The organism is Microbacterium sp. NPDC090014 (assembly GCF_044748285.1).
Taxonomy (GTDB): domain Bacteria; phylum Actinomycetota; class Actinomycetes; order Actinomycetales; family Microbacteriaceae; genus Microbacterium.
The window spans coordinates 784975-840630 of the sequence record NZ_JBIVFS010000002.1; the positions used below are offsets into that span (position 1 = coordinate 784975).

Sequence of the window (55656 nt, forward strand, 5' to 3'; positions counted from 1 at the left end):
GCGAGCGCTCTGACCGGAAGCTCCTCCCGCACCCGCAGATGGTGCGCTCGGGCGGAGGCCGTTCCCTCGGGTCCTTCGAACGAGTCGTCGATATCGCCGTTCTCGACGAAGGTCGTCTGCAGCGCCCGCCCGTCCGAATGCTCGGCCGGGGTGTCGAGTTCCTCGAATCCGTCGGAGACGACGACGGTCTCTGCCTCCGCCACCCCGTCGACGAGGGTGCGGAACGCTGCTTTGCGCCCGCCGTGAGATGCCTTGTCGGTCGACGCCTTCGCGACGCCGATCCATGCGCCGTCCGAGTCCTGCCGCGCCACGAGCTTGTAGACCATGCTCGCGGTGGGGTATCCGGATCCCGTGACCACCGACGTGCCCACGCCGTAAGCGTCGACGGGCGACGCGGCCAGCGCGGCGATCGCATACTCGTCGAGGTCGCTCGTGACCGTGATGCGTGTCCCGGTCGCACCGAGCTCGTCGAGCTGCGCCCGCACCTCGGCGGCGACGATCGGCAGGTCACCCGAGTCGATCCGCACGCCGCCGAGTCCCGTACCTGCGACGCGGATGGCCGTCTCGACCCCGGCGCGGATGTCGTAGGTGTCGACGAGCAGGGTGGTGTCGGTTCCCAGGGAGTCGATCTGCGAGCGGAACGCCTCCTCTTCGGTTTCGTGCAGCAGGGTCCAGGAGTGCGCGGCCGTGCCCATGGTGGGAATACCCCAGCGTCGTCCGGCCTCGAGGTTGCTCGTGGCCCGGAAACCGGCGATGTAGGCCGCGCGCGCGGCTGCGACGGCGGACTGCTCTGCGGCACGCCGAGAGCCCATCTCGGCCAGCGGACGCTCGCCCGCCGCGATGCTCATGCGGGAGGCGGCGGTGGCGACGGCGGAGTCGTGGTTGAGCACGCTGAGAGCCAGGGTCTCGAGCACGACAGCGTCGGCGAAGCTGCCCTCGACCGTGAGGATGGGGGAGCCGGGGAAGTACAGCTCGCCCTCGCGGTAGCCACGGATGGAGCCGGTGAAGCGGTAGTTCTCGAGGTAGGTCAGGGACTCGGCATCCACCACCTGGTTGTCACGCAGGAATCGCAGTTCGTCATCCTCGAAGCGGAACTGTCGCAGCAGCGTGAGGAGCCGACCGGTACCGGCGACGACTCCGAAACGTCGTCCTCCCGACAACCTGCGTGAGAACAGTTCGAACACGCTCGGCCGTGATGCGGTGCCGTCGCGCAGTGCGGCGGCGAGCATGGTCAGTTCGTAACGATCGGTCAGAAGCGCCGTGGACGTCGTCATCCGCTCAGCTTAGTGAGGGGAGCCGTCCGGGTCGCTGAGCGTGACGCGCGCCGCACGCGGGTAGGCTGGGTAGTCATGAACGACGCCCCGATCGGAATCTTCGACTCCGGTGTCGGCGGACTCACGGTGGCCCGGGCCATCCGAGCCCAGCTGCCCCGGGAATCGTTCGTCTACATCGGCGACACGGCTCACTCGCCCTATGGCCCCAAGCCGATCGCGGACGTGCGGCGCTACAGCCTCGAAGTGCTCGATTCCCTGGTCGACCAGGGCGTCAAGATGCTCGTGATCGCCTGCAACACGGCATCGGCGGCCATGCTGCGCGACGCCAGAGAGCGCTACGACATTCCGGTCGTCGAGGTGATCGGCCCGGCAGTGCGACGAGCCGTGTCGACGACTCGCAACGGCCGCGTCGGGGTCATCGGCACCGTGGGGACGATCGGCTCCCGCGCCTACCAGGACATGCTCGAGGTGAACGAACGGCTCGAGGTCTTCACCGCGGCGTGCCCGCGCTTCGTCGAGTTCGTCGAGGGGGGCATCACCGGCACGCCTGAAGTGCTCGCCACCGCCGAGGAGTACCTCGCGCCGCTCCGCGAGGCGGATGTCGACACACTCGTTCTCGGCTGCACCCACTACCCATTCCTGCGTGGCGCGATCAGCTACGTGATGGGGGAGGGGGTGACCCTCGTCTCGAGTGATGACGAGACCGCCGGGGATGTCTATCGCCAGCTCGTGCGAGGCGATCTTCTCGCGTCTCCCGACGCCACGGCCACGTACGTCTACGAGGCGACGGGGGACTCGACGACCGAGTTCACCGCCCTCGCCAACCGCCTGATGGGCCGGGAGGTGCGCGACGTGCAGCTCGTGCAGACCGGTGTCATCACGCTTCCGGAGCCTGTCCCCGGACAGTAGCCCGACCGCAGCATCCGCTTCATCCGCCTCCACCGAAGGAATCCCATGACCAGCATCGTCCGCGCCGACGGCCGTTCCACCGACCAGCTCCGCGAGATCACGATCGAGCGCGGGTGGAGCAGCCACGCCGAGGGCTCGGCTCTGATCAGCTTCGGCGGAACCAAGGTGCTGTGCACGGCATCATTCACGAATGGCGTTCCTCGCTGGCTGACCGGCAAGGGCAAGGGGTGGGTGACGGCGGAGTACTCGATGCTGCCCCGTGCGACCAACAGCCGCAACGACCGGGAGAGCGTCAAGGGGCGCATCGGCGGGCGCACGCACGAGATCTCGCGGCTGATCGGCCGTGCTCTGCGCGCAGTGGTCGACACCAAGGCGCTGGGTGAGAACACGATCGTGATCGACTGCGACGTGCTGCAGGCCGACGGAGGCACCCGCACCGCCGCGATCACCGGAGCGTACGTCGCCCTCGCAGATGCGATCGAGTGGGGACGCGAGAAGAAGTTCATCGGCAAGAACGCGACGCCGTTGCTCGACTCCGTGGCTGCGATCTCGGTGGGGATCATCGACGGCGAGCCCATGCTGGATCTGGCATATGTCGAGGACGTCCGCGCCGAGACCGACATGAACATCGTGGTCACGGGCCGCGGGCTCTTCGTCGAGGTGCAGGGCACGGCTGAAGGAGCGCCGTTCGACAAGCGCGAGCTCGACGCCCTGCTCGACCTGGGCGTCGCGGGCTGCGCCGACCTGAAGGATCACCAGCTGAAGGCGCTCGCGGGCTGATGAAGGTCGTCCTCGCCACGCACAATCCGCACAAGGTCGCGGAGTTCCAACAGATCGTGGCATCCGCTCGCCCTGATCTCGAGATCATCGCGTATGACGGACCGGAGCCCGTCGAGGACGGCGTCACGTTCGCGGAGAACGCGCTGATCAAGGCTCGCGCCGCGTCGGCGCACACGGGACTCGCGGCGCTCGCCGACGACTCCGGCATCTGCGTCGACGTGCTGGGCGGGTCGCCCGGTGTCTTCTCGGCCTATTGGGCGGGGCAGAAGAAGGATGCCGCGGCGAACCTCGAGCTGCTGCTCGACCAGCTGCGCGACATCGCGGATCCTCACCGCGCTGCTCACTTCAACTCGACGATCGCGCTCGTGACTCCGGACGGAGCCGAGCACGTGGTCGTCGGGAACTGGCCGGGACGTCTCGCGCGCGAAGCATCCGGAGGCGGCGGATTCGGTTACGACCCCATCTTCGTCCCGGACGGACAGCCCGAGGGGGCGGAGCGCACGGTCGGCGATTTCACTGCAGGCGAGAAGCAGGCGCAGTCGCACCGTGCGCGCGCGTTCGCGGAACTGCTGCCGTTGCTCGCCGCTCTCTGAGTCGGCGGTATTCACTACGGTTGACGTACTTCATGCGTAGTGGTTACTCTGACGACATGCGAGAACTCACCTACTACGTCGGCGTCACGCTCGACGGATTCATCGCCGGCCCGGACGACGAGGTCGATTTCTTCCCCGTGACCGCTGCGTTCGCCGACGCTCTCGGCACGGAACTCCCCGACATCCAGCCTGCGCATGTGCGCGCGGCGCGGGGCGGCGCAAGCGCAGCGGTCACCCGCTTCGACACCGTCGTGATGGGGCGTCGGACCTACGAACCCGCACTGCAGGTCGGCATCACAGACCCGTACTCGCAGTTGCGGACCGTCGTGTTCAGTCGCTCGCTGGACGATCCGGGCGAAGCCAACGTCGAGATCGTGCGCACCGATCCTGTCGCGCGGGTCCGCGCGCTCAAGGCGGAACCCGGCCTCGGCATCTACCTCGCGGGTGGGGCCGGGCTCGCCGGGGTGCTTCTCGACGAGATCGATCGCCTCATCGTCAAGAAATACCCGACGATCGCGGGGTCCGGCATCCCGATGGCGAGCCACCCCTTCGCCCCGACCCAGTTCCGTCTCGACCAGGTGCGCTCGTTCGACAACGGGTGCGTCGTGCTCGAATACTCTCGCCAGCGCTGACGGCCCCGCGGTTACTGAGAATCATCACCATTCCCGACTGGGCTGGGACCCGCCGGCGGGTGTGCGAGCCGGTCTAGCCTGGAGACATGCACGATCATGCGCCCGCCGCGGGCGGCATCCGCTCCGCGAACCATCGCCGTCTTCTGGCGATCTCGCTGACACTGACCGCGACGATCATGGTCGTGCAGATCGTGGGTGCACTGCTGACCGGTTCTCTCGCGCTGCTGGCGGATGCGGCTCACATGTTCACAGACGCCTCGGCTCTGGTGATCGCGCTCATCGCGGCGGCCGTCGCCGCCCGACCTGCCGACGACCGCCGCACGTTCGGATACCAGCGCGCCGAGGTGTTCGGGGCGCTCATCAACGCGATCATCCTGATCCTCCTCGCCGGGTGGGTGGGGGTGGAGGCCATCGGTCGTCTGATCAACCCGGGGGAGACCGAGGTGGTCGGCGGGCTGATGCTCATCGTCGCCGTCGTGGGTCTTGTCGCGAACGCCATCTCGATGTGGCTGCTGAGCCGCGCGCAGCGCACCAGCATGAACGTCCGCGGCGCCTACCTCGAGGTGATGGGCGACCTGATCGGGTCGGCGATGGTGATCATCGCAGCGATCGTGATCGTCACGACCGGATGGATGCCCGCCGACGCGCTCGCGTCGATCATGATCGCCGTGCTCATCATCCCGCGAGCCATCGCGCTGCTCCGCGAGGTGTTCTCGGTGCTCTCCGAATCAGCGCCCCAGGGCACTGCGGTCAGCGAGATCCGACAGCACCTCCTCGACTACGACGGAGTCGTCGGCGTGCATGACGTGCACGTCTGGCAGCTCACTCGCGGTGCTCCGGTGTTCAGTGCGCACGTCAGCGTCGACCCGGCTCTCCTCGCCGATGGACGTTCGGCGAAGCTGCTGAGCGACCTCCAGTCGTGTCTGTCGCACCACTTCGACGTCGCTCACTCGACCTTCCAGATCGAGCCCGCGGAGCAGTCCGACTGCCAACCGCACCACGCCTGACGGTCAGGACTCGACGATCACCTCGTCGGGAGTCTTATCCGGCCGGAGTCCCCGCCAACGGGAGTGACGCAGAACGCCGTCCGGGGTCCAGTTCGCGAACTCGACCTCGCCGACGAGCTCAGGTCGGACCCAGAGCGCATCCGACGCATCGAGCGCGGGCACGTCCTCGAGGGGCGCGGAGTCGGTGCGCAGGGGAGCGAGCCGGCTCAGCAGGTCGCGCAGCATCCGGTCGGTGAATCCCGTGCCGACGCGACCGACATAGCGCAGCCGTCCGGACTCGGGGACCGCGAGCAGCAGGGAGCCGAACGTGCCCTCCCGGTCGCCCTTGCCGGGGCGGATACCGACGATCACGACCTCCTGCATGCGGGTGTGCTTGATCTTCAGCCAGGCCGGTGAGCGCTGGCCCGGACGGTACCGCGAGGACGGATCCTTGACGACGACGCCCTCGAGGCCGAACTCGTCGCTCGCCGCGAGAGCGGCGTCGAGATCGTCGAACACGGGCGGGACCTGCACCGGCGCATCGAGGTCGGCGACGACCTCCTCGAGGAGGGTCCGTCGCTCCGACAGCGCCATGGTGCTGAGGTCGTGACCGTTCAGTCGGAGCAGATCGAAAGCCATGTAGACGATGGGCGTGCGCACGACCTCGCGTTCGATCTCGCGGGGCCGGGTCAGGTGCATGCGGTTCTGCAGCATCGAGAAGCTCGGCCTGCCCTGCGCATCGAAGGCGACGATCTCGCCATCGATGATCGCATCGGACACGGGCAGGAACGGCGCGCCGTCGGCAGTCAGCTCGGGGTAGCGGGCCGTGATGTCGGTGCCGCTGCGGGCATGCAGCAGCATCCGTCCGTCCGCCCAGGTGCCGATGGCCCTGATGCCGTCCCACTTCACCTCCACCCACGACGGCGAGCTCAGAGTGCGGGCGATCGCCGGCGTGCCGTTCTCGGCCAGCATGGGGGAGACGGAGGGGGGAGACGACGAGGCCAGTGGTGCCGCACCGGTCGTCCGCGGGCGGTGGCGGCTCGCATGCGAGTTCGCGCCGTGTGCGTCGACGCGGGGGCCCGGCGCAGAGGTGGTCTCCGGGGGGCCCTCCTGGGCGGCGAGAAGCGGAGCGATGGGGTCCTGCCCGGAACCCGCACGCTCGAGCACCGTCGCGAAGTCGAGCTGCGCGAGGTCGGGGTCGTCGAGTTCGTCCCAGGTGCGCGGAGCCGCCACCCAGGGGTGCGCGCGACCACGCATCGAGTACGGCGAGATCGTCGTCTTCTTGCCGTTGTTCTGGCTCCAGTCGAGAAAGACCTTGCCGCCGCGCGCAGCCTTGGCCATCGTGCTCGTGGCGAGATCCGGATGCTCGGTCTCGATCAGACGGGCGATCTCCTTCACGACCGCGGATATCTCTGCGCTCGTCTGCTGCCCGGGGAGGGCGGCGTAGAGGTGGATGCCTTTGCTTCCGCTGGTCACGGGCACCGGATCGAGTCCGATGTCGCTGAGCAGGCTGCGTGCGATCCGTGCGACCTCGGCGCACTGGGCGAGCCCGACCCCCGGGCCCGGGTCGAGATCCAGGACGAGCCGATCCGGCTTTCCCGGCATGCCGTCGGAGGCGAAGCGCCACTGCGGCACGTGCAGCTCGATCGCGGCGACCTGCGCGAGCCAGACCAGCGTGGGAACGTCCTGGACGAGGGGATACTCCTTGGGGCCGTCCGAGTGCCGGATCGGCTGTCGGGGGATCCATTCCGGAGCTCCCGGCTCGAGCTGCTTCGTGAAGAACGCGTCGGCGGGAGCATCCGCGGTCCCCACCCCTTCCACCCAGCGCTTGCGGGTCACGGGGCGGCCCGCGAGCAGAGGGAGGAGGTGCGGCGCGATCGCCGTGTAGTAGGCGATGATCTCGCCCTTCGTGGTGCCGGTCTCGGGGTAGACGACCTTGTCGAGGTTGGTGATGCGCAGCCGGCGGCCATCGATCTGCACGTTCTGCGCCTCTGCGACCATGACGCCAGCGTAGTCAAGGTACTGGCCGTGAGCCGCGCGGCTGGTGTTCACTGGGGTCATGAGAACGATCTGGAAAGGCGCGCTCACCTTCGGCCTCGTGAACGTGCCCGTCAAGGTGTATTCCGCCACCGAGGACCATGATGTGCCGCTGCACCAGGTGCACGAGAAGGACGGCGGCCGGATCCGGTACCAGCGCACCTGTGAGGTGTGCGGCGAGACCGTCGCCTACGCCGACATCGATCGCGCCTACGTCGAGGAAGGGCAGACGGTCGTGCTCACGAAGGACGATCTGGCGGCGCTGCCGGCGGAGAAGAGCCGCGAGATCGACGTCGTCGAGTTCGTGCCCTCCGACCAGGTCGATCTGCTGACCCTCGACAAGCCGTACTACCTCGAACCGGACTCCAAGTCACCGAAGGCGTACGTGCTGCTGCGCAAGACGCTCGAACAGACCGACCGCACGGCGATCGTGCGCTTCACGCTGCGACAGAAGACCCGACTGGCCGCACTCCGTGTGCGTGGCAAGGTGCTCGTGCTGCAGACGCTGCTGTGGGCCGACGAGGTGCGTGAGGCGGCGTTCCCGGTGCTCGACGAGGATGTGAGGATTTCGAAGAAGGAGCTCGAGCTCTCGGCGTCCCTCGTAGACAGCTATTCGGCTGACTTCGATCCTGAGTCGTTCGTCGACGAGTACCAGAAGGAGTTGCGCACTCTGATCGATGCGAAGATCGAGGCGGGCGACACGTTCGATGTCTCGGACACCTTCGGCGAGGCCGAGGGCGATGCCAAGAGCGGTGAGGTCATCGACCTGATGGAGGCGCTGCGCGCCAGTGTGGCTCGCACCAAGGCCGCTCGGTCGGAGTCGACCGGCGACAAGGCGAGCACGAAGAAGAGCCCGAGCAAGAAGAAGGCGGGCTGAGACAGCCCGCCTTCTTCTGCACCGAGATCAGTGCTTGCCGTCTCCGTCGAAGTCCGGAGCACGGTCGAAGACCTCGGGGTCGAGGGCGAGTCCTTCGGCCTCGGTGGCGTCTGTCTCACCCTCGCCGGCCGCGGCTTCCTTCTTCGCCTTGTGACGCTCGGACAGGTAGTGCCAGAGCGTGATGAGTGCCGTGCCGCCGACGGCAGCGAGCAGGATCAGGTCGATGTAGCTCTCGACGAAGTGCGCGACCGGCGGGATGAAGCCGATGGCGTACCCGAACATCGTCAGACCGAAGCCCCAGAGGATCGCACCGATGAGGTTGTACAGCGTGTAGCGGCGCCATGGCATGTGGCCCACGCCGGCGGCGACCGGGGCGAAGGTGCGCACGATCGGCACGAAGCGGGCGAGGATGACGGTGATGCCGCCGAAACGCTCGAAGAAGGCGTTCGTCCGCTCGACGTTCTTCTTGCTGAACAGGCCCGATTCCTTGCGTTCGAAGACTGCGGGTCCGCCCTTGTGGCCGATGAGGTAGCCGACCTCACCGCCGACGAACGCCGAGAGCCCGATGAGCAGCGCGACGATCCACACGTTGATGCCGAACACCCCGTGCTCCGAACCCGCGATCGGGTGCGACAGGAGTCCTGAGATCACGAGCAGCGTGTCGCCAGGAAGCAGGAACCCGACCAGAAGGCCCGTCTCCGCGAAGACGATGAAGCACACCACGAGAAGCGCCCAGGGGCCGGCCGAGCCGATGATCGTGGCGGGGTCGAGCCAGGGGATGAGAGCGGCGTGATGCATGGATTTCCCGTCGTCGTGCGCTGTGCGGCGGTCAAGTCGTCGGTCGCAGGGGGTGCGACAGATCGGTGCGGAAGGTGGGACTTGAACCCACACGCCCTAGGGCACAGGAACCTAAATCCTGCGTGTCTGCCAATTTCACCACTCCCGCGCGCTGGGATAAGTCTACTGATCGGGGGATCGTGCGTTGCTGGGGATCCGCCCGCAGGAGCCCGCCGCCGCTGTGGATAACTCCGGCGCGTGTCACCCGATCCTTGCGAGGATGCTCGGGTGATCCAGCCCTCCGTCCTCGTCGCCGAGCGCGTTCGTCAGCGGCTCCGCGCCGAAGGAACGGACCCGACGTTCGACTCCTCGGCAGCGCGCTCGGTCACGCTCGCCGAGGTGCGCAAGTTCAACGATCTGGCGCTGGCGCGAGGCGCGGCGGTGATCGACGACGAAGCAGCATGCGTGCGTGACGTGCTCGCGGCGGTCAGCGGCTTCGGGCCGTTGCAGTCGCTCCTCGACGACCCTGAGCTCGAGGAGATCTGGCTCAACGGCCCCGAGAGCATCCACGTCGCACGCGGAGGGGTCGCCGAGCGGATCGAGATGCGTCTCACGGAATCGTCGTTGCGCGATCTCATCGAGCGGATGCTGCAGTCGACAGGGCGCCGTGTCGACATCAGTCAGCCGTTCGTGGATGCGTCTCTTCCCGACGGGTCGAGACTGCATGTCGCGATCGCGGATGTCGTCCGCGGATCGTGGTCCGTCAACATCCGCAAGTTCCTGCCCCGGTATCGAAGCCTCGAGGCGCTCGTCGACCACGGGGCGCTGACTCCGGACCTGGCCGCGATGCTGCGTGACGCGATGCGCGCGGGCAGGAGCGTCGTCGTGTCCGGTGCCACCCACGCAGGCAAGACCACCTTCCTCGGTGCGCTGCTCGACTCGTGCGCCGCCCGTCAGCGGATCATCACCGTCGAGGAGACCTTCGAGCTCGCGGTGCAGGGACCGGATGTCGTGTCCTTGCAGGGGCGTCAGGCGAGTCTGGAGGGAACGGGGGAGATCACGCTGCGCAGGCTCGTGAAGGAGGCGCTGAGGATGCGACCCGATCGCCTCGTCGTCGGCGAAGTCAGAGATGCGGAGGCGCTCGACCTCGTCCTCGCACTCAACACGGGTGTACCGGGTGCTGCGACCGTGCACGCGAACTCCGCGGCCGAGGCGCTCGACAAGCTCACGCTTCTGCCGCTCCTCGCGGGACGGAACATCGATCGATCGTTCATCGTGCCGGCCCTCGCCGGCGCGGTCGATCTCGTGGTGCACTGCGTGCGTGACGACACCGGAGTGCGACGGGTGCACGAGGTCATCGCACCGACGGGCGCGGTGGTCGACGGCCGGATCATCACGCGAACCGTGTACATCCGCGGCGACGAGGCGTCCACTGAACAGACGGCGTGGCGTCGCGGAGGCACTCTGTGACGGTCCTGCTCGGTGCGATGCTCGCCGCCGGTCTGCTGCTGTGCGCATCGCCGTGGCTCTGGCCCCCGCCTCAAGACGGAGGAAGGGTCCGGCACCGCGGACGTCTGACTCGCCTTCTCGAAGAGGGCGGCATGGCATCTGTCAGCCCGCGCACGCTCCTGCTGGTGATGCTGACGGTCGCGCTCGCCGCCGCTTCCTCTGCCTGGCTCTTCACAGCCATCCCCGTCCTCGCGGGTTTGGCAGGCGCGACCGCGGCCGTCGTGCCGATCGTCTTCGTGCGTTCCCGACGCCTCCGGCTGCGCAGACTTCGTCGCCAGCTCTGGCCCGACGTCTGTGACCTGCTGATCGCATCCATCCGTGTCGGACTGTCACTGCCGGACGCCGTCGCGAGTCTGGCCGAGTCATCGCCGACGATGATGCGGCCGGCCTTCGCCGTGTTCGCCAGAGACCTGCGCGCCACGGGCCGCTTCGAGACGAGCCTCGACCGGCTGAAGGCGGCGTTGGCTGATCCCATCGCCGATCGGATCATCGAGACGCTCCGTATGGCGCGACAGGTCGGCGGCACCGAGCTCACAGGCGTCCTCCGCGCGCTGTCGTCGTCGGTGCGCGCGGACGCCGTGCTGCGCGGCGAGGTCGAAGCCAGACAGTCATGGATCCGAGGCGCTGCCGTGCTCGGTGCCGTCGCGCCCTGGGTGATCCTCGGCCTGCTGGTGCTGCGCCCTGAGGGCGCGGCCGCCTACGGCACCGGTGAAGGGATGCTGGTGATCTGCGGGGGAGCTGCCGTGTCGGTGATCGCCTATCGCTTGATGATCCGTATCGGTCGGCTCGCCGAGCCGGGTCGGTGGTTCGGGTGAACCCGATGTCCGCGATCGCCGTCGCCGTGCTCGGCGGCGGAACACTCGGCATGGGGTTGCTCTGCATACTCGCGTCGCTTCCACGGTGGTCGGCAGCGCCGCTGGCTCTGCGCATCGCGCCCTATGTGCGCGATGCGGTCGCCGATGAAGACCTGCCCGGGAACGCGCTCCCGCGAGTCGGCGTGCTCTCCGCGGGTGACCGCGCATTCTGGCTTCGGTCACGTGTGCTCTTCGAACGCCTTGTGGGCGGCGGCGATGCTCTGCATCGGAGGATCGAGCAGGCGGGGATTCCTCTGGAGCAGGGGGCCTTCCGCGGGCGTCAGCTCGGCTGGGTGCTCGCCGGCATCGTCATCGGCTCGATCGCTGTGATCGTGTTCGCGATCACGGGCCGGATGAGCCCGCCGATCGCCCTGCTGCCCGGGATCCTCGGCGCCGCAGCCGGGTTCGCATACGACATGCGGCTCACGGCTCGCGTCGCTTCGCGTCGCGCCCGGTTGACCGACGAGCTGCCGACCACTCTCGAGTTCCTCGCGCTGTGCCTGTCGGCGGGTGAAGGCTTCCTGGACTCGCTGCGTCGGGTGGCCGCGGTCGGCTCCGGCGAACTGACCGGTGAGTTCCGCCGCGTGGTGCTCGCTGTCGGCACGGGGTCGCCGCTCGCCGACGCGCTCACGGAGATGGCCGCGCGACTGCAGCTCCCGGGGCTCTCCCGTGCGATCGACCAGGTGACCGCCGCGCTCGAGCATGGCGCGCCGCTCTCGGCCGTCCTGCATGCGCAGGCGGGGGACGCTCGCGAGGACGCCAAGCGGGTCCTCATCGAACAGGCCGGTCGGAAGGAGATCCTGATGCTCCTCCCGCTCGTCTTCCTGATCCTCCCGCTGTCCGTGCTCTTCGCCATCTACCCCGGTCTCTTCATCCTGCGACTCGGCATCGGCTGAGCGACCACGAAAGGACGACATGCACACCTCTCGACCACGGAGCACCGCCAGGGATGCCTCGCTCACCCCCGATCTCATGGACGATCTCGTCGGCGACGAATCGGGGGACGTACCCGGATGGGTGCTGGTCACACTGATGACGAGGGCCGCGCCCTGGTCATCAGTGTGACTCGACCGGCGGCCCGCCAGGTCTACGCCATCGTCGCCGTAGACGTTATGGGCCGTGAGACACTGAGGCGTCGAGGGGAGCCGCATGGCCGGCGTGTCTGATGAGCGGCGAGTCGAGCTCGAACAGCAACTTGTTGATGTGCAGGCTGAGCTCGCAGAGATCTCGAAGCAACGGCTGAGCTTCACCGCCAGCATGTTCGACCCGCTACGGGAGAAGTCGGAGGAGCTCGAAGCGACGGCCGACCGCATCCGCAACGAGCTGGGCGCTCCCGCTGCCCAGGGGCGTCCGCCCCGCGCGGACGGGCGCGGATGGGCGCTCGTCGCAGCTAGCGCCGTCGCCATCGTCGCTGCCATCTGGTTCTTCATGCGGTGACGGGCGCTCGCGTTTGTCGATCGGGCGAGCTGGTGAGCTTCGGTGCCACCGCCGCCCGTGGGGCCGCCCGGCCGGGATCTAGCACCATTCACACTGATGACAGCCGGTCTACCAGTCGTACCTTCAAGTGTGTAATTTGTGATCTTGGCCACGTCCCGTAAGGGAAGCACGCAGGCACCCCCCACCTCCCCGAATTCGAGCGAAGGCCGGTTCTGGGGCGCAGGTAGCCCCGCTATCGCATGCCTCGCAGCGGGAGGATCGCGACTACGTGGGCACGCACGCGTGGCTATCCAACCTGCGGGATCGACCAATCGATGATCTGGCCAGACTGGTCAGAGATCACGAGGATGTCCCGGTCAGTGCAGCGGCCGGCAGCCGCAAGCGTCAACGTATGCAAGTCTCGATCGATTTTCACCGCGCGTGTGCCGCCGGTCTCAGTGTGCTCAGCCCAGACGCCGTTTGCTCGCTCCGTAATCCGCCGTATGCCGAGATTCCCAGTCGTCCAGTTGTCGTCCGCGAGGAAATCCGCGTCACCACGTCGAAGCGCGCCTGCGCCAACAGACGCGAACGCGTCGAAAGTGATCGAGAACTTGACGAGCTGGTCGATAGCGCTAGGAATCCACAGATTCGTGATCTGATGAGCCGAGTTATGGGCAGCTCGATGCCGCTGCTGGCCGAACTCATGAAGCTCGCCCTTCGGATCGAGCGTCTTGGGGAAGCCGAACCGATGTGCGAGGTCATCAACGGCTCGCATCGTGTCCTTCACATGGAACGCCTTCAAGATCGTGACGAAGTCGTCGGCGCCCATATTGCTGCCAGACCACAACCAGGTCAGTGACGACAGGTTGATACCCCCGTGCACCGCTGCGAGGCTCCGTCCGAGCCCTTCTACGAAAGTGCGCACGTCTTGCTTCGTCATTCGTCTGGCGCGTGCGCTTGCGACGTTCAGGAGGTTCTGAGTCGCGAGCTGCTGGAGCCGATCCGACAAGTCTGCAAAGTGGAGATGAGTGAGGTTGATGTGAACCGTAAGCTCCTCCAGGCGGCCCTCGATGAAGGTCTCCAGAAGGTTGTAAGCGCTGATCGCGACACCGCGGCGAAGGATGTCTCCGGCGGGATCACTCGCTCGCACTACGGGTGCGAGAGAAGCGGCTCTCAGGCCCTCGACGCCGCGGGTCAGAGCTGCTCGTGCATCAGACGTCATTTTCAGTCGATGGACGCGGTCAGCGCGTCGCGCAGCTTCTCGATGCGTGACCGCAGGCGCCCCGGGGTGTTCGTTCCGAGCCTGACGGCTTCGGCAAACTCATCGTCTTTGAAGAGGGCGTCGACGCGCTGCCGAATGGTCGGTGCGGCAGCGATGAGTTCTCTTTGCTTTCCAGCCCCCAGCTCAGCGATCGCCACCATCTGTGCATCGAAAAGGCCGGCCAAGGCCTGGTCGCGCGCGGGCCACTTGAACGCCGCGTCACCCCAGACTGCCTCGGCTACTGTGACTGCGTTTTCGAACCGATCGCGAAGACGCGCCAATTCCGCCGAGCTCGCATGGCGGTTGTCCGCCATGTACATATCCAGGCTTCTACGGATGTCTCCGCTGAACCGTCGCCACCTCTCGCTGAGTGCGAAGAACCGCAACACGTACTCGGCGTCAGCCATCTTCCTGAACGCAGGACTAGAGGGTGGTATCACCTTGAACTGTCTCCGCAGAAAATCGTTTTCTGCGAGGGTGTAAACCAGGTCGTTCAGCGGTCCTCGATACGCGACGTTGCGGATCTCCTGAGCGTTGAGGACTTCGCCTCCCGTGTTGAGGCGCAGAAACACCTCATGTTTGAGTCCCTCATCGGATTGGCGAAGCAGGGTGGTGACTCGAAGGCTCTTCATGCCGAGCGAGTTACGGACGCTCTCGGGCATAGTCGAATACCTCAGTCCGTTGAGGGACTCGAGGCGGGTCAGGTTGCGAAGCACGAGCCGATCAGAGAAGAAAGCCTCGATCGCGGTCAGGCGTTGCTTGCCATCGATCACGGCATAACGCCCAATCCTCCCTTCGTCTTCCGCCAAGTAGACCGGCGGAACAGGGATGTTCACGAGAAAGGACTCGATCAGGGACGACTGGCGATCGACGCTCCACCGATCTCGGCGCTGAAACTTCGGCGAGATGTCGATTGCACCGGATTGCACGAGTTGTGAGAGAGAAATCAGCCCTTGATCTGCAACCTCGAGCACCGCTGCGCGCTGCGCCTCGAGGTATTCGTACTCGAGCTCGCCTGCACTTGCCATCATGATTCTCCTTTTGGAACGCCCTGATCGAGACTCTAGCGGCTAGGTTATGGCTGTCCGCCACTCCGCGTGCGGTAGGGGAGGGCAAGAGATGGCCACAAGATCGTGCGCGAAGCCAGCCTCTAAGCGACCGCTTGCCGTGGCCATCGGCGTGGCCCTCGCTACTGCCCCAGTCGGCTGCGCTTCGCCTGCGCAGGCCTTGCGCGATAAGGCACCCGGCTACGGCTTGAGCTTCGACATCACGGACGATGAAACGCTCGACAGATACGGGGAGGTCGCGTGCGAGGGCGGCCGGGATGCCCTCGCAAGCCTGTTGTTCTCGGAGTCCGAGAGCAAGGTCGATGCGATCTATGAGCTCGCCGTCACTGCATACTGCCCCGGATGAGCGCGAGCAGCGCGTCGCATCGGCCATGATGAGGGTGTGAATGCGACCCAGCTCGAAGCCCGCGTGATGCAAGCCATTGATGCCGTGCGGGCGGGCTCGAGCCCCGAGGATGATCGGATTGAGTTCAAGCGTGGATGGCCGGGCGTCGAAAAGGCCCGTCAGCTCGCGGCCGCAGCGAATCAGGCTCAGGGGGAGCACGTCATCTACGTCCTGGGGATCGATGACAAGACCGGCATCGTATCGCCACTGGATGACACAGATCCGGCGGATTGGTGGGCGCGGATGGAGATGCGCTTTGATCAGGTTGCGCCCGACCTCCAAAGGCATGTCGCGCTCCAGATCTCTGAGAGTGAGCGAGTTGTCGCATTGTTGTTTCGCACCGATCGTGCTCCTTATCTTGTGAAGGTCGGTGAGGATGGTGGAGGCCAGTTGGAGGTGCCGATACGCTCGGGCACTCGAACTCGCAGTGCAAAGCGGCACGAGTTGCTGCGGATGTTGTATCCCGCGGTTGCTGCGCCAGAGCTACTGCCGCTGTCGGCCCAGCTGACCATGACGCCGCCTCAGCCCGGCGGGGTGGTGCCGCGCAACCACGTTGCCTTCCACCTGAGTTCTCACATCTACTTCGAGCACGTCGCTGTGATGCCTGCGTTCTTGCCGTGGCATGCCGTAACCGTGACGCTCGAAGGGGGCAGGTTTCGCAAGCGGGGCAGTCGAGTCCCATCCTCCTATCACGAAAGTTCCAGCAAGAAGGATGCCGTGCAGACTCGAGACGACGGTCTCCGCGTTTCCGAGTCGGGCGTTGGCCCCTTCGATGCGCGGTGGGCATTTCGCTCAAGCTTGCTCGATGAGCTTCAAGCAATAGAGGAGTGGGTGTGCGAGGTCGAGTTTGAGGTTGCGGGCAGCGTCCGCGGCGCGAACTTCCGTATTCAACTGCGCGGGCCGTCGTCCCGTCGTTTCGTGAGGCCAGACGGTTCGATCGAGGTTGACGACTCGATTGACTGGCTATTCCCCCGCTCCCTGTCGGAATAGTCGGCAGGCGCCGTCGTGACCGTCACGGTCACGACGTCGGTGTCCCTGCCACTGATGCCGGCGGTCTTCGGATCGGACTCGGCGGCCGCGATCCGAGTCGAGGGGTCGGCGGTCCAGAAGGTCTCTCGCCTGTGGGGCGCGGGATGAGAGGGGCGGGTGACGACGGAAGCGTGCTGCTGCTGACGCTCGGCTATGCCCTGCTGGCGCTCGCACTCATCTTCGTGAGTGTCTGCGCGACCGACCTCTACATCTCGCAGAAGCGGCTGGATGCGATCGCTGACGCCGCAGCGCTCGCCGGAGCGGACGGCTTCACCCTGGCTGTGGACGGAACGACGGCACGGGCGGACCTCACCGATCGGGGGGTCAGAGAGCAGGTCGACGCACTGCTCGCCGCGCTGCCGTCACCCGTGGGACTCGATTCAGCGTCGAGCCCCGACGGGCACTCAGCACGCGTGACCGTCTCGACCCTGTGGCATGCGCCGCTCGTGTCACTGTTCGTGACCGACGGGGTGCGCCTCGAGGCGACGGGGACGAGTCGCACCGCTCTGGGGTGATCGTTCGCTCGGGTCGACCTGCACGAGGGCGACCTCCGCCGGATGCGACGTCAGCTCACCAGACGATCGCGCAGTCGTCGCACCCGCCCGGCGAAGCCCTGCGGCACCTGCGACGGCAGCGCGTCGATCGCCCACCAGCGCACGTCCTCCGACTCGTCGCTCACGATCAGGTAGGCATCGTCGCTGATGACGACGCCGATCCCGATGTCGAGATGGGATGCGCACCGAACGAACGCCGAGGACAGCGCGTGATGATCGAGGTCGTACACGAGCGGTTCCGCGCTGGCGGAGACGTCCACACCGGTCTCCTCCCGCAGCTCGCGCAGAGCGGCATCCGCCACAGAGGTGTCGTCGGGTTCGAGATGTCCGCCTGGCTGCACCCAGAACTGCCCCTTGGCGTGGAAGACGAGCAGCGTGCGAGTGAGTGAGCGGTCGAACACGAGCGCCGAAGCGGTCGCGTGATCGGGACCGTCGTCGCGGGAGACCGGCCCATGATCGTCGGCGAAGAACGTCGCGAAGTCGGCCGCGACATCGCGATCGTGATCCGTCGACGACGGAGCCGCGACGACCAGGCGGCGCACGTCTGCGCGGAGGGCAGCGGTCATGACTCCTCCTGTGTGCTGCGCGGAACGAAACGCGGGATCCAGCGGATGAATCCACCCGCGCCGATCAGGCCGATCGCACCCATCGCCGCTGCGGCGATCGGCAGTGACGCGATCGCGACGATCGCCGACACCAGCAGCGGAGCGGCCGCTCCGCCGGCATCCGTCAGCGTGCGCCACGAGCCGAGGAACGCGGCGGGCTCCTCCTTCGGCGCGACGTCGGCGCCGAGTGTGAGCAGAATGCCGCTCGAGAGCCCGTTGCCCACCCCGAGCACGGCGGCGAACATGCCGAACCACAGGACCGCGGCTTCCAGGTCGTGCGTGAAGGAGAGGGCGAGGAACCCCGCGCCCATCAGCACCATCGCCGGCATAGCCGCCCACAGACGCCCGAACCTGTCCATCACCTGGCCGCTGGCGTAGAACAGGGCGAAGTCGATCGCTCCCGAGATTCCGACGACGAGGGCGATGGTCGAGGCGTCGAGTCCGAGTGAGAGTCCCCACAGGGGAAGCACGACCTGACGTGCCGATCGCACCGCGGACAGCGACGCGGCGGCGAGTCCCAGTCGTCCGAGCACGCTGCGCTGTTGCCACATCGTGCGGAAGATGCCCGCGCGCGCGGTCGTCGGAATCGAGCCCGTGACCGGTTCGCCGGAATCATCCGCGAGTGCGGCGGTGCGCACAGGGGTCGTCGGGGCGATCGTCTTCTCGGGATCGGGGCCCAGCAGCACGAGCAGCACCATCACGACGAGACAGCCCAGGAAGAACCAGATCGCGGCTGATTCCGAACCGAACAGCTGCAGGAGCCCAGCGGCGACGAACGGCCCGATGAAGATTCCGAGGCGGAAGCTGCCACCGAGCAGCGAGAGCGCGCGAGCACGGAACGCGAGGGGAACCCTCGTCGTCATGAACGCATGACGCGCCAGGCCGAAGGCGGCCGCGCAGAACCCCAGGAGGAACACGGAGGCGGCCAGCACGCCCAGCGAGGGGGCGAACACCATTCCGACGCCGGCGACGATCGCTATCGCACCCGCGATCACCATCGTGAAGCGCTCGCCGATGCGCGCGACGGCCCAGCCCGCAGGAAGGTTGCCGCACAGCTGACCCACGACGAGGGCGGATGCCACCAGGGCGGCGAAGGCGACGTCGGCGCCCATCCGCGCAGCGATCACCGGGATCAGAGGGATCACCGCGCCTTCACCGAGCGAGAACAGCACGGTCGGGAGGTACACCATCGGTCCGAATCGCCTGAGGACCGTGGATGCGCTGCTCACCCGATTCACGCTACTCCCGTTCGAACGCCGTCCCCGCCCGCAGGGGCGGCACGTTAGGCTGGACGCGACATGCTCGAACTCGATCTCTCCGCCGACATCCAGGCCCTGCGACTCACCTACGGTGACATCCGCGAGGTCATCGATGTCGAGACCCTCCGCTCCGACATCGCGCGCCTCAGCGAGGAAGCCGGCGTGCCGGACCTCTGGGACGACCCCGAACGCGCCCAGAAGGTGACCAGTGCTCTGAGCCACCGCCAGTCGGCGCTCGCCAGAGTCGAGGGCATCGGTCGTCGGCTCGACGATCTCGAGGTTCTCGTCGACCTGGCGAACGAGATGGGCGACGAGGACTCCGCGGTCGAAGCACGCGCCGAGCTCAACGCGCTCACCGAGATCATCAATCAGCTCGAGGTGCAGACGCTGATGGACGGCGAGTACGACGAGCGCTCCGCCATCATCACCATCCGCTCGGGTGCGGGCGGCGACGACGCCACCGACTTCGCCGAGATGCTCATGCGCATGTACCTGCGCTGGGCCGAACGCCACAAGTATCCCGTCAAGGTTCTCGACACCTCGTACGCCGAAGGTGCCGGCATCAAGTCGGCGACGTTCGAGATCGACGCTCCCTACGCATTCGGAACGGTGTCGGTCGAGGCAGGGACGCACCGCCTCGCCCGCATCAGTCCGTTCGGCTCGGCGGACAAGCGGCAGACGTCCTTCGCCGCCGTCGAGGTCATCCCTCTCATGGAGGAGGCGACCGAGGTCGACATCCCCGAGAACGACATCCGAGTCGACGTCTTCCGCTCGTCGGGTCCCGGCGGGCAGTCCGTCAACACCACCGACTCCGCCGTGCGCCTGACTCACCTTCCGACCGGCATCGTCGTCTCGATGCAGAACGAGAAGTCGCAGATCCAGAACCGTGCTGCCGCGATGCGCGTGCTTCAGACCCGACTCCTGCTGCTGCAGAAGGAGGAGGAAGCCGCGAAGAAGAAGGAGCTGGCCGGAAACATCACGGCGAGCTGGGGCGACCAGATGCGCTCGTACTTCCTCTACGGTCAGCAGCTCGTGAAGGACCTCCGCACCGGACACGAGTCGGGCAACCCGGCCGCCGTGTTCGACGGCGATCTCGACGGGTTCATCTCGGCCGGCATCCGCTGGCGCAAGCGCAAAGACGAGGACTGAGCGACGCTCGTCTCAGCGGTCGGCGCCTTCGAGGGTGCCCGTGATCTCGTCGTAGCTGATCACGATGCACTGGACTGCGCGGTCGTTCATCCGCTTCCATGACGACTCAGTCGGTACGAACCAATAGTTGTCGAGCTCCGAATCGGCATAGGGGATGCCGACGAAATCCTCGAAAGCGACGTCGCACCTCTCGGCGGCGATGGTCTGCAGTTCGTCGTCCCCGGGGAATTCGCCCTCTGGCACATCGAAGATGAAATAGACCTCGTCGGTGTGCGGCGCGTCACACGGAACGATCGGAAGCTCGTACACCTCTTCCTCCCATTCGATGAGCGGAATGCAGTGACCGACCTCGAGTTCGTTGACCGTCACGGTCTCGGTTCCCGCGCTGCCGGGAGAGCCTTCGGCGGTGTCGTCGGGTTCTGTGCTCTGGGTCGCCTGAGGGGTCGAGGTGGACGTCGGCACGATCGACGACAGCCCCGAGGCGCCCAGGGTCAGCAGCATCATGGCGATCGCGACGACACCACCCAGCACGGCCACCGCGATGCCCACCGCTCCCGGCCACTTCGCACCCCGGAGGAACAGGGAGATCAGCGAGAGCACGAATCCGATCCCGAGCAGAACCCCACCAGCCATCGAGATCGGCGGGATGCACGAGAGGACCACGCCGAGCGCGGCCATGCCGAGACCGATGATGCCGAGCACAGAGACCTTCGTGTTCGCCTTCGGAGGCACAGGGCCGTACGACCCGAACCCTGCCGTCGCATCGTGGGAGGCGACGACGCCTGCCGAGGTCGCGGGCATCGACGCGGGCCCGTACTGCGGCACCTCTGCGGAGGCCCCGGGGGAGGGATTCGACGACTGCCAGGCATAGGGCGGTTCGAAGATCGGGTCCGCCGATGCGGCGACCGGGGGCTCCTCCGTGGCATGCTGGCCGTGCTCCTGTGGCGTGTTCGCCACGGACGACGTCGCGGTGGTCACGGTGTGCTCAGTCCAGACTGCGCCGTCCCACCAGCGCTGCCGGCCCGCTCCGTCGTCGTACCACCCTGCCGGGACCGTCATGATCGCCGTTCCGCTCGGGTCTCAGCCGGCCGACGGAGCGACGTCGATGCGCGCGATGTCGCGTCCGGCCTCGTCAGTGACGACGAAGACGTAGGACTCGCTCTGGGCGATGTCGAAGGTGATCGGGCCGCTGACCGTCTGCCCCGGGTCGAGGAGCTCGTTCGGTGCGCCCGTCACGAAGAAGTCGACCTGACCCTCGACTCCCTCTGCCGTCTCCAGAGAGGTGAACAGCGGGTTCGCGGCCGTCGTGCCCTCGACACCGGTCCACGTCGTCTCGAGGGTCACGTAACCGCCGTTGGTCGAGGGGATGCTCGAGCCGTCGCTGGTCGCCCAGCGCGCCTCGGTGACAGTGATCTCGCCGCTCCCGCCCAGGAAGGTGAGTGCGACGGTGTCGCCGATCGTGCCCTCTTCGACCTGCGCGGACCCCGTGCCGTCGTCGGTCGTGCCGTCGTCGATTCCGGTGTCGGAATCGCTCGACGGCGGCGCGGACGGCAGATCGCGCACGGCCTCGGACACCGTCGCGAAGACGATGACGAAGAACATGACGACCGCGATGATCGCGCCGATGATCGAGAGGATGAGTCCGGAGATGCCGGGCCACTTCCTGCCCTTGAGGAAGAGCGAGATGAGCGAGACGATGAAGCCCACGCCGAGCAGGAGCCATCCGAGCCAGAAGATCACCGGGATGCACGACAGGATCGTTCCGAGCGCCGCGAGTCCGAGCCCGACGAGCCCGAGGACCGACGGGCGGGCCGGAGCCACCGGGGTCGTGGCGCCGTATGCGGGCGGGTATCCGGCGGGCGCACCATACTGCTGTCCGGCGGGAGCGTACGCGGCGGCGCCGGGGTACGAGGGTGAGGGTGCCGCCGAACCCGGGTATGCGGGCGCGACCGGGTACTCCTGGGGATACGAGGGGGCTGCGGTGCCCGGGTAGGAGGGTGCACCACCTTCGGAGGGACCCGCGGTGTTCGCATACGGGGGCACGATGTCGTCGGTCGGCGTCGGGGACTCCGGAGAGGTGGAACCCTGCTCATGCGTGGTGCCGGCCTCGTCGACAGGGGCATCGGTCACGGGCGCGCCGTATGAGGGCGCGGCGCCCGCGTCCTGGTGGGCGGACGGCTCGGCCGGAGTCTCCGCGTCGGCGCGGGAGTCGGAGGGTGCGGGCGTGTTCCACGACGGGCTCTCGACCGCGGCGACCGACTCGATCGCAGCGGCCGTCTCCGCGGCTGCTGCCGAATCGGGAATCGCGTCGGACGAGGAGTGGCCCGATACGTCAGCCGACTCGGAACCCCGGTCCGTGGTCGCTTCGCCGGTCAGACCGCCGGCCGACTCGCCTGCTGCAGACGGGGCGGATTCCACGATGGGGGCGAAGTGCTCGGTCCACTGGGTGCCGTCCCACCACCGCTGACGCCCGGATCCGTCGTCATACCAGCCTGCAGGCGTCGTCATGGTTCCCCCTCGGAGTATCGTCCATGCTGACGGCACGGATCGGCACCTCCATGTATAGCAGTGGAGTGCGACACGCAGGGGGGTCGAGCGGGGTGTCGCTCGCAGGCAGACGAGGGTGCGCGCTTAGGCTCGAACCGCCATGATTCGGTTCGAGAACGTCACGAAACGCTATCGCGGGACCTCGCGGCCCGCTCTGTCCGATGTCGACTTCGAAGTGCAGCGCGGGGAGTTCGTCTTCCTCGTCGGCGCGTCGGGGTCGGGCAAGTCGTCCTGTCTGCGACTCATCCTCCGCGAGGACGTGCCGACGACGGGTCGAGTCGCCGTGCTCGGCCGCGATCTGCGTTCGCTTGCGAACCGGAAGGTGCCGTACTTCCGCCGCCACATCGGATCCGTGTTCCAGGACTTCCGACTGCTGCCGTCGAAGACCGTCTACCAGAACGTCGCCTTCACTCTGCAGGTGACGGGCTCGTCGCGCGGCTTCATCCAGCAGGCCGTGCCCGAGGCGCTCGCGCTGGTCGGACTCGACGGGAAGCAGAAGCGGATGCCGCACGAGCTCTCCGGCGGCGAGCAGCAGCGCGTCGCGATCGCACGGGCGCTCGTGAATCGCCCCCAGGTCCTGCTCGCGGACGAGCCGACCGGAAACCTCGACCCGGCGACGTCGGTCGACATCATGCAGCTCCTCGCCAGGATCAATGCCGGAGGCACCACCGTGCTGATGGCGACACACGAGGCGGGCTTCGTCGACCAGATGCAGCGTCGGGTCATCGAACTTCGCGATGGCGAGATGGTGCGAGACGAGGTGCACGGCGGCTACGGAGACACGTCGAACATCCCGCGTCTGGTTCCCGAGGAGGTGCGCGGTGCCGCCGCGGCCGCTGCACTCACTGCTGTGCAGGAGGTGCAGCGCCAGACCGCCGACCTCTCGCTGGTCCGCGCCGCGCTCGCTGAGGAGCTCAGCGCGCAGCGCAAGGCGGAATCGGCGTCCGCAGACGCCGTCCCGACCGCATCCGAGACTCCCGAGGCTCAGGCGGCGCCGATCGAGCCGCCGGTGATAGACGAGCAGCCGGCGGTCGCCCTCGCGGCGCGGACGCATCCCATCGTGCTGCCGCAGGTCGACGTCGCCGAGCTCGGGGTGGCCGATCGACTCGGTCTGTCCGACGACGGCACGGAAGAAGTGGGGCCGACGTCGTGAGAATCGGACTCATCCTCGCGGAGGCCCTCGGAGGGCTTCGTCGCAACATCTCGATGGTCATCTCCGTCGTGCTCGTGACATTCGTCTCGCTGACCTTCGTCGGCGCCGCGATCCTGATGCAGGCGCAGATCGGCACGATGCGCGGCTATTGGACCGAGCGGGCGCAGGTCGCCGTCTACATGTGCTCCGACATCTCGGAGCAGGACACCTGCGTCGACGGCGGCGCCTCGGAGGAGCAGGTCGACGCCGTGCGAGCACAGCTCGACGGCGAGGCGCTCGCTCCTCTCATCAGCGAGGTCAGCTTCGATTCCAAGGAAGACACGTACGCCAAGCTCGTCGATCAGCTCGGCGAGGACCAGGCGAGCGTGATCTCGCCCGAGCAGGCGTTCGAGGTCTTCTTCGTCACCATGAAGGATCCCGGCCAGTCGCAGGTCATCTCCGAGGCGTTCAACGGTGTCGCGGGGGTGGAGCAGGTCCAGGATCAGCTCCAGTACCTCGAACCCCTGTTCTCCGCCTTGACGGTCGCGACCTACATCGCGGTCGGTATCGCAGCGCTCATGCTGATCGCCGCCATCCTCTTGATCGGCACGACCATCAGGCTCTCCGCGTACGCCAGACGCAAGGAGATCGGGATCATGCGCCTGGTGGGGGCGTCCAACCGCTTCATCCAGACGCCGTTCGTCCTGGAGGGCGTCTTCGCTGCCTTCCTCGGCTCGGCCCTCGCAAGCGCGGCCGTCGTCGCCGGCGTCCACTTCGGCGTCGACGGCTACCTCCGAGGACGCGTGCCGTTCATCACGACCTGGGTGTCGATGCAGGACGCTGCCGTCGTCGTCCCGGTGCTGATCGGCATCGGCGTCGTGCTCGCCGCGCTGTCGGCGGGTTTCGCGATCCGTCGCTGGCTTCGCACCTGACCCGCGCGCCGGTATAGACTGACAGGCTGTCGTGCGCCCGTGACGGGCACCGGAACCATTGCGCGACGCGGATCAGGAGAGAATCATGCCCAGGGAACGCGGGGAGAAGGTCGTCGCGACCAATCGTCGCGCACGTCACGACTACAACATCGAGAAGTCGTACGAGGCGGGGATGGTGCTCACCGGCACCGAGGTGAAGTCACTGCGCCAGGGGCGCGCGAACCTGAGCGACGGATATGCGTTCGTCAAGGGGAACGAGGTCTTTCTCGACTCGGTGCACATCCCGGAGTACTCGCAGGGCCACTGGACCAACCATTCGGCGAAGCGCGTCCGCAAGCTGCTGCTGCACCGTGAGGAGATCGCGAAGCTGCAGCACGCGGTCTCCGCCGGCGGCTACACGCTGATCCCGCTGAAGCTGTACTTCTCCGACGGTCGCGCCAAGGTCGAGATCGCTCTCGCCAAGGGAAAGCGCGAGTTCGACAAGCGCCAGACCCTCCGCGAGCGTCAGGACACCCGCGAAGCCGAGCGCGCGATGCGCCTGCGCAACCGCGTGGGGGAGTGATCAGCGCGCGGGCGTGAATCCGAACACGCGTCCGAGGAAAGCGAGCTCCCTCTCGAGGGCGTCGATGATCGTCTCGCTCGACCGGAAGCCATGGCCCTCACCCGGGTACAGCACGTACTCGTGCTCCACACCACTCGTCGCCAGCGCATCGCGGATCGCCTCGGACTGTGCCGGTGGCACGACACGGTCGTCCGCACCCTGCATCAGCAGCACCGGCACGTCGATCCGGTCGGCGTGTGTCAGGGGCGAACGCGCGACGTAGAGTGCCTCCGCCTCGGGCAGCGGACCCACCAGCCCCTCGATGTAGTGCGCCTCGAAGTCGTGGGAGTGCGCGCTCAGCATCTGCAGGTCGACCACTCCGTATCGGCTGATCCCCGCGGCGAACGTCCCTCCCCGCACCAGCGACGAGAGCACTGTCCAACCGCCCGCCGAGCCGCCTCTGATCGCGATGCGGGCGGGATCCGCGAGCCCAGCATCGGCGAGGCCGCGGGCCGCTGCGATCACGTCGTCGACGTCGACCACGCCCCATCCGCCGTCCAGCCGTTCGCGGTACGCACGGCCGTAGCCCGTCGATCCGCCGTAATTGACGTCGAGCACGCCGATGCCGCGGCTCGTCCAGAACGCGACGGCGGCGGACGCCGCGCCGGTCACATGCGCGGTCGGGCCGCCGTGGACGAGCACGATGTAGGGCGGGAGCTCGTCATCCGCGGCCGGAGCGTGGGCCGAGGGATTCGTCGGCGGGTACGCGAAGGCATGGACGGGCCCGTGCGAGCCGTCGACCAGGACCTCGGATGCGGGCGGCATCCACGCAGGATCGGTCGGCGCAGCTCCCGCGACGGCCTCGACGCGACCCGTGTCGACGTCGACGCACCAGACCCCGGGTTCTGTCGTCGAGCTGTTTCCGGAGAGCAGCACGCGGGAGCCCGCGACATCGTCGACACTCACGTGGCCGTCTGCGGGGAGGGGAATGCGGTGGGCGCTGCCGTCGGGGTCGATGACGACGACCCGGTCGCGACCGTTCGTGCGCACAGCCACGACGCGACCGTCGGCGAGCGGGCGGTACCAGCGATTGCCGAGCACCCAGAGGCCGTATCCCGTGTCGGCGTCGTCGTCGATGATCTGCTCCGCCGTGCCGACCGCCTGGGCTCCGCTGACACGCTGTCGGTGCAGAGCCCAGCGGCCCGAGGGATCGTCGGAGTACACGATCTCGTCGTCAGCCGTCCACTCGGGCTGCAGCGCGGCGCGAGTGGACAGCTCTGTGCGCGCGGTGCCGTCCGAGATCACCAACGACGCTCGCTGCCACGGCATCCGATCGCCGGACCACTCGACCCACGCTGCACGAGAACCGTCGGGAGACAGTGCCGGATGAGCGTAGAACGACTCGCCTTCGACGAGGGTCTTCAACAGCGCAGGCCGGTCGGATGCCGACCCGTCGGTCGGGATCTCGACGATGGCGCGTCGGTGAGGGGAGACGGACAGATCCTCCCGCACGGCGAACAGGCGGCCGCTCTGCAGACGCAGACCGCCGTGCGCCGGGCCCGGGGGTGTCAAAGGAACGGGGACACCGCCGCGGGGCACGCGGTGCACGCGCTGATCCTTGGCATCGACGAAGTACAGCGTGCCGTCGGCATCCGCGGTCCACGCCCCGCCGCCGTACTCGTGGACGCGAGACCGAGCACTCCATGGCGCGGGAAGGATCTCGGCACCCGTCGAACTTCGCACGGTCAGGCGACCGCCCTCGGCAGGGATCGACTCACCCCACCAGATCTCGTCAGCCACGAAGGCGCTGCCATCGATCCGCGGAGACGACGCGGCGATCCGGTCGGGGGTGAACGGAGAGGTCCAGGTACCGAACGGCGACGACATGGTTCGAGCCTATGGTGCGTCGACGCCCGCCGTCACCGGCAGGGTGGGAGGGGAGTCAGACCGCGCGCAGCACGGCGACGATCTTGCCGAGGATGACGGACTCGTCGCCGAGGATCGGCTCGAATGCGGAGTTGCGAGGCAGCAGCCAGGTGTGGCCGTCGCGTCGACGGAGAACCTTCACCGTCGCCTCGCCGTCGAGCATGGCGGCGACGATCTCGCCGTTCTCGGCGCTGCTCTGCGACCGCACCACGACCCAGTCGCCGTCGCAGATCGCCGCATCGATCATCGATTCGCCGGACACCTTGAGCATGAACAGGTCGCCCTTGCCGACGAGCTGCCGGGGGAGCGGGAAGATCTCCTCGACCTGCTGGTCGGCGGTGATCGGGACACCTGCGGCGATGCGGCCGACGAGCGGCACGAGCGCCGCATCGCCCACGGGGGTCGCCACATCGGCGGGATTCTCTCCGCTGGTGCCGGGGAGGTCGATGAGCACTTCCATGGCACGGGTCTTGCCGGGGTCGCGTCGCAGATATCCGCTCAGCTCGAGCTGGCCGAGCTGGTGGGTCACGCTGGACAGCGACTTGAGGCCCACGGCGTCGCCGATCTCTCTCATGCTCGGCGGGTACCCGTGACGGCTGATCGACGTCTGGATGACCTCGAGGATCGCCATCTGCTTGGGACTCAGGCTCTTGCGGCGACGGGTGCGCGGGACGTCGGCGTCGGGGGCGGAGATGTCGCTCATGGTGCTCCTCAGGTGTGCGATTCCGGCGTCTCAGTTCGAATGTCGGAGGCCCGTGGTGGGGTGTTGACATCGAAACCGTATCCGAGAATCGCGCCGAAGTGGAAGATCTGTTCGAGCGTGTCGGCCGATTCCCGGACTTCTGTTTCGAAGAACGCTTGACAGATGTTCGAATTCGAAGATAACTTCGGAACGTAGCTTCGCATTCACGGCTCCCGGCCGAGGCGCGAATGCGAACGCTACGCCAACTTCACCGCCCACGCGGTAGATGCAGAGGAGCACGACATGAGCACCATCACCTTCAGCAGTGCAGCAGTCCTTCCGGCTCGTCCGGCGACGCGGCTCAAGCTGACGGCGCGCGGTCGACGTGTCGTTCTCGCTGTCGCGGCCGTGCCGCTCGCAGCCGGGATCGCATTCGCCGCACTCAGCGGCGGCAGTGCGATGGCCTCAGGCGAACAGACCGCCACGGCATCGTTCGCGACGGTGACGGTGATGCCCGGCGACACGCTGTGGTCGATCGCCGAGAGCGTGGCCCCCGGCGCGGATCCGCGCGACGTGATCGGCGACATCACGCGTCTGAACCTGCTGCGCGGCGGCGAGCTGCAGATCGGCCAGGAGCTGGCGATTCCGGCGCAGTATTCGGAATGAAGCCGTGAGGGCCGTTCGATCGAGCGGTGCGGCGCGGAAGCGCGTTCACACTCCGTCACCACGAGCGTCTGTGTAGCGAAGGCGGCCTACCATGGGAAGGGTGACTGCATCACTCGCCGACCTCCCTCTTCGCGACGACCTCCGAGGGCTCACGCCCTATGGAGCGCCGCAAGCGCCTCTTCCGATCGCACTCAACGTCAACGAGAACACGCATCCGGTTCCCGACGCGGTCGCCAGTGACATCCTGGACGACATCGCGGTCGCGCTCCGCGATGTCAACCGCTACCCGGATCGCGAGTTCACCACGCTCCGGGAAGGGTTCGCGGAGTACCTCGGTCATGGTCTCGAACCGGCCCAGATCTGGGCGGGCAACGGGTCGAACGAGGTCCTTCAGCACATTCTGCAGGCGTTCGGCGGGCCGGGCCGCACGGCGTTCAGCTTCGCCCCGACCTACTCGATGTATCCGCTGATCTCGAAGGGCACCGGAGCGCGCTGGGTCGCCGGCACCAGGCAGCCCGACTACACGATCACCCCCGAAGAGGCGGCATCGCAGGTGCGAGATGTCGATCCTGACGTCATCCTGCTGTGCTCTCCGAACAATCCGACAGGCACGCCGCTGGACCTCGACGTCGTCGAAGCCGTGTACGAGGCGTCGAACGGAATCGTCGTCGTCGACGAGGCGTACCAGGAGTTCGCGCCGCACGACGCGGCATCGGCTCTGACCCTTCTCGAGGGACGACCGCGGCTCGCCGTCTCCCGCACGATGAGCAAGGCCTTCGCCTTCGCGGGTGCCCGCGTGGGGTACCTCGCCGCGGATCCTGCCTTCATCGACGCTCTGCGGCTCGTGCGCCTGCCGTACCACCTCAGCGCTCTCACGCAGGCCGCAGCCGTCGCCGCTCTGCGCAACTCCGACGTGATGCTCGGCATGGTCGAGGAGATCGTCGAGCAGCGGGATCGCATCTCCGCGACGCTCGAGGCGCTGGGGTACACCCCGCATGAGTCCTGGTCGAACTTCGTCCTGTTCGGGGGTGTCGCAGAGCCCCAGAAGGTCTGGCAGCAGCTCTACGAGCAGGGTGTTCTCATCCGCGACGTCGGGATACCCGGGCACCTCCGCGTCACCGCGGGCACCGAGGCGGAGACCACGGCATTCCTCGATGTCCTCGCCTCGATAGGATCGGCTTCATGAGCAGCCCCGCCCAGACCCCGCGCACCGCCACGCGTGTGCGCAGCACGTCGGAGTCCACCGTCGAGCTCGAGCTGAACCTCGACGGCACCGGTGCGAGCCGTATCGACACGTCGGTGCCGTTCTTCGATCACATGCTGACGGCTTTCGCGAAGCACTCGCTCACGGACCTCACGGTGCGCGCCTCGGGGGACACGCAGATCGACGCACACCACACCGTGGAGGACATCTCGATCGTTCTCGGTCAGGCCATCCGTGAGGCGCTGGGCGAGAAGTCCGGCATCTCGCGATACGGCGACGCTCTCGTGCCGCTCGACGAGGCGCTCGCTCAGGCTGTCGTGGACATCTCGGGGCGTCCCTATCTCGTTCACACGGGGGAGCCTGTCGGTTTCGAGCACCACCTCATCGGCGGCCACTTCACCGGTTCGCTCGTGCGCCACACGTTCGAGGCCATCACCTTCAACGCGGGACTCACGGTGCACGTACGCGTTCTCGGGGGCCGCGATCCCCACCACATCGCCGAAGCCGAGTACAAGGCATTCGCTCGGGCGTTCCGCCAGGCCAAGGCCCTCGACCCCCTGGTCGACGGCATCCCGTCGACGAAGGGCGCACTGTGAGCAGGGCTCCCCGGGTCGCCGTCTTCGACTACGAATCCGGCAACGTCCACTCGGCTGTCAAGGCGCTCATCGCCGCCGGTGCTGATGCGGTGCTGACGCGCGACCGCACGGAGGCGCTCGAGGCAGACGGTCTCGTGGTGCCCGGAGTCGGCGCGTTCCAGGCCGTCCGCGATGCGCTCTACGCGCACGGCGGTGACGAGATCATCGATCGCCGGCTCGCAGGCGGGCGCCCGGTGCTCGGCATCTGCGTCGGCATGCAGGTTCTGTTCGCGCACGGTGTCGAGCGCGGGCACGATTCCGAGGGTCTCGGCGAATGGCCGGGAGCGGTCACGGAGCTCAACGCGCCGGTGCTGCCGCACATGGGGTGGAACACGGTCGAGCCGGGCGCCGAATCGGTGCTGTTCAAGGGCATCGAGAACGAACGCTTCTACTTCGTGCACTCCTATGCCGCGCAGTCGTGGGAGCTCGATGTCATCCCGCCGTTCCCTCAGCCGGTGCTCACGTGGTCGACCTACGGCGATCCGTTCCTCGCCGCGGTCGAGAACGGGCCGCTCTCCGCGACGCAGTTCCATCCCGAGAAGTCCGGAGAGGCCGGAATCCAGCTGCTCCGCAACTGGGTCGACAGCCTTCGGTCCTGACGCGCCGGCAGCCCGCTGAGCCGCCGTCGATCCGAACCTCGGACGACCGGTCCGTCGGGTCCTCTGCCGAACGGCTCAGAAGCCTCGGGCGACGGCGGCCGCGGCAGAGAGCCACGACCGCTGCGTCGGCGCCGCAAGTGCACGAAGACGGAGGTGACCGTCGACCATCTCCCGATCGAAGGGGATGCCGACGACTTCGCGCGCGAGCGGCTGATATCCGGCGATGACGTCTGCGACTTCGGCGGGGGATGCCTTCGGGTCCGCCTGGCTGACGACGACCACTGACTCGCGAGCCAACCGTGCGGATCGCTCGTCGCGGTCTTCGAGTGCCTCGAGCAGTAGCGCCCCGGCCTCGGCATGGTCGTCACGTGTCGTCGTCGCCACGACGATCTGGTCGGCGAGGTCGATCATCCGCAGCCACATCGGATCGGACTCGTCGTTGCCGGAGTCGATGATGATCAGACGGTAGAACTTGGCCGCGATCGCGTGGATGGAGTCGACGTCACTGGGCCGGAGCCGATTCTCGTGGGCCAGCCGGACGGGCTTCGACCGCAGGACGTCGTACTTCTCCTGCGGCTGGTGATGCACGAAGTGCGCGAGGTCGGCTGACTGTCCCTGGGCTCCCAGCAGGCGCCGGGTCTGCGGAAGCAGTTCGAGCAGTGTGCGATCGTGCGCCCCCGTCTCGGTGCGCCAGCCGAGGGTGCCGCGGGTCTGGTTGTTGTCCCAGGCGAGAACCCCGGCGCCGCCGTACTGCGCGAAGACCGCCGACAGCAGCACGGTGGCCGGTGTCTTTCCCGCCCCGCCCTTCCCGTTGACGACAGCGACGGTGCGGGGGCCCGGCCAGTGGCGGCTCACCGCGTGCTCGTCGTCGCGGACGGCGCGTTCGCGAGCGCTCGGGCCGAGGGTGAACCCGACGCGGTTGAGCAGCCCGCGACCGCCCTGACGCGCTGGCTCCTCACGGCGCTCCTCCTGAAGGAACGAGCGACGCCCCACGCCCTGCTCGCGCTGCTGACGACGCGAGGATGCCGAGGACGCCGACTCTGCAGCGGCGGCGTTGGGCGCGGACGGGGCCGAGGCGGGCACCGGCAGCGGCGGAGCGGGCGGTACGTCGGAAGACTGGGGGCGCGGCGCCGTGGCCGCCGGAACGGCGGGCCGCGCGGTGCTGTCCTGAGTCGAAGAGCTCTGCTGTTCCGACCACGCGGTCGAAAGCGATCCGGTCGCAGCGGGCGCACCGGAAGGTGCCGGCGTCGTCGGTACCGCAGGGGCTGCGGGCGATGCGGCTGAGGGCGCGGGCGGTACTGCAGGGGCGGCGGGTGGCGCAGCGGGGACCGAAGGCGGTGCGGAGATCGGTACAGCGGGCGTGGCCGGTCGCGCATCATCGGAAGGAGGAGTTGCGGCGGAGGCTGCTGCCCATGCCGCTGCGGCTCGTGTCCCCGGCGCGGGGGCGGGCTGGGGTGCCGGTCGGGGGTGCGGGGCTGTGGGCTCCGCGTCGGGTCCAGCCGGCATCTGAGCGCGCTCATCCGGAGTCTCGGGAGGCAGCGCATTCCCGCGTCGCAGGGGTCCGCCTCCTCGCGCATCCGCATCGCGCACCATGGAACATCTCCTCACACACCGAAACAGGGGCGTCATCGAGGCTACCGCGTGGCACGGGAGGTTCTCTGCTGTCATCGTTTTGGAGCGGGCCGATACGCGGGCTAGTGTCGATTCTCGTGCCGACGAATCGGTCTCTCCATCTCACCTGAGGACGTCATGAACGACTTCGCGCAGTCTCCCGCTCTCACCCTGCTTCCCGCCGTCGATGTCGCCGGGGGCAAGGCCGTCCGCCTCACTCAGGGTGAGGCCGGCACCGAGACCAGCTACGGCGACCCGCTCGACGCCGCGGGGGAGTGGGTCGCACAGGGGGCGAAGTGGATCCATCTCGTCGACCTCGATGCCGCTTTCGGACGCGGCAGCAACGCGCCGATCCTCCGCAAGGTCATCAAGCAGTTCAAGAACGTCAACGTCGAGCTGTCCGGCGGCATCCGTGACGACGCGACGCTCGAGGCGGCTCTCGAGAGCGGCGCGACCCGCATCAACCTCGGCACGGCCGCGCTGGAGAACCCCGAGTGGGCCGCCGACGTGATCAGCCGTTACGGCGAAGCGATCGCCGTCGGGCTCGACGTCCGCGGTACGACGCTGGCCGCTCGCGGGTGGACGAAGGAGGGCGGCGACCTCTGGGAGGTGCTCGAGCGCCTCGAGGATGCCGGCTGCAGCCGTTACGTCGTGACCGACGTCACCAAGGACGGGACCCTCAAGGGGCCGAACCTCGAGCTGTTGCGCGAGGTCACAGCCCGCACCCCGAAGCCCGTCGTGGCATCCGGAGGCATCTCGAACCTCGATGACATCGTGGCGCTCCGCGAACTGGTGCCGCTGGGCGTCGAAGGCGCCATCGTCGGCAAGGCACTCTACGCCGGCGCGTTCACGCTGGCTGAGGCGCTGGATGTCGCAGGGGACTGACGACGCCGGGGACCACGGTCCCCACGACCGTCATGGGTCGCACGAGCACCCGTCCAGCGATCGGGGCGACTCGGCCGGTGTGCCCTGGGAAGGCCGCAGCTTCCAGTCGAACCCTCATGCCGCCGACGACGGATCGGCCGACCCGGTTCTGCTCGACGCGCTGCTGCGTTTTCGGGCGGGCGACGGTGCTCAGACCGAGGTCGTCGACGCGTTCCGTTCGGCGCGGGTCCTGATCCCGCTCATCGCCGAGAAGGGCGAGGAGGGCGTGGCGCCGAGCGGTCTCGCTGTCGACAAGACTCAGGAGCTCTCGATCGTGACGGTCGCGGCTCCCGACGGTCGTCGCGTGCAGCCGGTGTTCTCGTCGGTCGAGGCGATGCAGCGCTGGGACGCGACGGCCCGTCCGATCCCGGTGGAAGCCGTGCGCGCCGCTCTCGCAGCGTCGGCGGAGGAGACGGATCTGATCGTTCTCGACCCGACGTCGGACACCGAGTTCGTCCTCCGTCGTCCCGCGGTGTGGGCGGTCGCGCAGGGTCATCGGTGGGAGCCGAGCTTCCTCTCGCCCGAGGTCTTCACTGCTCTGCAGGAGAGTGTCGCGCATGAACTCGCCGTGATCGACGTCGCCGTCGCGGCCGGAGACCCGGACGCCCGTCTGCGCGGACCAGAACTGATCGTCATCCTCGAGCTGGTCGACGGGCTCGAGCGCGAGGTGCTCGACGCCGTGCTCGCGCGCCTGGCGCAGCGGTGGGCGGCGGATGATCGCATCGCGGTGCTCGCCGACTCTCTCACCGTGAAGCTGCGTCGCTCGGCCTGACCGGCTCGGTGCTGCCACCGACCGGTCAGCCGCAGCGGCCGGCAGTCCCTAGTTGACCGGGCCTGTCCACTTCTCGCCCGGACCCTTGCCGATCGGGTCGGGAATGGTCGACGCCTCGCGGAACGCGAGCTGCAGCGAGCGCAGCCCGTCTCGGAGGGACCGCGCGTGCATGTCGCTGATCTCCGGTGCGCCGGCGGTGATCAGCCCGGCGAGGGCGTTGATGAGCTTGCGCGCCTCATCGAGGTCGAGCTGCTCCGCGGCGTGCGGGTCGTCGGCGAGGCCGAGCTTGACCGCCGCGGCACTCATGAGGTGGACGGCTGCGGTCGTGATGACCTCGACCGCCGGCACATCGGCGATGTCCCGCGTGGCGGAGGACGCCGCCTCCTCCTGCCGTGCCCAGCGCTCTTCGCGCTCGCGTGCAGCCTCATCCGATGCCTGGTTCGTCACTTCGCCTTGCCTTCTGTTAGACTTTGTCGGGCTCCGGAGCGTCATGCTCCGGTACGAAAGAGGATTCACTTCCCACCCGCGCTTGCCGTTCCAGGCTACCGGGTCTTGCACTCCACCGGATCACGTCGTCAGACGGGGTCCGGCAGGCAGGGTGCGGAGCCGGCGTCTGAATGCCGGTGGGTGGGACGATTCTGATTTCGCCCGGGGTGCTGACAGCATCCTGGTGGCCGAATCCCATCGTCTAAGGAGCTACGCATCAGCGATCCCCGCACCAATGAGCGCATCCGCGTCCCCGAGGTCCGCCTCGTCGGTCCCGCGGGTGAGCAGATCGGCGTCGTCCGCATCGAGGCGGCGCTGCGCCTTGCGCAGGAAGCAGATCTCGACCTCGTCGAGGTCGCGCCCAACTCGAAGCCGCCCGTGGTCAAGATCATGGACTACGGCAAGTTCAAGTACGAAGCCGCCCAGAAGGAGAAGGAAGCTCGCCGCAACCAGGCGAACACCATCCTCAAAGAGGTCCGCTTCCGACTGAAGATCGAGGCGCACGACTACACGACGAAGCTCAAGCGCGCCGAGGGCTTCCTCAAGGCCGGCGACAAGGTGAAGGCCATGATCCTGTTCCGTGGTCGCGAGCAGTCGCGTCCCGAGCAGGGCGTCCGTCTCCTCCGCAAGTTCGCCGAGGATGTCGCCGAGCTCGGAACCGTCGAGTCGAACCCGACCATCGACGGCCGCAACATGGTCATGATCGTGGCTCCGCTCAAGAGCAAGTCCGAGGCGAAGCAGGAGCAGAATGCGGTTCGCGACGCCCAGCGCGCAGCGAACAAGCAGGCCGCCCGCGAAGCCAAGACCGACGCCGACGAGCCGGCCGAGGCCGCAGCGGAATAACTCCCGCCCCCAGACTCCCGCACCGCGGGTTGACACCGTCGCCTGAGAAGGCGCCATACGAAGGAAGAGAAGATGCCGAAGCAGAAGACCCACTCGGGTGCTAAGAAGCGCTTCAAGATCACCGGCAGCGGCAAGCTGAAGAAGCAGCAGGCCGGAATGCGCCACAACCTCGAGCACAAGTCGAGCCGTCGCACCCGCCGCCTCAACCAGGACCAGGTGCTGTCGAAGGCTGACACCAAGGTCGCGAAGAAGCTTCTCGGTCGCTGACGCGCCCGAACGCACGATAGGAACACAGGAAAATGGCAAGAGTCAAGCGGGCGGTAAACGCCCACAAGAAGCGTCGGGTCATCCTCGAGCGCGCCTCCGGCTACCGCGGTCAGCGTTCGCGCCTCTACCGCAAGGCCAAAGAGCAGGTCATCCACTCGCTGGTCTACTCGTACCGTGACCGTCGCAAGCGCAAGGGCGACTTCCGTCGTCTCTGGATCCAGCGCATCAACGCCGCTGCACGCCAGAACGGCATCACGTACAACCGCTTCATCCAGGGCCTCGGTCTCGCGGGTGTCACCGTCGACCGTCGCATGCTCGCCGACCTCGCGGTCAACGACGCAGCGACCTTCACGACGCTGGTCGAGACGGCGAAGAAGGCTCTGCCTTCCGACGTCAACGCTCCGAAGTCGGCTGCGTAAGCAGCTCTTCACCACAGAGGACGCTCTCCTTCGGGAGGGCGTCCTCTGTCGTTCGTCCGGCGTTTGCGCAGGAACGGTCCTGCCGTTCTCTAGACTGTGAACGTGCTGGAGAACCCCCGTTCGCCCCGAGTCCGTGCCGTCGCCAAGCTGACCAAGCGCAGCGCGCGCGCCGAGACAGGGCTCTACCTCCTCGAAGGTCCCCAGGCGGTTCGCGAGGCGCTGACCTACAGTCCTCAGGCGATCGTGGAGCTGTTCGCGACCCCGACCGGCTGGGAGAAGCATCCGGACATCCGCGCGAAGGCATCGGATGCCGGCATCGACGTGGAGTACGTCACGGAGTACGTGCTGAACGCGATGGCCGACACGGTCACTCCGCAGGGGCTGGTGGCCGTCGTCCGGCAGGCGCCCACGTCGGTGCGGGACATCTTCGCGGCATCCCCCCGTCTGGTGGCGATCTGCGAGGAGATCAGGGACCCGGGAAACCTCGGCACGATCATCAGGGCCGCCGATGCGGCGGGAGCCGACGCCGTCGTGCTGACGGGCCGCACGGTCGACCCCTACAACCCGAAGGTCGTGCGCGCCACGACAGGTTCGCTGTTCCATCTGCCCGTATCCGTGGGCGCAGAGCTCTCTGATGTGGTCGAGAAGGCTCACGCCGCGGGACTCCGGATTCTGGCCGCGGACGTCAAGGGCGAGGATCTTCTTCATGCCCGGGCAGACGGAGTGCTCGCCGAGCCTACGGCGTGGCTTTTCGGCAATGAGGCGCGCGGTCTCGAGGACGAGGCGCTCGCGCAGGCCGACCAGGTGCTGAAGCTGCCGATCTTCGGCCGCGCCGAATCCTTGAACCTCGCCACGGCAGCGAGCGTCTGCCTCTACGAGAGCGCGTTCGCGCAGCGGGCGGCATCCTCGGCCTGATCCCCGGCGGACGAGCGGCCGCCCGTCCTGCTGGTAGGTTTGTCCCTGCTCGAGCGGAGAAGGGGACCCAGGGTCGATGCAGATTCTGATCGTGGAGGACGACGAGCGTGTCGCCGCTGCACTCGAGGCCTTCCTCGCGCGATCCGGGTACGCCACCGTGCGAGCCGCGGACGGAGCCTCCGCGCTGCAGGAACTGGGTGCGGACACCGAGGTGGTGCTCCTCGACCTCGGTCTGCCCGATGTCGACGGCATCGATCTCTGCCGTCGGATCCGCGCACGCTCCGAGGTGCCGATCGTGATCGTCACCGCACGCAACCAGGTCACGGAGCGCATCAGAGGGTTGCGTGCCGGCGCTGACGATTTCGTCGTCAAGCCCTACGACGTCCACGAGCTCCTCGCCCGGATCGAGGCGGTCACACGACGCTCTCGACCCGTGCGGCCGGAATCCGAGGCGCGCGTACGGCTGCAGGATGGCGAGATCGAGATCGACCTCGTCGCCAGGCAGGTGATCATCGGACGCGCTCCCATCGAACTCACTCGCAAGGAATTCGACATCGTGGCGGTGCTCGCCCGGTACCCCGGCGTCGCCGTGCCGAAGGAGAGACTCATCCGCGAGGTCTGGAACACCGACTGGCGCGGCTTCGGGCACTCGCTCGAGGTGCACGTCGGCGCGATCCGCAAGAAGGCGGGTCAGCGGCATCTGATCGAGACCGTGCGCGGTGTCGGCTATCGGTTGGCCGGGTAGCGTTCGATGCGCAGACGTCTCGTCGTCGTCTTCCTGGTGCCGCTCGTCGCGATCCTGCTGTCGTTGGGCGGCGCCACGGCGTGGAGCGCGACCCGCAGCATCCAGCAGGCCTTCTACACCGAGCAGCTCGGTGACCTCGGGTATTTCGTGACCAGCGCGCGGCAGGCGCTGCGGTCGGGCAGCGCGACGGTGATCGATGCCGAGGTCGCCCGCTTCCACGAGGTGTACGGGATCGATGTGATCGTCTTCGATCTTTCCGGTGGGGTGTGGTCAGCGGGCGACGGCGGCGGCGAAGTCCTGTCAGAGGACGATGCCGCACGGGTCGGCCTCGCGCTCTCGGGGCGCCGCGCCGAGGCGCCCGAGCCGGTGTTCCCCTGGATCGCGGCAGAGTCCTCGCTCGTCGAGCCGGTCTTCGACGACGGCGACGTGATCGGCGCCGTGATGCTCTCCGCGGACGTCGAGGCGCCACGGACCCAGATCCTGCAGCAGATTCTTGTGCTGACGGTCGTGTCGATCGTCTCGATCGGACTCGGCGTGCTCCTCGTCTTCCAACTCGCCCGGTGGGTGCTCTCTCCGGTCCGACGTCTCGATGAGGCGATGATCGCGATCGAACGCGGCGAGATGGATGCGAGGGTCGCGGAGGACACGGGGCCTCCTGAGCTACGCCGGATGACGCGCGTGTTCAACGGCATGGCGGATGAGATCGAGCGCGTCATGACGCGTCAGCAGGAGTTCGCCCTGAACGCCTCGCACGAGCTCCGCAATCCCCTCAACGCGCTGCTGCTGCGTGTCGAGCACCTCTCGACCGGTCTCGGAGCCGACTGGAAGGACGACGTCGAGGAGACGAGGGAGGAAGGGCGCCGGATGGCTCGCATCCTCGAGACGCTCCTCGGACTCGCGCGCGGCGGACGCGCCGACACGACGATCTCAGCCGTCGATCTGACGACGCTCGCCACCCGCCGCGCAGACGCCTGGAGCGAGGTCGCGTCACAGCGACGCGTCCGGATGCTCTCGACAGGAGTGGGCCCGGTGATGAGCATCACCGACCGCACGATCGTCGAGAGCGCGCTCGACGCCGTCATCGACAATGCGGTGAAGTTCTCGCCCGCCGAGTCGGCCGTCGAGGTCGACGCGCACCGCAGCGGTGGACTCTGCGTGCTGACAGTCCGCGACCACGGCCCCGGCCTGACGCGAGAGCAGGCCGCGAACGCCGCCGACCGATTCTGGCGCAGCGACGACAGCGGCGGGGTTCCGGGGTCAGGGCTCGGCCTCGCGATAGCGACCGACCTCTTGGAGTCGATCGGCGGCGAGCTGCGGGTCGATACGCCGGACGACGGCGGGCTGCTGGTGTCGCTGATGCTGCCGGACGGAGCTGAGGGATGAGCGGGCGGGCTAGCCACCGCGCATGGTGGCGCAGAGGGGTGGCGACGGCACTCGTGCTGCTGCTCGCCGCCACGAGCAGCGCGTGCAGCGCTCGATCGACGGAGTGGAACGACTCTGCCTACGAGATCGCCGGCGGGGGAGCCAACGGGGTCTATTACGCCTACGGCGACGAACTCGCTCGGGAGCTGTCGGAGTCCTTGGGCATCCGCGTGTCGGCAGCCGAGACCGCCGGGTCCGTCGACAACCTCCTGCGGGTGAGTTCGGGGGAGGCCCTCCTCGGCTTCGCGCAAGGGGATGCCGCTGCCGACGCCGTCGCCGGAGTGGGAGCGTTCGACGAGCCCATGCCGGTGCAGGCTGTCGCTCGCCTGTACGACGAGTACCTCCACGTGGTCGTACGCGCGGATTCGGACATCGCCGCCCTCGGCGACCTTGCGGGCAGGACGGTGTCGCTCGGGGCCGAGAATTCCGGCGTCAATGTGATCGCGGCGCGAGCACTCGACGCCGCCGACGTCGACGTCGCGACGATCACGGATCCCCGGCTCGATCTCGGTGAGTCGATCAGCGCGCTCGAGAGATCCGAGATCGACGGATTCTTCTGGGTCGGCGGCATCCCGACACCGGGCATCGCGGAGCTCGCGACGACGACGCCCGTGCGGCTGGTGCCGATCGAGCAGACATGGGTCACGGCGATCAACGCTCGATACTCCGATGCGTATCGGCCGTCCGACTTCCCCGTCGGGCTCTATGGACTCGACGAGTCCGCGCCCACGATGGCGGTGCCGAACTATCTGGTCACCTCGTCCGACACTCCGGACGGCGTCGTACGGGACATCCTCACGAGCCTCTTCACGGTCCGCACCGATATCGCGCAGCGGGTTCCGGTCGCGTCCCTGCTCGACCGCAGGCAGGCGATCTTCACGGGGCCGGTCGACCTGCATCCGGGGGCCGTCGAGTACTACCGGGACCAGCGGGACTGAGGCCTCAAGAAATCCTCAAGAAGTCTCATTCCGGCATGTCACTCTGCCAATGTGGGGGTCGATCGCGCTCGATTCAACGGAGAATTCAGATGCCACAGAGTCCACGCCCCTCATTGAGGCGCGGACTCGGCCATTCTCCGGAGTCGTCCTGCGATCGGATCCGGTCGGAGGCTTGCTGCCACGTTCTACTCGGGGGAGGAACGGAGCAGCAGGGACGCCCCCACGGTCCGCGGGGGCGGACCGTGGGGCACTCCGGTTCTCGGGCGGGATCGGCCCCATCGCGTGGTTACGAACGTGTAAATGTCGACGCATCACTGTGGAGCCACGTGAGCGACCTGGCTAGTTTGGAGAAATGATGACCACCGGTAAGCCCCTCGTCGTTGTCGACAACGTCCAGAAGCACTACGGCGACTTCCAGGCGCTCACGGATATCGACCTCACGGTGAACGCCGGCGAGGTCGTCGTGGTGATCGGTCCCTCAGGCTCGGGCAAGTCGACACTGTGTCGCACGATCAACCGCCTCGAGACGATCACGAGCGGCACGATCAGCATCGACGGCAAGGCGCTCCCCGCTGAGGGAAAGGGCCTCGCGCATCTGCGAGCAGACGTCGGCATGGTGTTCCAGTCGTTCAACCTCTTCGCGCACCTCACGATCCTCGAGAACGTGACGCTCGGCCCGATCAAGGTCCGCGGCATGAAGAAGGCCGATGCCGACAAGGAGGCGATGATGCTTCTCGAGCGCGTCGGCGTCGCCCAGCAGGCCTCGAAGCTTCCCGCACAGCTCTCCGGCGGACAGCAGCAGCGCGTCGCGATCGCGCGCGCTCTCGCCATGCAGCCCAAGGTCATGCTCTTCGACGAGCCGACCAGCGCGCTCGACCCCGAGATGATCAACGAGGTCCTCGACGTCATGGTGGAGCTCGCCCGTGACGGCATGACGATGATCGTCGTGACCCACGAGATGGGCTTCGCTCGCAAGGCCGCCAACCGGGTCGTGTTCATGGCCGACGGCAAGATCGTCGAGGAGGCGACGCCTGAGGAGTTCTTCACGAACCCGAAGAGCGACCGCGCCAAGGACTTCCTCTCCAAGCTCCTCACGCACTGACGAGCCTCACAGACCTTTGCACACACAGCACACGAAGGAGACGCACATGCGACGCACACGGACACTGGCAGGAATCGGGATCGCGACGGTTGCACTGTTCGCGCTGACGGCCTGCAACAGCGGCAGCCCGTCCAGCCCCGGCGCCGGAACCGGTGGCGAAGAGAGCGAGGACTCCACCTGGTTCGAGGTCGCTGACGACGTCCAGCTCGAGGGCAGCCCGACGTTCGACGCCATCCAGGAGCGCGACAAGGTGATCGTCGGCGTCAAGGAGGACCAGCCCGGGCTCGGCTACCTCGATGTCACGACCGGAGAGCGCACCGGCTTCGACGTCGACATCGCACGGTGGATCGCCGCATCCCTGGGCTACGACGAGGACAAGATCGAGTTCAAGCCGATCGCTTCGGCGAACCGCGAGCAGGCGATCACCAACGGTGACATCGACTACTACGTCGGCACCTACTCGATCAACGACAAGCGCAAGGAGCTCATCGACTTCGCGGGTCCCTACTTCATCACCGGTCAGGGACTCCTGGTCGCCGCCGACGCGGACGACGCCGAGGCTCTCGAGGACTTCAACGGCAAGACCGTCTGCTCGGCGACCGGCTCGACGCCGATCCAGAACATCAAGGCGAACTTCCCCGAGATCAAGACGCAGGAGTACGACCTGTACTCCGCCTGCGTCCAGGACCTCATCGACGGCAAGGTCGACGCCGTGACCACCGACCAGGCGATCCTGATCGGCTACGCGGCCCAGTACCCGGATGACGTCAAGGTGACCGGCGGCCTCTTCACCGAGGAGCGCTACGGTGTCGGCCTCACGAAGGGCGACGACGCGCTGCGCACGCACATCAACGAGCTCTTCACCGACGGTGGCGACATCTGGCAGGCGATCTTCGACGCGAACCTCGGTTCCAGCGGCATCGAGGTCGAACAGCCCGAGGTCGACGCGTACTGATCGACATGGGCGGCCCCCTCAGGGGGGCCGCCCATTCACTCTGAAGAAGGGAGGGTGGCGTGGACGTCATCTTCGGCAACCTCGACCTGTGGGGACAGGCGATCAGCAACACGCTGATCGTGTTCTTCGCGGGCGGGATCATCGCACTGATCCTGGGTCTGATCGTCGGGGCCATGCGTGTCTCCCCGGTGCCCATCGCCCGCGGCGTCGGCACGGTGTACGTGAACACCGTGCGCAACACCCCGCTCACCCTCGTGTTCTTCTTCTTCATCTTCGGGTACCCGCAACTCGGGTTGCCCGAACTGTCGAACCTCGTGCTCGGCATCCTCGCCATCGGCATCTACACGGCGACCTATGTGGCCGAGGTCCTGAGGGCGGGTATCAACACGGTGCCCGTCGGTCAGGCCGAGGCCGCGCGGGCCATCGGACTTCCCTTCGGACAGGTGATGGGTCTCGTGATCCTGCCGCAGGCGTTCCGCTCGGTCGTCCCGCCGATGATGAGCGTCTTCATCGCGCTCCTGAAGAACACGACCGTCGCAGCCGGGTTCTCGGTCGCCGAGCTCGCGGCTCTCCGGTCGACCATCAACGATTCGGCCGACCGTCCGGGCAACCCGATGGAGGTCCTCCTCTGGGTCGCCGTCGTGTTCGTCGCCCTGGTGCTGCTGTTGAGCTGGCTGCAGCGATATCTCGAGAACCGTTGGAGGATCGCGCGATGAGCTCTGTACTGTACGACGTCCCCGGACCCCGGGCGATCGCCCGCAACCGGATCATCGCGGTCGCCACCGTCGTCCTCGTCCTGGCCGCCATCGGCTTCATCGTGCTTCGCATGGTGGAGACGGGCCAGTTCTCGGCGGAGAAGTGGTACGTGTTCACGTTCTCCAACGTGTGGATGGGTATCTTCAAGGCCCTGGGCAACACGCTCGCCGCCTTCGCGCTCGCCGCCGTCCTCAGCGTCGTCCTCGGCTTCGTGCTGGCCATCGGGCGGCTCTCCGAGCACGCGTGGGTGCGGATCCCCGTGACAGCCGTCACGGAGCTCTTCCGTGCCGTTCCGGTGCTGGTGTTCATGATGCTGCTCTACTACGGGCTCCCCGTGGTCGGAATCAAGATGGATCCGTACTGGGCCGTCGTGATCGCACTGATGGCCTACAACGGCTCCGTGCTCGCCGAGGTGCTGCGGGCCGGCATCGAGTCTCTGCCTCGGGGGCAGAAAGAAGCGGGCTACGCGATCGGACTCCGCAAGAGCGGCGTGATGCGTCTCATCCTCCTGCCGCAGGCGATCCGGGCGATGCTCCCGGTGATCGTCGCGCAGCTGGTCGTCACGATGAAGGACACCGCTCTGGGCTTCATCATCACGTACCCCGAGCTGCTGTACTACGCGAAGCAGCTGACGTCGCAGCAGGGGCGCCCGATCCTGCAGTCGGCCTTCGTCATCGGCGGCATCTACATCGTCATGTGCCTCATCCTGTCGGGCATCGCGAAGTGGGTGGAGATCCAGACCCGTCGCTCGCCGAAGGTGAAGGCGATCCACGCGGCAGAGGATCCCCGCCAGCACGGCGACGGCACCGACACCGAGCTCATCACCCTGCAGCGCGGGGGTAGCGGCTTCGGCGGCACCGGTGGTGTAGGCGGGCTGGACAGCTCCGATCCGAAGTGATGTCCACCGGCGCGGGGCGACCGCCTCGCGCCGGTAGACTCCTGTCTCGTGTCTGAGTCTCCCGAAATCACCCCGGAAGCGGTCGAAGCCGCCGTGGCGGCCGCGCTCGAAGCGATCGCCGCAGCCGCCGATACGACCGAACTGAAAGCCGCTCGCGCCGCGCACGTCGCCGACGGATCGCCGCTCGCCGTCCTGAACGCCTCGATGCGTCAGGTCGCCCCCGAGAACAAGGCCGCCTTCGGCAAGCTCGTCGGCCAGGGCCGCGGTCAGGTCACCAAGGCCCTCGCCGCCAAGGAGGAGGAGCTCGCCGCCGCGGAGGTCGCTGAGCGCCTCGAGGCCGAGCGGCTGGACATCACGGCGATCCCCTCGCGCACACGCGTCGGCGCCCGGCATCCGCTGACCCTGCTGAGCGAGCAGATCTCCGACATCTTCGTGGGCATGGGCTGGGAGATCGCGGAAGGACCCGAGCTCGAGCACGAGTGGTTCAACTTCGACGCTCTGAACTTCGACGTCGACCACCCCGCCCGTCAGGAACAGGACACCTTCTACGTCGACCCGCCATCGCGCCATCTCGTCATGCGCACGCACACGAGCCCCGTGCAGGTGCGCTCGATGCTCGACCGCGAGGTGCCGATCTACGTGCTCTGCCCCGGCCGCGTGTACCGCACCGACGAGTTCGACGCGACGCACCTCCCCGTCTTCACCCAGTTCGAAGGACTCGTCGTCGACAAGGGGATCTCGATGGCGCATCTCAAGGGAACGCTCGACCATGTCGCGCGTCAGCTCTTCGGCCCCGAGGCCAAGACGCGCTTCCGCACGAACTTCTTCCCCTTCACCGAGCCGTCGGCCGAGCTCGACCTCTGGCACCCCACCTTCAAGGGCGGCGCCCGTTGGATCGAGTGGGGCGGCTGCGGCATGATCAACCCGAACGTGCTCCGTGCGGCGGGGATCGATCCCGACGTCTACAGCGGCTTCGCGTTCGGAATGGGCGTCGAGCGGGGACTCATGTTCCGCAGCGATGTGCAGGACATGCGGGACATGGCAGAGGGCGATGTCCGTTTCAGCGAGCAGTACGGGATGGTGGTGTGATGCGCGTCCCGCTTTCGTGGCTGCGTGAGTACGTCGATCTGGCAGCGGATACGACACCGGAGGATGTCCTCGCAGCGCTCGTGACCGTCGGATTCGAGGAGGAGGACGTCCACCGCTTCGAGATCTCGGGTCCCGTCGTCGTCGGACAGGTCGTCTCGCTCGAGGCCGAGCCGCAGTCCAACGGCAAGACGATCAACTGGTGCCAGGTCGATGTCGGTGAGGCGAACGGCGGAATCCGCGGAATCGTCTGTGGCGCGCACAACTTCGTCGCGGGTGACAAGGTCGTCGTGACGCTTCCCGGTGCAGTGCTGCCGGGGCCGTTCCCGATCGCCGCCCGCAAGACCTACGGGCACGTGTCCGACGGCATGATCGCCTCTGCGCGTGAGCTGGGGCTCGGCGACGAGCACAACGGCATCCTCGTCCTCGCGGACCTCGGTATCGATGCACCCGTCGGCACAGACGCCATCAGCCTGCTCGGACTCGACGATGTCGCGGTCGAGATCAACGTCACGCCCGACCGCGGGTACGCGTTCTCGCTGCGCGGTGTCGCCCGTGAGTACTCCCACGCGACCGGAGCACCGTTCCGCGACCCGGCCGAGCGCGACTTCACCGAGCTCCAGCCGGGCGCCGGTCACACGGCGATCGTCGACGATGCAGCCCCCGTACGCGGCCGCGTCGGCGCCAGCGAGTTCGTCACGCGCGTCGTCCGAGACGTCGACCCCGCGCGGCCGACCCCGCCGTGGATGATCGCGCGGCTGTCGCTCGCCGGCATGCGCTCGCTCGGCATCCTGATCGACATCACCAACTACGTGATGCTCGAATTGGGGCAGCCGCTGCACGGGTACGACCTCGACAGGCTCTCCGGTGGCATCACCGTGCGTCGTGCGACGGCCGGTGAGACGATGACGACCCTCGACGGCCAGGAGCGGAAGCTCCACGTCGAGGACCTCCTGATCACCGACGAATCGGGTCCCATCGGTCTCGCCGGAGTCATGGGCGGCGGCACGACCGAGATGAGCGACACGACGCACAACGTGCTCATCGAGGCCGCGACCTTCGACCCCGTGACGATCGCCCGCACCGCACGCCGTCACAAGCTGCCCAGCGAGGCATCCAAGCGGTTCGAGCGCGGTGTCGACCCGCTCGTGCCGTTCGTGGCAGCCCGCCGTGCAGCCGACCTGATGGTCGAGTTCGCCGGCGGCACGCTCACCGACGAGGGCGGCGCTCTGTTCGCCGAGGTCTTCGTCGCGGACATCGACCTCCCGCGCGGATTCGTGCAGGGGCTCATCGGCGTCGACTACTCCGACGACGAGATCGTCGGCGCGCTCACGACCATCGGCGCAGAGGTCTCCGGGTCGGATGCCGGGTGGACCGTGATCCCGCCGACCTGGCGTCCCGACCTCACCGACAAGTGGTCTCTCGCCGAAGAGGTCGCTCGCATCCACGGTCTCGACCGCATCCCGTCCGTGCTGCCGACGCCGCCGTCCGGCCGCGGGCTCACCGCACACCAGCAGGGTCGTCGCCGCGTCGCCGACGCGCTGGCGGCTGCCGGTCTCGTCGAGACGCCCTCGTTCCCCTTCACGACGGAGGCGGAGAACGACCTGCACGGCTCGGCGTCGGGAGAGCATCTGCCCAGCATCCGGCTCGCGAACCCGCTCGACGGCTCCGCTCCGTTCCTGCGTCGATCGCTGATCCCCGGGCTTCTGCAGACCGCGCACCGCAACATCTCGCGCGGCCTCACGGACCTCGCGCTGTTCGAGACCGGAGTCGTGTTCCTGCCCGAGCCGGGTGTCGAGTACGGCACGGACGAGGTGCCGCCGCTCGGCGAGCGTCCGTCGGACGACACGCTCGCCGAACTGAACGCGTCGATCCCACCGCAGCACCGCCATGTCGCGGCGCTGTTCACCGGCAACGTCGTGACCAAGCAGCCGGGACGCGCCGCGGAGCCCTACGGGCTCTCCGAGGCGCTCGACGCCGCCAGAGTCATCGCGGCTGCAGCCGGAGTCGACCTCGATGTGGTGCAGGGGCAGCGCGCGGCGCTGCACCCCGGACGCACCGGCGTGCTCTCCGTCGGCGACGTCGAGATCGGATACGTCGGCGAACTCCACCCCGAGGTCGCCGCCGGAGCAGACCTTCCCGGTCGTGCCATCGTGCTCGAGCTCGACCTCGACGAGGTCATCGCGCTCGGCGGGAACCGTGCGGTCGCCGCCTCGCTGTCGACCTTCCCCGCTGCGACACAGGACGTGTCGCTGGTGGTCGGCGCTGATGTGCCGGCGGGCGACGTGCGCGCTGCGCTCACCGAGGGCGCCGGTGCGCTTCTCGAGTCGATCCGCCTCGTCGACGACTACCGGGGGGACGGCGTCGCGGATGGTCAGAAGAGTCTCACCTTCGCGCTGCGCTTCCGTGCGGACGACCGCACGCTCACCGCAGCCGAGGCGACAGAGGCGAAGCTCGCGGGTGTCTCTGTCGCAGCTGAGCGCTTCGACGCGACCCTGCGCGACTGAAGCTCCGCCTGAACCGACCCGCACGCGGACCGCACTCGAATGGTGCGGTCCGCGTGCGCGTGTGCTCTCGGGATGCTGCCGACGCCGCCGAGCCGACCTGAGCGCGGTGGACCTGCGAGGTACCGTGTCGGGATGAGCATCCTGCCCCACAGCACTCCCGCGGCGGTTCCCGATGGTGTCCGACCGATGGGTGAAGCGCCGTTCCTCGAACCCGGCGACCAGATCTCCTGGCACTACCGCAAGCCCGGCTGGCAGCCCGGCGATGCGTCGACCATCACGCCCATGCGGGTGGTCCGCGACGATGAACGCGGTCTGGTGGCCTGGCTCGCTCCGGGCACGCTCCAGGAGGGGCAGGGCACTCCGGCGGGCGAGCGCATCCGGACCGTTCCGCTCGAGCGTCGGTGGCTCGATCCGCGTACCCGGATCGTGGAGGAGTGGTGGGGCAACGGCATCCTCCGCATCGCTCCGGCCGGTGCGGCGTGGTCGGTGTGGCTGTTCTGGAGCGATGTGAGCGGTCCCGAGTGGGAGTTCGCCGGGTGGTACGTGAATCTCGAGAACGCGCATCTGCGCACCGACCGCGACACTTATTCATCGGATCACATCCTCGACGTGGAGATCCAGGCGGACGGTCAGGTGCACCTCAAGGACGAGGACGAGGTGATCGCGGCCGTCGAGCAGGGACGTCTCACCTCTGAGCAGGCCGCGCAGATCGAACGACACGCGGACGCGGCGATCGAGTCCTTCCATCACGGTGACTGGCCGTTCGACGCCGAATGGCGCGACTGGCGCCCGGATCCCTCGTGGACGGTCCCGGAACTGTCCGGCCTGTCGGATCTTCGCACGAGCTGACGGGCATCCGCCCTGAGCGGAAGACCCTTCCCCTCGCGCGGCGAAGATGGTGGCATGGGGTCATGACGGATGTTCTGATCCTCGGCGGCACCGGCTGGCTGTCCGGCCGCATCGCCAGACGGCTGCTCCTGAGCGGGGCGACGGTGATGTGTCTGGCGCGCGGAGGACGCCCGTCTCCGGAGGGCGCGAGCCTGGTGCTGGCCGATCGTGACGCGGCGGACGCCTACGATACGGTGTCCGGTCGAGAGTGGGATCACGTGATCGACGTCTCGTCGAACGCGGCCCACGTCTCCGCTGCGGTCGCGGCACTCGGTGAGCGAGCGGGCCGCTGGACGTACGTCTCGTCGATGTCGGCATACTCCGACGAGGAGACCGTCGGTGCAGACGAGTCGGCGACGCTGCATCCGCCGGCTGAGAGGGGAGACGACGAGTACGGCCGGCAGAAGGTGGCCGCCGAGGACGCCGTGCGTGCACTCGGCGACCGCACCCTGATCGTGCGCCCGGGATTGATCGTCGGGGCGGACGACCCGAGCGATCGTTTCGGGTACTGGGCTGCCGCTTTTCTGCGTGCCGAGGACGGCCCCGTGCTGCTTCCGCCTGTCGAGGAGCGAGACGTGCAGGTGATCGACGTCGACGACCTGTCAGAGTTCGTCGCCACCACGAGGGCCACCGGTGTGATCAACACGATCGGCGATCGGCATCGGCTGAGCGAGGTCCTCGACGCCGTGCGCAGACGTGCGGGGCACCGGGGAGACACGGTCGCGGCATCTGACGCCTGGCTCGTCGAGCACGGTGTGGCGTATTGGGCGGGGGAGCGGTCGCTGCCGCTGTGGCTGCCGAGCGAGATGACCGGATTCATGACCAGGTCGAACGCCCGCTACCGCGCGGCAGGAGGTCGGCTTCGTCCGCTCGACGAGACGATCGCCGCCGTGGTCGATGACGAGCAGGCGCGCGGCGTCGATCGGGACCGGCGGGCAGGGCTCACTCGCGCCGACGAACTCGCGCTGTTGCAGCTGATCGACTGATCGGGGCCTCGCTAGACTGCGATCAGTGACACGGGGTGCCGCATCCGCGGCTGAGAACAGACCCGTCGAACCTGATCTAGTTCGTACTAGCGAAGGGATGTCGCGTTGAGCGATCGTCTGCGTCCTGATTCCGAATCGACCTTGGCCACCTCGGCGGCTGAGCTCCTGACAGGGCTGCGCGACAGCCCACCCTTGACCCATTGCATCACCAACAGCGTCGTCACGGGCTTCACCGCGAACGTGCTGCTCGCCCTCGGCGCGGCGCCGGCGATGGTCGACATCGTCGGTGAGGCGGGGATGTTCGCCGGGGTGGCCTCCGGGGTGCTGATCAACCTCGGTACGCCGACTCCGGAGCAGCGTGCGGCGAGCCGTGAAGCCGCGGCAGGAGCCCTCGCCGCAGGTACTCCGTGGGTGCTGGATCCCGTCGCGATCGGCGCGCTGCCGGTGCGCACGGCACTCGCGCACGAGCTGGCCGACGCACGCCCCACGGCGATCAGGGGGAACGCCTCGGAGATCCTCGCCCTCGCGGGGCTCAGCGCTGGGGGGCGCGGCGTCGATGCGACGGACACGACCGATGCCGCGGCCGAGGCGGCACTCGCACTCGCTTCGCGGCACGGTTCGGTGGTCGCGGTGTCGGGACCGGTCGACCTGGTGACGGATGGAGCACGATTGCTCCGCATCGCGAACGGTCATGAACTGCTCACCCGTGTCACCGGCGGCGGATGCGCGCTGGGCGCCGTCATGGCGGCGTTCCTCGGTGCGGCGCGCTCGACCGCTGCGGATCCGCTCACCGCCGTCTCGGCGGCGAGCCTCGTGTACACGATCGCCGCCGAGCGCGCCGCGGCGCGGGCCCCGGGCCCCGGCAGCTTCGCCGTCGCACTGCTCGACGCGCTCGCCGCCGTGCAGCCGGAGGACCTCGCCGTCGCCGCGCGTGTGCAGGAGCACGCGCTGTGATCGCGGACCTCTCCCTCTACCTCGTCACGGATCCCACCCTCTGCGGCGAGCGGGGCGTCGCGGAGACGGTGCGACTCGCCGTCGACGGGGGAGTGCGCATCGTCCAGCTGCGCGACAAGGACGCGACGGATGCCGAGACCGCCGATCAGTTGATCGAGCTCTCTCGGGTGATCGACAGCCGTGCACTGCTCGTGGTGAACGACCGCGTCGAGGCGGCGCTGATCGCTCGCGCCAGGGGAGCGCGGGTCGACGGCGTGCACCTCGGCCAGGGCGACGTATCGGTGCTGCGGGCACGCGAGCGGCTGGGACCCGAGGCGATCATCGGGTTGACGGCGAACACGCCGGAGCATCTCGACGCCGTGGCCGCCCTGCCGGCAGGAACGGTCGACTATCTCGGCGTCGGCGTGATCCGTCCCACCGCCACCAAGCCGGATCACCCGCCGGCCCTGGGAATCGACGGCTTCGGTGCGCTCGCCGCGAGGACCGCACTGCCATGCGTCGCCATCGGCGGCGTGGGAATCGACGACATCGAGCGCCTTCGGGATGCGGGTGCGGCGGGGCTCGCCGTCGTCTCCGCCATCTGCGCCGCCGTCGAGCCGACGAGGACGGCCCGGGCATTCCTCAGCCGATGGAGGGCTTCGGGCACACCTCGCGTGCTCAGCATCGCGGGGAGCGACCCGTCGGGCGGGGCGGGGATCCAGGCCGATCTCAAGTCGATCGCCGCGAACGGGGGCTATGGCATGGCGGCTGTCACGGCGCTCACGGCGCAGAACACCAGGGGAGTCCGAGCGGTGCACGTGCCTCCTGCCGAGTTCCTCCGGCAGCAGCTCGATGCCATCTCGGACGACATCGTCATCGACGCGGTGAAGATCGGGATGCTGGCGAACACGGAGGTGATCGCCACCGTCGCCGCCTGGCTCGACGCCGTCCGTCCGCCGATCGTCGTGCTCGACCCGGTCATGGTCGCGACCAGCGGTGATCGCCTGCTCGATGAGGATGCCGAGCGCGCACTCTGCGGCCTCCTCGAGCGCGCTCATGTCGTGACGCCCAACCTCGCCGAGCTCGCCGCGCTCTCCGATCGTCCGATCACGGGGTGGGACGACGCGCTCGAGGCCGGGGCCGAGCTCTCCGCCCGCATCGGCGGGGCGGTGCTCGTCAAGGGAGGGCACCTCGACGGCGACGACGTTCCGGACGCGTTGATCGATGTCGCCGGGGGTGTCAGACACGGCTATCCCGGGTCGCGCATCACGACACACAACACGCACGGCACCGGATGCTCGCTGTCGTCGGCCCTCGCCACCCGCCTCGCCGGAGGGGAGTCCCCTGTCGACGCGGTGGAATCGGCGAGGACCTGGCTGCGGGAATCGCTGAGGCAGAGCGATGCGCTCGACATCGGCAGCGGTCACGGACCGGTGAACCACTTCGGCGGCCTCTGGCGACGAGGGGGACTCGAGGCCGCACCCGACCGTGCCGACCTCCGCGATCGGTGGTGGGACCGGATCGCGCACGTGCGGGCCGACATCGACGAGCTGTCCTTCATCCGCGCTCTGGCCGACGGGACTCTCGACCGCGAACGGTTCCTCTTCTACCTCCGACAGGACGCCCTCTATCTCCGGGAGTACGCCCGAGTGCTCGCAGCGGCCGCGCGGATCGCGCCCACACCGCACGAGCAGGCGTTCTGGGCTCAGTCGGCGCAGGGGGCGATCACCGGAGAGCTCGAGCTCCATGCATCGTGGCTGGCCCCGGGCGCGGGAGTGGAAGCGGCGACCTTCGCCGCCGATCCTGCGCCTGCGACCGTCGCGTACCTCGACCACCTGCGCTCCGTGGCCTTCGGCGGCGACTACGCCGAGCTCATCGCGGCCGTGCTGCCCTGCTTCTGGCTGTACACCGATCTCGGAACCCGCCTGCACGCGGGGGAGTTCGACGCGTACGCCCGAGACCCGCAGCATCCCTACGCATCGTGGCTCGCGACATATGCCGATCCCGCGTTCGAGAAGGCGACGGAGCAGGCGATCGACCATGTGATGCATGCGGCGACGGAGTCGGATGCCGCGGGGCGGCGACGGATGCTCCGCGCCTTCGAGGTCTCCAGCGCGCACGAACTCGCCTTCTTCGCGGCGCCGGCACTCCACGCGTCCGGCGGATGACGGACCCGATTTGCGCATGCCGCGACGAGCGCGCTATCGTCGCGGCATGCCTTCGGCCGCCACCGCTCCTCTGACGCTCGTTCCGAGCGTCATCGCCGTGCGCCGACGCCGCAGCGGCCGCCGACTCTAGGCGACCCTGCGCTTCTGCCTGCGTACGCACGGCGGTCGAGTGCCGGCGTCGCCGCCCCGGTTCCCGACACTGCACCCCGCGTTCGCCGAGGGGTCCGACCGTTAAGGTAGAAGAATGACGTACTCCGTCGCCGTCTCCGGCGCATCCGGCTACGCGGGCGGCGAGATCCTGCGCCTCCTCGCGTCTCATCCCGACATCGAGATCCGCACGGTGACAGCGCACTCGAACGCCGGTCAACCGCTCGTGCAGCATCAGCCGCACCTGCGGTCGCTCGCACACCTCGCCCTGCAGGACACCACGCCCGAGACGCTCGCCGGGCACGACATCGTCTTCCTCGCTCTGCCGCACGGGCAGTCCGGGCAGTACACCGACGCGCTCGGCGACACCCCGCTCGTGATCGACGCGGGAGCGGACCACCGACTGACGTCGCAGGATTCCTGGGACGCGTTCTACGGCGGCGACTTCCACGAACCGTGGGCCTACGGCGTTCCCGAGCTGCTCGTCGGCGGTGTCAAGCAGCGCGAGACGCTGCGCGAGGCGAAGCGCATCGCCGCTCCCGGCTGCAACGCCTCGACCGTGAGCCTGAGCCTGGCCCCCGGGGTCGCCGCAGGGGTGATCGACGCCGGGGACATCGTCTCGGTGCTCGCCGTCGGCCCGTCCGGAGCGGGGAAGAGCCTCAAGACCAACCTGCTCGCCGGCGAGATCCTCGGCACCGCCAATCCCTACGCGGTCGGGGGCACGCACCGGCACATCCCGGAGATCCGCCAGGCGCTCGCCGCGGCATCCGGCTCCCCAGCCGACGACATCCGCATCTCGTTCACGCCTGTGCTGGTTCCGATGTCGCGGGGCATCCTCGCCACCTCGACCGCGCCGATCGTCGGCGATGTCAGCGATGCGGAGATCCGCGCCGCCTGGGAGGACGCCTACGGCGACGAGACCTTCGTGCAGCTGCTGCCCGCCGGTCAGTTCCCGCGCACAGCCGATGTCCTCGGTGCGAACACCGCCCTGATCGGTCTCGCGATCGATCGCGCGGCGAACCGCGTGACGGTCGTCACCGCGGTCGACAACCTCGTCAAGGGCACCGCCGGCGCTGCCGTCCAATCCATGAACCTCGCGCTGGGGCTGCCCGAGTCCCGCGCCCTCTCAGTGAACGGAGTCGCGCCGTGAGCGTCACCGCCCCCGCAGGATTCGAAGCGGCCGGAGTCGCCGCAGGTCTCAAATCGACCGGAAAGCCCGATGTCGCCGTCGTGGTCAATCGCGGCCCGCGCAAGGTCGGTGCGGCCGTGTTCACCAGCAACCGCGCCAAGGCGAACCCCATCATCTGGTCGCAGCAGGCCGTCGCCGATCGCGTGGTCGAGGCCGTCGTGCTGAACTCCGGAGGCGCGAACTGCTTCACCGGCAGCTTCGGCTTCCAGACGACGCACCAGACCGCAGAGAAGGCGGCCGAGCTGCTCGGCGTCGGCGCCGGCGACGTGCTCGTGTGCTCGACCGGCCTCATCGGAGTCGGAGACGAAATCTTCCGCGCGAAGGTCCTCTCGGGCACCGAACAGGCGATCGCCGAGCTGTCGACAGACGGCGGCGATGTCGCGGCCGAGGCCATCATGACCACCGACAGCGTGTCGAAGACCGCCGTGGTCAGCCGAGACGGCTGGACCATCGGCGGCATGGCCAAGGGAGCGGGCATGCTCGCTCCCGGGCTCGCCACGATGCTCGTCGTCATCACGACGGATGCCGTGCTCGAGCCTCTCGAGGCGGATGCCGCGCTGCGATTCGCCACCGGCACGACGTTCGACCGCCTCGATTCGGACGGATGCATGTCGACCAACGATCAGGTCACACTGCTCGCGAACGGCGCTTCCGAGGTGGTGCCCGACCTCAAGGACTTCTCCGCCGCGCTGGCAGAGCTGTGCCAGGAGCTCGCGGTCAAGCTGCAGGGCGATGCCGAGGGGGCCAGCCACGACATCACCATCGAGGTGCAGCACGCCGCGACCGAGGCGGAGGCGGTCGAGGTCGGCCGCTCCGTCGCGCGCAACAATCTCTTCAAGGCCGCCATCTTCGGCAACGACCCCAACTGGGGGCGGGTGCTCGCAGCGATCGGCACCACGAACGCCCAGTTCGACCCGTACGACGTCGACGTCTGGATGAACGGCGTCCGGGTGTGCAGCGAGGGCGGCCCAGACCGTCCGCGCGAGGAGGTCGACCTCACTCCGCGTGCCACGCATCTCGTGATCGATCTCAAGGTCGGCGATGCCACCGCGACGATCCTCACGAACGACCTCACCCACGATTACGTGCACGAGAACAGCGCCTACGCCTCATGACCGACATTCAGGACACCACCCCGGACGTCGCCGCCGTGAAGGCCGCGACGCTCATCGAGTCGCTCCCGTGGCTGAAGAAGTTCCGCGACCAGATCGTCGTCGTCAAGTACGGCGGCAATGCGATGGTCTCCGACGAGCTGCAGGAGGCGTTCGCACAGGACATCGCGTACCTGCGCTACGTCGGCGTGCTGCCGGTCGTCGTGCACGGCGGCGGACCGCAGATCTCCGACATGCTCCAGCGACTCGAGATCCCGAGCGAGTTCAAGGGCGGCTACCGGGTCACCAACACCGAGGCGATCAGCGTCGTGCGCATGGTCCTCACCGGCCAGGTGAACCCGCAGCTCGTCTCGAAGATCAACTCGCACGGTCCGATCGCCACCGGGTTGAGCGGGGAGGACGCCGGCCTGTTCGGTGGTCGTCGTCGCGGTGTCGTGATCGACGGCGAGGAGATCGACCTCGGACGCGTCGGCGACGTCGTGGAGGTCGACCCGACGCCCGTGCTCGATCACCTCGCGGCGGGACGCGTGCCCGTCGTCTCGAGCATCGCGCCCGACCTCGATCACCCCGGCCAGTCGCTCAACGTGAACGCGGATGCCGCGGCGGCAGCCCTCGCCGTGGCGCTCAACGCTCGCAAGCTCGTCATCCTCACCGACGTGCCGGGGCTCTATGCCGACTGGCCCAACCGCGACTCGCTCGTGTCGCACCTCACCTCGGAGGCTCTCATCGAGATGCTGCCGACACTCGAATCCGGCATGATCCCGAAGATG

General features: G+C 67.9%; 57 protein-coding genes, 1 tRNA gene and 1 riboswitch (2 of these 59 cut by a window edge). Of the genes, 44 read left to right on the forward strand and 14 right to left on the reverse strand.

The features are described from left to right. Positions 1-1274 carry the 5' portion of a nicotinate phosphoribosyltransferase gene (locus tag ACIPV5_RS17240; protein WP_400342075.1) on the reverse strand. Its footprint begins 52 nt before the window's first position, so only the first 1274 of its 1326 coding nucleotides appear in the window; it begins with the start codon at positions 1272-1274; the stop codon falls past the left edge of the window. A 75-nt stretch (positions 1275-1349) separates the two neighbouring features. Between ACIPV5_RS17240 and murI the strand changes: the two genes are divergently transcribed. From murI to ACIPV5_RS17265, 5 genes are all read left to right on the forward strand, one after another. Next, positions 1350-2183 (forward strand): glutamate racemase, encoded by an 834-nt coding sequence (murI, locus tag ACIPV5_RS17245; protein WP_053096961.1) that lies wholly within the window; start codon positions 1350-1352, stop codon positions 2181-2183. A 45-nt stretch (positions 2184-2228) separates the two neighbouring features. After that, a complete protein-coding gene (gene rph, locus ACIPV5_RS17250; RefSeq protein WP_042536503.1) occupies positions 2229-2963 on the forward strand; it encodes a ribonuclease PH in 735 nt (244 codons plus the stop codon). After that, complete coding sequence (rdgB, locus tag ACIPV5_RS17255) at positions 2963-3556, forward strand: RdgB/HAM1 family non-canonical purine NTP pyrophosphatase (protein WP_053096959.1); 594 nt, start codon at positions 2963-2965, stop codon at positions 3554-3556. Before rph ends, rdgB begins: the two co-directional genes overlap by 1 nt. A 56-nt stretch (positions 3557-3612) precedes the next feature. Continuing rightward, entirely contained in the window at positions 3613-4188 is a 576-nt protein-coding gene (locus ACIPV5_RS17260; RefSeq protein ID WP_285364260.1) for a dihydrofolate reductase family protein, read from the forward strand. Positions 4189-4274: 86 nt separating this feature from the next. Continuing rightward, positions 4275-5195, forward strand: a complete 921-nt coding sequence (locus ACIPV5_RS17265; protein ID WP_053096956.1) for a cation diffusion facilitator family transporter — start codon at positions 4275-4277, stop codon at positions 5193-5195. A gap of 3 nt (positions 5196-5198) precedes the next feature. Here the strand turns inward: ACIPV5_RS17265 and ligD are convergent, their stop codons facing one another. Beyond that, complete coding sequence (ligD, locus tag ACIPV5_RS17270) at positions 5199-7175, reverse strand: non-homologous end-joining DNA ligase (protein WP_400342079.1); 1977 nt, start codon at positions 7173-7175, stop codon at positions 5199-5201. A gap of 58 nt (positions 7176-7233) precedes the next feature. Here ligD and ACIPV5_RS17275 point away from each other — a divergent pair, with 58 nt between their 5' ends. After that, positions 7234-8088: a Ku protein gene (locus ACIPV5_RS17275; RefSeq protein ID WP_053096954.1), complete on the forward strand. Its 855-nt coding sequence runs from the start codon at positions 7234-7236 to the stop codon at positions 8086-8088. A gap of 27 nt (positions 8089-8115) precedes the next feature. On the opposite strand, the gene ACIPV5_RS17280 is transcribed toward ACIPV5_RS17275, so the two are convergent. After that, positions 8116-8886, reverse strand: coding sequence for a DedA family protein (locus ACIPV5_RS17280; RefSeq protein ID WP_053096952.1), 771 nt, complete (start codon positions 8884-8886; stop codon positions 8116-8118). A gap of 66 nt (positions 8887-8952) precedes the next feature. After that, a tRNA-Leu gene (locus ACIPV5_RS17285) sits at positions 8953-9034 on the reverse strand. Between the two features lie 119 nt (positions 9035-9153). On the opposite strand from ACIPV5_RS17285, the gene ACIPV5_RS17290 reads away from it, so the two are divergent. The 4 genes from ACIPV5_RS17290 to ACIPV5_RS17305 all read left to right on the forward strand — a co-directional run bounded on the left by ACIPV5_RS17290 (position 9154) and on the right by ACIPV5_RS17305 (position 12665). Next, positions 9154-10335, forward strand: coding sequence for a CpaF family protein (locus ACIPV5_RS17290; protein ID WP_400342081.1), 1182 nt, complete (start codon positions 9154-9156; stop codon positions 10333-10335). A 131-nt stretch (positions 10336-10466) separates the two neighbouring features. Further along, on the forward strand, positions 10467-11189 hold the full coding sequence (locus ACIPV5_RS17295) for a type II secretion system F family protein (protein WP_372984162.1): 723 nt from the start codon (positions 10467-10469) through the stop codon (positions 11187-11189). Positions 11190-11194: 5 nt separating this feature from the next. Continuing rightward, entirely contained in the window at positions 11195-12124 is a 930-nt protein-coding gene (locus ACIPV5_RS17300; RefSeq protein WP_222839455.1) for a type II secretion system F family protein, read from the forward strand. A gap of 253 nt (positions 12125-12377) precedes the next feature. Beyond that, the gene (locus tag ACIPV5_RS17305) at positions 12378-12665 is read left to right on the forward strand and encodes a hypothetical protein (protein ID WP_400342084.1); all 288 of its coding nucleotides are present in this window, start codon (positions 12378-12380) and stop codon (positions 12663-12665) included. A 286-nt stretch (positions 12666-12951) separates the two neighbouring features. On the opposite strand, the gene ACIPV5_RS17310 is transcribed toward ACIPV5_RS17305, so the two are convergent. Together ACIPV5_RS17310 and ACIPV5_RS17315 are read right to left on the reverse strand one after the other, a co-directional pair. Next, positions 12952-13866 (reverse strand): hypothetical protein, encoded by a 915-nt coding sequence (locus ACIPV5_RS17310; RefSeq protein WP_400342086.1) that lies wholly within the window; start codon positions 13864-13866, stop codon positions 12952-12954. A gap of 2 nt (positions 13867-13868) precedes the next feature. Then, positions 13869-14933 carry a DUF262 domain-containing protein gene (locus ACIPV5_RS17315; protein ID WP_400342087.1) on the reverse strand — a complete coding sequence of 355 codons (1065 nt, stop codon included), beginning with the start codon at positions 14931-14933 and terminating at the stop codon, positions 13869-13871. Positions 14934-15132: 199 nt separating this feature from the next. Between ACIPV5_RS17315 and ACIPV5_RS17320 the strand changes: the two genes are divergently transcribed. From ACIPV5_RS17320 to ACIPV5_RS17335, 4 genes are read left to right on the forward strand one after another with little or no spacing between them, the layout of a single operon-like run. Then, the gene (locus ACIPV5_RS17320; RefSeq protein ID WP_400342089.1) at positions 15133-15318 is read left to right on the forward strand and encodes a hypothetical protein; all 186 of its coding nucleotides are present in this window, start codon (positions 15133-15135) and stop codon (positions 15316-15318) included. A 36-nt stretch (positions 15319-15354) separates the two neighbouring features. After that, a complete protein-coding gene (locus tag ACIPV5_RS17325) occupies positions 15355-16347 on the forward strand; it encodes a hypothetical protein (protein WP_400342091.1) in 993 nt (330 codons plus the stop codon). A 15-nt stretch (positions 16348-16362) separates the two neighbouring features. Continuing rightward, entirely contained in the window at positions 16363-16494 is a 132-nt protein-coding gene (locus ACIPV5_RS17330; protein ID WP_400342093.1) for a hypothetical protein, read from the forward strand. After that, on the forward strand, positions 16491-16901 hold the full coding sequence (locus tag ACIPV5_RS17335) for a hypothetical protein (RefSeq protein WP_400342095.1): 411 nt from the start codon (positions 16491-16493) through the stop codon (positions 16899-16901). Before ACIPV5_RS17330 ends, ACIPV5_RS17335 begins: the two co-directional genes overlap by 4 nt. 50 nt (positions 16902-16951) lie before the next feature. On the opposite strand, the gene ACIPV5_RS17340 is transcribed toward ACIPV5_RS17335, so the two are convergent. Together ACIPV5_RS17340 and ACIPV5_RS17345 are read right to left on the reverse strand one after the other, a co-directional pair. Then, complete coding sequence (locus ACIPV5_RS17340) at positions 16952-17506, reverse strand: NUDIX hydrolase (RefSeq protein ID WP_400342096.1); 555 nt, start codon at positions 17504-17506, stop codon at positions 16952-16954. Next, positions 17503-18735, reverse strand: a complete 1233-nt coding sequence (locus ACIPV5_RS17345) for an MFS transporter (RefSeq protein ID WP_400342158.1) — start codon at positions 18733-18735, stop codon at positions 17503-17505. Before ACIPV5_RS17345 ends, ACIPV5_RS17340 begins: the two co-directional genes overlap by 4 nt. 108 nt (positions 18736-18843) lie before the next feature. Here ACIPV5_RS17345 and prfB point away from each other — a divergent pair, with 108 nt between their 5' ends. After that, the gene (gene prfB / locus ACIPV5_RS17350; protein ID WP_053096937.1) at positions 18844-19953 is read left to right on the forward strand and encodes a peptide chain release factor 2; all 1110 of its coding nucleotides are present in this window, start codon (positions 18844-18846) and stop codon (positions 19951-19953) included. 12 nt (positions 19954-19965) lie between these two features. Here the strand turns inward: prfB and ACIPV5_RS17355 are convergent, their stop codons facing one another. After that, positions 19966-21012 (reverse strand): DUF2510 domain-containing protein, encoded by a 1047-nt coding sequence (locus ACIPV5_RS17355; RefSeq protein ID WP_400342098.1) that lies wholly within the window; start codon positions 21010-21012, stop codon positions 19966-19968. A 21-nt stretch (positions 21013-21033) separates the two neighbouring features. Then, positions 21034-22461 (reverse strand): DUF2510 domain-containing protein, encoded by a 1428-nt coding sequence (locus ACIPV5_RS17360; protein ID WP_400342101.1) that lies wholly within the window; start codon positions 22459-22461, stop codon positions 21034-21036. Positions 22462-22600: 139 nt separating this feature from the next. Here ACIPV5_RS17360 and ftsE point away from each other — a divergent pair, with 139 nt between their 5' ends. The 3 genes from ftsE to smpB all read left to right on the forward strand — a co-directional run bounded on the left by ftsE (position 22601) and on the right by smpB (position 25126). Further along, complete coding sequence (ftsE, locus tag ACIPV5_RS17365; RefSeq protein WP_053096931.1) at positions 22601-23653, forward strand: cell division ATP-binding protein FtsE; 1053 nt, start codon at positions 22601-22603, stop codon at positions 23651-23653. After that, the gene (gene ftsX, locus ACIPV5_RS17370) at positions 23650-24564 is read left to right on the forward strand and encodes a permease-like cell division protein FtsX (protein WP_056280135.1); all 915 of its coding nucleotides are present in this window, start codon (positions 23650-23652) and stop codon (positions 24562-24564) included. Before ftsE ends, ftsX begins: the two co-directional genes overlap by 4 nt. Before the next feature lie 85 nt (positions 24565-24649). Further along, positions 24650-25126 carry an SsrA-binding protein SmpB gene (gene smpB / locus ACIPV5_RS17375; protein WP_053096927.1) on the forward strand — a complete coding sequence of 159 codons (477 nt, stop codon included), beginning with the start codon at positions 24650-24652 and terminating at the stop codon, positions 25124-25126. Here the strand turns inward: smpB and ACIPV5_RS17380 are convergent, their stop codons facing one another. Together ACIPV5_RS17380 and lexA are read right to left on the reverse strand one after the other, a co-directional pair. Then, the gene (locus ACIPV5_RS17380) at positions 25127-26992 is read right to left on the reverse strand and encodes a prolyl oligopeptidase family serine peptidase (RefSeq protein WP_400342104.1); all 1866 of its coding nucleotides are present in this window, start codon (positions 26990-26992) and stop codon (positions 25127-25129) included. A gap of 55 nt (positions 26993-27047) precedes the next feature. Next, positions 27048-27734: a transcriptional repressor LexA gene (lexA, locus tag ACIPV5_RS17385; RefSeq protein ID WP_056280140.1), complete on the reverse strand. Its 687-nt coding sequence runs from the start codon at positions 27732-27734 to the stop codon at positions 27048-27050. Positions 27735-28016: 282 nt separating this feature from the next. Between lexA and ACIPV5_RS17390 the strand changes: the two genes are divergently transcribed. From ACIPV5_RS17390 to hisH, 4 genes are all read left to right on the forward strand, one after another. Then, positions 28017-28379: a LysM peptidoglycan-binding domain-containing protein gene (locus ACIPV5_RS17390; protein ID WP_053096921.1), complete on the forward strand. Its 363-nt coding sequence runs from the start codon at positions 28017-28019 to the stop codon at positions 28377-28379. Between the two features lie 91 nt (positions 28380-28470). After that, positions 28471-29565 (forward strand): histidinol-phosphate transaminase, encoded by a 1095-nt coding sequence (locus ACIPV5_RS17395; RefSeq protein ID WP_400342105.1) that lies wholly within the window; start codon positions 28471-28473, stop codon positions 29563-29565. Further along, positions 29562-30179, forward strand: a complete 618-nt coding sequence (hisB, locus tag ACIPV5_RS17400; protein ID WP_400342108.1) for an imidazoleglycerol-phosphate dehydratase HisB — start codon at positions 29562-29564, stop codon at positions 30177-30179. Before ACIPV5_RS17395 ends, hisB begins: the two co-directional genes overlap by 4 nt. After that, on the forward strand, positions 30176-30817 hold the full coding sequence (hisH, locus tag ACIPV5_RS17405; RefSeq protein WP_056280145.1) for an imidazole glycerol phosphate synthase subunit HisH: 642 nt from the start codon (positions 30176-30178) through the stop codon (positions 30815-30817). Before hisB ends, hisH begins: the two co-directional genes overlap by 4 nt. Before the next feature lie 75 nt (positions 30818-30892). On the opposite strand, the gene ACIPV5_RS17410 is transcribed toward hisH, so the two are convergent. Then, positions 30893-31900, reverse strand: coding sequence for an AAA family ATPase (locus tag ACIPV5_RS17410; protein WP_400342111.1), 1008 nt, complete (start codon positions 31898-31900; stop codon positions 30893-30895). Between the two features lie 666 nt (positions 31901-32566). Here ACIPV5_RS17410 and priA point away from each other — a divergent pair. Beyond that, positions 32567-33313 carry a bifunctional 1-(5-phosphoribosyl)-5-((5-phosphoribosylamino)methylideneamino)imidazole-4-carboxamide isomerase/phosphoribosylanthranilate isomerase PriA gene (gene priA / locus ACIPV5_RS17415; RefSeq protein ID WP_053096912.1) on the forward strand — a complete coding sequence of 249 codons (747 nt, stop codon included), beginning with the start codon at positions 32567-32569 and terminating at the stop codon, positions 33311-33313. Further along, positions 33297-34124: an SseB family protein gene (locus ACIPV5_RS17420; RefSeq protein ID WP_053096910.1), complete on the forward strand. Its 828-nt coding sequence runs from the start codon at positions 33297-33299 to the stop codon at positions 34122-34124. The genes priA and ACIPV5_RS17420 overlap by 17 nt, the downstream gene beginning before the upstream one ends. 48 nt (positions 34125-34172) lie before the next feature. Here the strand turns inward: ACIPV5_RS17420 and ACIPV5_RS17425 are convergent, their stop codons facing one another. Then, a complete protein-coding gene (locus tag ACIPV5_RS17425; RefSeq protein WP_053096908.1) occupies positions 34173-34571 on the reverse strand; it encodes a DUF1844 domain-containing protein in 399 nt (132 codons plus the stop codon). A 231-nt stretch (positions 34572-34802) separates the two neighbouring features. Between ACIPV5_RS17425 and infC the strand changes: the two genes are divergently transcribed. The 20 genes from infC to argB form a co-directional block, all read left to right on the forward strand. Continuing rightward, positions 34803-35453 (forward strand): translation initiation factor IF-3, encoded by a 651-nt coding sequence (gene infC, locus ACIPV5_RS17430; protein ID WP_072591506.1) that lies wholly within the window; start codon positions 34803-34805, stop codon positions 35451-35453. Between the two features lie 72 nt (positions 35454-35525). Beyond that, entirely contained in the window at positions 35526-35720 is a 195-nt protein-coding gene (rpmI, locus tag ACIPV5_RS17435) for a 50S ribosomal protein L35 (protein WP_017828564.1), read from the forward strand. A gap of 32 nt (positions 35721-35752) precedes the next feature. Beyond that, complete coding sequence (rplT, locus tag ACIPV5_RS17440; RefSeq protein WP_045252681.1) at positions 35753-36139, forward strand: 50S ribosomal protein L20; 387 nt, start codon at positions 35753-35755, stop codon at positions 36137-36139. Between the two features lie 102 nt (positions 36140-36241). Then, positions 36242-37054 (forward strand): RNA methyltransferase, encoded by an 813-nt coding sequence (locus ACIPV5_RS17445; RefSeq protein ID WP_056280340.1) that lies wholly within the window; start codon positions 36242-36244, stop codon positions 37052-37054. A 76-nt stretch (positions 37055-37130) separates the two neighbouring features. After that, positions 37131-37799 carry a response regulator transcription factor gene (locus tag ACIPV5_RS17450; RefSeq protein ID WP_053096904.1) on the forward strand — a complete coding sequence of 223 codons (669 nt, stop codon included), beginning with the start codon at positions 37131-37133 and terminating at the stop codon, positions 37797-37799. Positions 37800-37805: 6 nt separating this feature from the next. Further along, complete coding sequence (locus ACIPV5_RS17455) at positions 37806-39182, forward strand: sensor histidine kinase (RefSeq protein WP_400342116.1); 1377 nt, start codon at positions 37806-37808, stop codon at positions 39180-39182. Next, positions 39179-40159, forward strand: a complete 981-nt coding sequence (locus tag ACIPV5_RS17460) for a TAXI family TRAP transporter solute-binding subunit (RefSeq protein ID WP_400342118.1) — start codon at positions 39179-39181, stop codon at positions 40157-40159. Before ACIPV5_RS17455 ends, ACIPV5_RS17460 begins: the two co-directional genes overlap by 4 nt. A 352-nt stretch (positions 40160-40511) precedes the next feature. After that, positions 40512-41261 carry an amino acid ABC transporter ATP-binding protein gene (locus tag ACIPV5_RS17465; protein ID WP_372984152.1) on the forward strand — a complete coding sequence of 250 codons (750 nt, stop codon included), beginning with the start codon at positions 40512-40514 and terminating at the stop codon, positions 41259-41261. A 46-nt stretch (positions 41262-41307) separates the two neighbouring features. Then, entirely contained in the window at positions 41308-42216 is a 909-nt protein-coding gene (locus ACIPV5_RS17470; protein ID WP_053096898.1) for a glutamate ABC transporter substrate-binding protein, read from the forward strand. 59 nt (positions 42217-42275) lie between these two features. Beyond that, the gene (locus tag ACIPV5_RS17475; RefSeq protein WP_053096897.1) at positions 42276-42932 is read left to right on the forward strand and encodes an amino acid ABC transporter permease; all 657 of its coding nucleotides are present in this window, start codon (positions 42276-42278) and stop codon (positions 42930-42932) included. After that, positions 42929-43870: an amino acid ABC transporter permease gene (locus tag ACIPV5_RS17480; RefSeq protein ID WP_053096895.1), complete on the forward strand. Its 942-nt coding sequence runs from the start codon at positions 42929-42931 to the stop codon at positions 43868-43870. The genes ACIPV5_RS17475 and ACIPV5_RS17480 overlap by 4 nt, the downstream gene beginning before the upstream one ends. Positions 43871-43918: 48 nt before the next feature. Further along, a complete protein-coding gene (pheS, locus tag ACIPV5_RS17485) occupies positions 43919-44959 on the forward strand; it encodes a phenylalanine--tRNA ligase subunit alpha (protein WP_053096893.1) in 1041 nt (346 codons plus the stop codon). After that, positions 44959-47463: a phenylalanine--tRNA ligase subunit beta gene (gene pheT / locus ACIPV5_RS17490; protein ID WP_400342122.1), complete on the forward strand. Its 2505-nt coding sequence runs from the start codon at positions 44959-44961 to the stop codon at positions 47461-47463. Before pheS ends, pheT begins: the two co-directional genes overlap by 1 nt. Before the next feature lie 132 nt (positions 47464-47595). After that, positions 47596-48312 carry a DUF402 domain-containing protein gene (locus tag ACIPV5_RS17495; protein ID WP_187250407.1) on the forward strand — a complete coding sequence of 239 codons (717 nt, stop codon included), beginning with the start codon at positions 47596-47598 and terminating at the stop codon, positions 48310-48312. Positions 48313-48374: 62 nt separating this feature from the next. Then, a complete protein-coding gene (locus ACIPV5_RS17500; protein ID WP_400342124.1) occupies positions 48375-49337 on the forward strand; it encodes an NAD-dependent epimerase/dehydratase family protein in 963 nt (320 codons plus the stop codon). A 21-nt stretch (positions 49338-49358) separates the two neighbouring features. Next, positions 49359-49452: riboswitch (TPP riboswitch) on the forward strand. After that, positions 49443-50291 carry a hydroxyethylthiazole kinase gene (gene thiM / locus ACIPV5_RS17505; RefSeq protein WP_400342126.1) on the forward strand — a complete coding sequence of 283 codons (849 nt, stop codon included), beginning with the start codon at positions 49443-49445 and terminating at the stop codon, positions 50289-50291. Its footprint overlaps the riboswitch before it by 10 nt. Beyond that, a complete protein-coding gene (gene thiD, locus ACIPV5_RS17510; RefSeq protein ID WP_400342128.1) occupies positions 50288-52438 on the forward strand; it encodes a bifunctional hydroxymethylpyrimidine kinase/phosphomethylpyrimidine kinase in 2151 nt (716 codons plus the stop codon). Before thiM ends, thiD begins: the two co-directional genes overlap by 4 nt. A 244-nt stretch (positions 52439-52682) precedes the next feature. Beyond that, positions 52683-53735, forward strand: a complete 1053-nt coding sequence (gene argC / locus ACIPV5_RS17515; protein WP_400342130.1) for an N-acetyl-gamma-glutamyl-phosphate reductase — start codon at positions 52683-52685, stop codon at positions 53733-53735. Then, positions 53732-54889, forward strand: coding sequence for a bifunctional glutamate N-acetyltransferase/amino-acid acetyltransferase ArgJ (gene argJ, locus ACIPV5_RS17520; protein WP_072591497.1), 1158 nt, complete (start codon positions 53732-53734; stop codon positions 54887-54889). The genes argC and argJ overlap by 4 nt, the downstream gene beginning before the upstream one ends. Continuing rightward, a protein-coding gene (gene argB / locus ACIPV5_RS17525) for an acetylglutamate kinase (RefSeq protein WP_053096875.1) crosses the window boundary here: on the forward strand, positions 54886-55656 show its 5' portion. The gene runs 147 nt beyond the window's last position; 771 of the gene's 918 nt are visible here — the first part of the coding sequence; it begins with the start codon at positions 54886-54888; its stop codon lies beyond the right edge, outside the window. The genes argJ and argB overlap by 4 nt, the downstream gene beginning before the upstream one ends.

Coding starts and splice junctions, on each gene's coding strand:
- murI (WP_053096961.1), top strand. CDS start 1,350: ATGAACGACGCCCCGATCGGAATCTTCGACTCCGGTGTCGGCGGACTC.
- ACIPV5_RS17480 (WP_053096895.1), top strand. CDS start 42,929: ATGAGCTCTGTACTGTACGACGTCCCCGGACCCCGGGCGATCGCCCGC.
- ACIPV5_RS17300 (WP_222839455.1), top strand. CDS start 11,195: ATGTCCGCGATCGCCGTCGCCGTGCTCGGCGGCGGAACACTCGGCATG.
- ACIPV5_RS17420 (WP_053096910.1), top strand. CDS start 33,297: ATGTCGCAGGGGACTGACGACGCCGGGGACCACGGTCCCCACGACCGT.
- hisB (WP_400342108.1), top strand. CDS start 29,562: ATGAGCAGCCCCGCCCAGACCCCGCGCACCGCCACGCGTGTGCGCAGC.
- ACIPV5_RS17275 (WP_053096954.1), top strand. CDS start 7,234: ATGAGAACGATCTGGAAAGGCGCGCTCACCTTCGGCCTCGTGAACGTG.
- smpB (WP_053096927.1), top strand. CDS start 24,650: ATGCCCAGGGAACGCGGGGAGAAGGTCGTCGCGACCAATCGTCGCGCA.
- argC (WP_400342130.1), top strand. CDS start 52,683: ATGACGTACTCCGTCGCCGTCTCCGGCGCATCCGGCTACGCGGGCGGC.
- ACIPV5_RS17395 (WP_400342105.1), top strand. CDS start 28,471: ATGGGAAGGGTGACTGCATCACTCGCCGACCTCCCTCTTCGCGACGAC.
- ftsE (WP_053096931.1), top strand. CDS start 22,601: ATGATTCGGTTCGAGAACGTCACGAAACGCTATCGCGGGACCTCGCGG.
- ACIPV5_RS17460 (WP_400342118.1), top strand. CDS start 39,179: ATGAGCGGGCGGGCTAGCCACCGCGCATGGTGGCGCAGAGGGGTGGCG.
- ACIPV5_RS17390 (WP_053096921.1), top strand. CDS start 28,017: ATGAGCACCATCACCTTCAGCAGTGCAGCAGTCCTTCCGGCTCGTCCG.
- prfB (WP_053096937.1), top strand. CDS start 18,844: ATGCTCGAACTCGATCTCTCCGCCGACATCCAGGCCCTGCGACTCACC.
- ACIPV5_RS17360 (WP_400342101.1), bottom strand. CDS start 22,461: ATGACGACGCCTGCAGGCTGGTATGACGACGGATCCGGGCGTCAGCGG.
- ACIPV5_RS17380 (WP_400342104.1), bottom strand. CDS start 26,992: ATGTCGTCGCCGTTCGGTACCTGGACCTCTCCGTTCACCCCCGACCGG.
- ACIPV5_RS17455 (WP_400342116.1), top strand. CDS start 37,806: ATGCGCAGACGTCTCGTCGTCGTCTTCCTGGTGCCGCTCGTCGCGATC.
- ACIPV5_RS17280 (WP_053096952.1), bottom strand. CDS start 8,886: ATGCATCACGCCGCTCTCATCCCCTGGCTCGACCCCGCCACGATCATC.
- ACIPV5_RS17345 (WP_400342158.1), bottom strand. CDS start 18,735: ATGGTGTACCTCCCGACCGTGCTGTTCTCGCTCGGTGAAGGCGCGGTG.
- ACIPV5_RS17355 (WP_400342098.1), bottom strand. CDS start 21,012: ATGACGGTCCCGGCAGGGTGGTACGACGACGGAGCGGGCCGGCAGCGC.
- priA (WP_053096912.1), top strand. CDS start 32,567: ATGAACGACTTCGCGCAGTCTCCCGCTCTCACCCTGCTTCCCGCCGTC.
- ACIPV5_RS17310 (WP_400342086.1), bottom strand. CDS start 13,866: ATGACGTCTGATGCACGAGCAGCTCTGACCCGCGGCGTCGAGGGCCTG.
- ACIPV5_RS17260 (WP_285364260.1), top strand. CDS start 3,613: ATGCGAGAACTCACCTACTACGTCGGCGTCACGCTCGACGGATTCATC.
- ACIPV5_RS17315 (WP_400342087.1), bottom strand. CDS start 14,933: ATGGCAAGTGCAGGCGAGCTCGAGTACGAATACCTCGAGGCGCAGCGC.
- ACIPV5_RS17465 (WP_372984152.1), top strand. CDS start 40,512: ATGATGACCACCGGTAAGCCCCTCGTCGTTGTCGACAACGTCCAGAAG.
- rpmI (WP_017828564.1), top strand. CDS start 35,526: ATGCCGAAGCAGAAGACCCACTCGGGTGCTAAGAAGCGCTTCAAGATC.
- ACIPV5_RS17295 (WP_372984162.1), top strand. CDS start 10,467: ATGGCATCTGTCAGCCCGCGCACGCTCCTGCTGGTGATGCTGACGGTC.
- rph (WP_042536503.1), top strand. CDS start 2,229: ATGACCAGCATCGTCCGCGCCGACGGCCGTTCCACCGACCAGCTCCGC.
- pheT (WP_400342122.1), top strand. CDS start 44,959: ATGCGCGTCCCGCTTTCGTGGCTGCGTGAGTACGTCGATCTGGCAGCG.
- ligD (WP_400342079.1), bottom strand. CDS start 7,175: ATGGTCGCAGAGGCGCAGAACGTGCAGATCGATGGCCGCCGGCTGCGC.
- ACIPV5_RS17265 (WP_053096956.1), top strand. CDS start 4,275: ATGCACGATCATGCGCCCGCCGCGGGCGGCATCCGCTCCGCGAACCAT.
- ACIPV5_RS17335 (WP_400342095.1), top strand. CDS start 16,491: ATGAGAGGGGCGGGTGACGACGGAAGCGTGCTGCTGCTGACGCTCGGC.
- ACIPV5_RS17470 (WP_053096898.1), top strand. CDS start 41,308: ATGCGACGCACACGGACACTGGCAGGAATCGGGATCGCGACGGTTGCA.
- ACIPV5_RS17500 (WP_400342124.1), top strand. CDS start 48,375: ATGACGGATGTTCTGATCCTCGGCGGCACCGGCTGGCTGTCCGGCCGC.
- rdgB (WP_053096959.1), top strand. CDS start 2,963: ATGAAGGTCGTCCTCGCCACGCACAATCCGCACAAGGTCGCGGAGTTC.
- ACIPV5_RS17305 (WP_400342084.1), top strand. CDS start 12,378: ATGGCCGGCGTGTCTGATGAGCGGCGAGTCGAGCTCGAACAGCAACTT.
- rplT (WP_045252681.1), top strand. CDS start 35,753: ATGGCAAGAGTCAAGCGGGCGGTAAACGCCCACAAGAAGCGTCGGGTC.
- lexA (WP_056280140.1), bottom strand. CDS start 27,734: ATGAGCGACATCTCCGCCCCCGACGCCGACGTCCCGCGCACCCGTCGC.
- ACIPV5_RS17450 (WP_053096904.1), top strand. CDS start 37,131: ATGCAGATTCTGATCGTGGAGGACGACGAGCGTGTCGCCGCTGCACTC.
- ACIPV5_RS17495 (WP_187250407.1), top strand. CDS start 47,596: ATGAGCATCCTGCCCCACAGCACTCCCGCGGCGGTTCCCGATGGTGTC.
- ACIPV5_RS17340 (WP_400342096.1), bottom strand. CDS start 17,506: ATGACCGCTGCCCTCCGCGCAGACGTGCGCCGCCTGGTCGTCGCGGCT.